33 protein-coding genes are annotated in these 43,700 nt (G+C 70.7%); 7 read left to right on the plus strand and 26 right to left on the minus strand.

Features of this window, described 5'->3' with window-relative positions:
* Positions 1 to 134: 134 nt before the first annotated feature.
* The 8 genes from ACFXC1_RS36680 to ACFXC1_RS36715 form a co-directional block, all read right to left on the minus strand.
* Entirely contained in the window at positions 135 to 992 is an 858-nt protein-coding gene (locus tag ACFXC1_RS36680; RefSeq protein ID WP_381251191.1) for a S1 family peptidase, read from the minus strand.
* Between the two features lie 132 nt (positions 993 to 1,124).
* The gene (locus tag ACFXC1_RS36685) at positions 1,125 to 2,666 is read right to left on the minus strand and encodes an RNA polymerase sigma factor (RefSeq protein WP_381251193.1); all 1,542 of its coding nucleotides are present in this window, start codon (positions 2,664 to 2,666) and stop codon (positions 1,125 to 1,127) included.
* A 430-nt stretch (positions 2,667 to 3,096) separates the two neighbouring features.
* Positions 3,097 to 3,984 (minus strand): FadR/GntR family transcriptional regulator, encoded by an 888-nt coding sequence (locus tag ACFXC1_RS36690; protein ID WP_086022045.1) that lies wholly within the window; start codon positions 3,982 to 3,984, stop codon positions 3,097 to 3,099.
* Positions 3,985 to 4,146: 162 nt separating this feature from the next.
* The gene (locus tag ACFXC1_RS36695) at positions 4,147 to 6,246 is read right to left on the minus strand and encodes an ATP-binding cassette domain-containing protein (protein ID WP_381251195.1); all 2,100 of its coding nucleotides are present in this window, start codon (positions 6,244 to 6,246) and stop codon (positions 4,147 to 4,149) included.
* Positions 6,247 to 6,337: 91 nt separating this feature from the next.
* The gene (locus ACFXC1_RS36700; protein WP_019072914.1) at positions 6,338 to 7,096 is read right to left on the minus strand and encodes an NUDIX hydrolase; all 759 of its coding nucleotides are present in this window, start codon (positions 7,094 to 7,096) and stop codon (positions 6,338 to 6,340) included.
* A 129-nt stretch (positions 7,097 to 7,225) separates the two neighbouring features.
* On the minus strand, positions 7,226 to 9,208 hold the full coding sequence (locus ACFXC1_RS36705; protein ID WP_381251197.1) for a glycogen debranching N-terminal domain-containing protein: 1,983 nt from the start codon (positions 9,206 to 9,208) through the stop codon (positions 7,226 to 7,228).
* A 458-nt stretch (positions 9,209 to 9,666) separates the two neighbouring features.
* The gene (locus ACFXC1_RS36710) at positions 9,667 to 11,154 is read right to left on the minus strand and encodes a DUF4192 domain-containing protein (RefSeq protein ID WP_381251199.1); all 1,488 of its coding nucleotides are present in this window, start codon (positions 11,152 to 11,154) and stop codon (positions 9,667 to 9,669) included.
* A 168-nt stretch (positions 11,155 to 11,322) separates the two neighbouring features.
* Positions 11,323 to 13,482 (minus strand): RecQ family ATP-dependent DNA helicase, encoded by a 2,160-nt coding sequence (locus ACFXC1_RS36715; protein ID WP_381251201.1) that lies wholly within the window; start codon positions 13,480 to 13,482, stop codon positions 11,323 to 11,325.
* A 393-nt stretch (positions 13,483 to 13,875) separates the two neighbouring features.
* Here ACFXC1_RS36715 and ACFXC1_RS36720 point away from each other — a divergent pair, with 393 nt between their 5' ends.
* Entirely contained in the window at positions 13,876 to 14,511 is a 636-nt protein-coding gene (locus ACFXC1_RS36720) for a hypothetical protein (RefSeq protein ID WP_019072910.1), read from the plus strand.
* Between the two features lie 288 nt (positions 14,512 to 14,799).
* On the opposite strand, the gene ACFXC1_RS36725 is transcribed toward ACFXC1_RS36720, so the two are convergent.
* The 3 genes from ACFXC1_RS36725 to ACFXC1_RS36735 form a co-directional block, all read right to left on the minus strand.
* Positions 14,800 to 15,441: a hypothetical protein gene (locus ACFXC1_RS36725; RefSeq protein WP_381251203.1), complete on the minus strand. Its 642-nt coding sequence runs from the start codon at positions 15,439 to 15,441 to the stop codon at positions 14,800 to 14,802.
* Between the two features lie 68 nt (positions 15,442 to 15,509).
* Complete coding sequence (locus tag ACFXC1_RS36730) at positions 15,510 to 16,211, minus strand: ribonuclease HII (protein WP_381251205.1); 702 nt, start codon at positions 16,209 to 16,211, stop codon at positions 15,510 to 15,512.
* Positions 16,212 to 16,293: 82 nt separating this feature from the next.
* Complete coding sequence (locus tag ACFXC1_RS36735; RefSeq protein WP_381251207.1) at positions 16,294 to 16,917, minus strand: TetR/AcrR family transcriptional regulator; 624 nt, start codon at positions 16,915 to 16,917, stop codon at positions 16,294 to 16,296.
* A gap of 187 nt (positions 16,918 to 17,104) precedes the next feature.
* Between ACFXC1_RS36735 and ACFXC1_RS36740 the strand changes: the two genes are divergently transcribed.
* Positions 17,105 to 18,652: an MFS transporter gene (locus ACFXC1_RS36740; RefSeq protein ID WP_381251209.1), complete on the plus strand. Its 1,548-nt coding sequence runs from the start codon at positions 17,105 to 17,107 to the stop codon at positions 18,650 to 18,652.
* 236 nt (positions 18,653 to 18,888) lie between these two features.
* On the opposite strand, the gene ACFXC1_RS36745 is transcribed toward ACFXC1_RS36740, so the two are convergent.
* The 3 genes from ACFXC1_RS36745 to ACFXC1_RS36755 all read right to left on the minus strand — a co-directional run bounded on the left by ACFXC1_RS36745 (position 18,889) and on the right by ACFXC1_RS36755 (position 21,257).
* Positions 18,889 to 19,830: an ADP-ribosylglycohydrolase family protein gene (locus ACFXC1_RS36745; protein WP_381251210.1), complete on the minus strand. Its 942-nt coding sequence runs from the start codon at positions 19,828 to 19,830 to the stop codon at positions 18,889 to 18,891.
* A 12-nt stretch (positions 19,831 to 19,842) separates the two neighbouring features.
* Positions 19,843 to 20,502 carry a histidine phosphatase family protein gene (locus ACFXC1_RS36750; protein WP_026179190.1) on the minus strand — a complete coding sequence of 220 codons (660 nt, stop codon included), beginning with the start codon at positions 20,500 to 20,502 and terminating at the stop codon, positions 19,843 to 19,845.
* Positions 20,503 to 20,651: 149 nt separating this feature from the next.
* Positions 20,652 to 21,257 carry a YdbC family protein gene (locus tag ACFXC1_RS36755; protein ID WP_043260002.1) on the minus strand — a complete coding sequence of 202 codons (606 nt, stop codon included), beginning with the start codon at positions 21,255 to 21,257 and terminating at the stop codon, positions 20,652 to 20,654.
* A 155-nt stretch (positions 21,258 to 21,412) separates the two neighbouring features.
* On the opposite strand from ACFXC1_RS36755, the gene ACFXC1_RS36760 reads away from it, so the two are divergent.
* Positions 21,413 to 21,946, plus strand: a complete 534-nt coding sequence (locus tag ACFXC1_RS36760) for a TerD family protein (RefSeq protein ID WP_381251212.1) — start codon at positions 21,413 to 21,415, stop codon at positions 21,944 to 21,946.
* Positions 21,947 to 21,967: 21 nt separating this feature from the next.
* Here ACFXC1_RS36760 and ACFXC1_RS36765 read toward each other — a convergent pair whose 3' ends face one another.
* From ACFXC1_RS36765 to nrdR, 3 genes are all read right to left on the minus strand, one after another.
* On the minus strand, positions 21,968 to 22,660 hold the full coding sequence (locus ACFXC1_RS36765; RefSeq protein ID WP_381251214.1) for a DUF6215 domain-containing protein: 693 nt from the start codon (positions 22,658 to 22,660) through the stop codon (positions 21,968 to 21,970).
* Between the two features lie 172 nt (positions 22,661 to 22,832).
* Entirely contained in the window at positions 22,833 to 25,727 is a 2,895-nt protein-coding gene (locus ACFXC1_RS36770) for a vitamin B12-dependent ribonucleotide reductase (RefSeq protein WP_381251216.1), read from the minus strand.
* Positions 25,728 to 25,892: 165 nt separating this feature from the next.
* A complete protein-coding gene (nrdR, locus tag ACFXC1_RS36775) occupies positions 25,893 to 26,444 on the minus strand; it encodes a transcriptional regulator NrdR (protein ID WP_381251218.1) in 552 nt (183 codons plus the stop codon).
* A gap of 565 nt (positions 26,445 to 27,009) precedes the next feature.
* Between nrdR and lexA the strand changes: the two genes are divergently transcribed.
* Positions 27,010 to 27,789, plus strand: a complete 780-nt coding sequence (gene lexA, locus ACFXC1_RS36780; RefSeq protein WP_318019237.1) for a transcriptional repressor LexA — start codon at positions 27,010 to 27,012, stop codon at positions 27,787 to 27,789.
* Positions 27,790 to 27,971: 182 nt separating this feature from the next.
* Here the strand turns inward: lexA and ACFXC1_RS36785 are convergent, their stop codons facing one another.
* The 3 genes from ACFXC1_RS36785 to ACFXC1_RS36795 form a co-directional block, all read right to left on the minus strand.
* The gene (locus tag ACFXC1_RS36785; protein WP_381251221.1) at positions 27,972 to 29,966 is read right to left on the minus strand and encodes an ATP-dependent DNA helicase; all 1,995 of its coding nucleotides are present in this window, start codon (positions 29,964 to 29,966) and stop codon (positions 27,972 to 27,974) included.
* A gap of 215 nt (positions 29,967 to 30,181) precedes the next feature.
* Entirely contained in the window at positions 30,182 to 30,913 is a 732-nt protein-coding gene (locus ACFXC1_RS36790) for a GNAT family N-acetyltransferase (RefSeq protein WP_381251223.1), read from the minus strand.
* 65 nt (positions 30,914 to 30,978) lie between these two features.
* The gene (locus ACFXC1_RS36795) at positions 30,979 to 32,985 is read right to left on the minus strand and encodes an IucA/IucC family protein (protein WP_381251225.1); all 2,007 of its coding nucleotides are present in this window, start codon (positions 32,983 to 32,985) and stop codon (positions 30,979 to 30,981) included.
* A 298-nt stretch (positions 32,986 to 33,283) separates the two neighbouring features.
* Between ACFXC1_RS36795 and ACFXC1_RS36800 the strand changes: the two genes are divergently transcribed.
* Positions 33,284 to 34,513, plus strand: coding sequence for a trypsin-like serine peptidase (locus ACFXC1_RS36800; RefSeq protein ID WP_381251227.1), 1,230 nt, complete (start codon positions 33,284 to 33,286; stop codon positions 34,511 to 34,513).
* A 93-nt stretch (positions 34,514 to 34,606) separates the two neighbouring features.
* On the opposite strand, the gene hflX is transcribed toward ACFXC1_RS36800, so the two are convergent.
* The 6 genes from hflX to miaA form a co-directional block, all read right to left on the minus strand.
* The gene (gene hflX / locus ACFXC1_RS36805; RefSeq protein WP_381251229.1) at positions 34,607 to 36,100 is read right to left on the minus strand and encodes a GTPase HflX; all 1,494 of its coding nucleotides are present in this window, start codon (positions 36,098 to 36,100) and stop codon (positions 34,607 to 34,609) included.
* Between the two features lie 123 nt (positions 36,101 to 36,223).
* The gene (locus ACFXC1_RS36810) at positions 36,224 to 37,711 is read right to left on the minus strand and encodes a M1 family metallopeptidase (protein ID WP_381251231.1); all 1,488 of its coding nucleotides are present in this window, start codon (positions 37,709 to 37,711) and stop codon (positions 36,224 to 36,226) included.
* 149 nt (positions 37,712 to 37,860) lie between these two features.
* Complete coding sequence (locus tag ACFXC1_RS36815) at positions 37,861 to 39,996, minus strand: RelA/SpoT family protein (RefSeq protein ID WP_381251233.1); 2,136 nt, start codon at positions 39,994 to 39,996, stop codon at positions 37,861 to 37,863.
* A gap of 283 nt (positions 39,997 to 40,279) precedes the next feature.
* Positions 40,280 to 41,149 carry a diaminopimelate epimerase gene (dapF, locus tag ACFXC1_RS36820; RefSeq protein ID WP_381251235.1) on the minus strand — a complete coding sequence of 290 codons (870 nt, stop codon included), beginning with the start codon at positions 41,147 to 41,149 and terminating at the stop codon, positions 40,280 to 40,282.
* Positions 41,150 to 41,244: 95 nt separating this feature from the next.
* Positions 41,245 to 41,745 carry a hypothetical protein gene (locus ACFXC1_RS36825; protein WP_381251300.1) on the minus strand — a complete coding sequence of 167 codons (501 nt, stop codon included), beginning with the start codon at positions 41,743 to 41,745 and terminating at the stop codon, positions 41,245 to 41,247.
* 108 nt (positions 41,746 to 41,853) lie between these two features.
* Positions 41,854 to 42,792, minus strand: a complete 939-nt coding sequence (gene miaA / locus ACFXC1_RS36830) for a tRNA (adenosine(37)-N6)-dimethylallyltransferase MiaA (RefSeq protein WP_381251237.1) — start codon at positions 42,790 to 42,792, stop codon at positions 41,854 to 41,856.
* A gap of 182 nt (positions 42,793 to 42,974) precedes the next feature.
* On the opposite strand from miaA, the gene ACFXC1_RS36835 reads away from it, so the two are divergent.
* Complete coding sequence (locus ACFXC1_RS36835; protein ID WP_381251239.1) at positions 42,975 to 43,244, plus strand: hypothetical protein; 270 nt, start codon at positions 42,975 to 42,977, stop codon at positions 43,242 to 43,244.
* Between the two features lie 22 nt (positions 43,245 to 43,266).
* On the plus strand, positions 43,267 to 43,557 hold the full coding sequence (locus tag ACFXC1_RS36840; protein WP_381251241.1) for an antitoxin: 291 nt from the start codon (positions 43,267 to 43,269) through the stop codon (positions 43,555 to 43,557).
* Positions 43,558 to 43,700: the final 143 nt, after the last annotated feature.

Here is a 43,700-nt window from a genome sequence, read left to right on the forward strand (position 1 = left end):
CCCTCCTCCTCTCACAACCCCCCACACACAAACCACCCACCCCACCCCCACACCCCACCCCCCCCCCACCCAAACCCCACACCCCCCCCTCACCCCCCCCCGTCCTCGTATCCACGAATGCCCCTCTGCGGCCGTCAGGAGCCCTTGTGCGGCCCCGGCGCGCCGCGGTGGCGGCCGAGCGTCCGGACGACGTCGGACACCCGCGTGTAGACGCCGGGGCTCCCGGCCCGCCCGCACCCGCTGCCCCACGACACCAGCCCGATCAGCCGGCCCTGCGCGACCAGCGGCCCCCCGCTGTCCCCCTGACAGGCGTCACGGCCTCCCTGAGGCTCTCCGGCGCACAGCATGGCCTCGGGGAGATAGGTACCGTCCGTGCTGCCCGGATACGCCTCCTCGCAGCGGGCGTCGGGCAGCACATGGACGCGCGCTGCGTGCAGGCTGCCCGCGTAGTCGCCGCCTCCACTGAGATCGCCCCAGCCGTAGACCGTGGCGGCCGTGCCCGGCCGGTAGGCAGGGTCACCCGTGGCCGCCATCCCGATGACGGAACTCTGGGGCAGCGGCGCGGCGAGGGTGAGCACGGCGAAGTCGCCGGCATTGCTGACGGTGTCGTAGGCCGGGTTGACCCACACGTCCCGTACGGCGATCGCCTGGCCGCTGCCCGAGAGCAGGTCCGTACGGCCCGCGAGGACCTTGAGGTCGCCCGCGCGATTCGGTGGCGCACCCAGGACGTCGTCGCCCATGCAGTGGGCCGCGGTCAGCACGGTGGTCCGGGTCACGGCGACACCGCCGCAGAACTGCCCCGCCCGGGTACCCCCGAACCGGTCACTGCTGGAGAGAGCCACCGTCCACGGGCTCTCGGAGACATCGACCGGGAACCCGCCGACGACGATGCTGTCGGCGGCCACGGGGGCCGCGGAGACCAGCGGTATGGCGGACGCGGCAGCCGCCAGGACCAGCGGCCGGGTCAGGGCCCGGGCAAAGGGACGACGCATGCACGTTCCTCACTCTGGGATGGTCATGAGAGACCCAGAGTGATCCAGCGCACCGCACCGCGCACCCGCGGCCAGCACGAAGGCCCGGCTCCCTGACGGGAAACCGGGCCTTCCGTGTCGTACGACTTCGACCTAGTCGAGGTAGTCGCGCAGCACCTGCGAACGCGACGGGTGGCGCAGCTTCGACATGGTCTTGGACTCGATCTGGCGGATGCGCTCACGGGTGACCCCGTACACCTTGCCGATCTCGTCGAGGGTCTTCGGCTGACCGTCGGTGAGACCGAAGCGCATCGAGACCACACCGGCCTCGCGCTCGGACAGGGTGTCCAGGACGGAGTGCAGCTGCTCCTGGAGGAGCGTGAAGCTGACCGCGTCGGCCGGGACCACGGCCTCGGAGTCCTCGATGAGGTCACCGAACTCGCTGTCGCCGTCCTCACCCAGGGGAGTGTGCAGGGAGATCGGCTCGCGGCCGTACTTCTGGACCTCGATGACCTTCTCCGGGGTCATGTCGAGTTCCTTGGCCAGCTCCTCCGGGGTGGGCTCGCGGCCCAGGTCCTGGAGCATCTGGCGCTGGACGCGCGCGAGCTTGTTGATGACCTCGACCATGTGCACCGGGATACGGATGGTGCGGGCCTGGTCGGCCATCGCGCGGGTGATCGCCTGACGGATCCACCAGGTGGCGTACGTGGAGAACTTGTAGCCCTTGGTGTAGTCGAACTTCTCCACCGCGCGGATGAGACCGAGGTTGCCCTCCTGGATGAGGTCCAGGAAGAGCATGCCGCGGCCGGTGTAGCGCTTGGCCAGGGAGACCACCAGACGGAGGTTGGCCTCCAGGAGGTGGTTCTTGGCGCGGCGGCCGTCCTCGGCGATGATCTCCAGCTCGCGCTTGAGCTTGGGGGCGAGCTTGTCGGCGTTGGCCAGCTTGTCCTCGGCGAACAGACCGGCCTCGATGCGCTTGGCGAGCTCGACCTCCTGCTCGGCGTTGAGGAGGGGGACCTTGCCGATCTGCTTGAGGTAGTCCTTGACGGGGTCGGCGGTGGCACCGGCGGCGGCGACCTGCTGCGCGGGCGCGTCGTCCTCGTCCTCGTCGGAGAGTACGAAGCCGGCGCTCTCGGCGCCCTCGGGCTCGTCCCCGGTCTTGCCGGGGGTCTCCTCGACGGCCTCGTCGTCGACGAGCTCGGCGTCGTCCTTCTTGGCGCTGGTCTTCTTGGCCGCCGCAGCAGTCGTCTTCTTGGCGGCGACCTTCTTGGCGACCGCCTTCTTGGCGGGCGCCGCCTTCTTGGCAACGGCCTTCTGGGCGTCGTCCTCGGCGGGAGCGTCGGCGAGGGGCGCCACCGGAGTCGCGGTGGCGGTGGCCTTCTTGGCGGTCACCGTCTTCGCGGCGACCGTCTTGGTGGCGGTGCGCTTCGCCGGACTCTTCGCTGCGACGCTCTTTCGGGTGCGCTTGGGCTCCGCGGCACTGACCATCAGCGTCACACCCTCTTCCTCGAGGATCTGGTTGAGGCTGCGCAGTACGTTCTTCCACTGAGTGGCCGGAATCTGGTCAGCTTCGAAGGCCCGACGCACGTCATCGCCGGCGATCTGCCCCTCAGCCTTTCCCCGCTCGATGAGCGCCATGACAGAGACGGACTCGGCGATCTCCGGCGGGAGCGTACGGGATGTGCTGGCCGACACGAACAACCTCTCGGAACGATGGAAAACGGCTTCCGGCCCCGTCCGGTACGGACAGGAACCGACGACCGCCGACTGGGGATGGGCCGACGGCGCGGGCTGGGGCCGGGAAGAATCACAGCGCCTTGAACGGCGTCCGTATTCCCTTCCGCGGCTGTCACCTCTTAGGTCATCGCGCAGTTCCCGCGAGCGTTACGCCCAATCTGCGTGGCCCGAGTCACACCCCGTAAGCGCTCAAAAACGGTCAGACACGGGCAGAGGAGGTCACCCAGGGCCGCGAGAGGCACTTCTCAGCGAGATCCGGCACCCCGTCGCACCGCCGGACCCCGCCGGTTCCCTGGAGGATCCTGCGGGGTCCGGCGGAAGACGGCGACCAGGCCGGGCGGCGCCACAAGAGCGCGGCGCGTCTCGACCGAGCCTGCCACCCCGCGCGTCAGTGCTCGCGCGGGGCGGGCACCACGCGCTCCACCTCGGGGTGCACGATGAGCAGCTGCCGCATGGCTGCCTCGGCCGCCGCGCCGTCGCCTGCGGCGAGAGCGTCGACGATCCGGGCGTGGTGCGCCAGGGAGGCGTCGTTCGGGCGGTCACAGCCCGTGACCGGGCCGCCGGAGACCTGGAGGGCGGAGGAGACGATCCCGGAAAGGTGCTCCAGCATGCGGTTGCCCGCGACCTGGATGAGCAGCGAGTGGAACTCGGCGTCCGCGCGGGAGAAGGTCAGCGCGTCGCCCTGCGCCATGGCGTGGCCCATGATCTCGACCATGTCGGAGAGGCGCTGCTGGACGTCCTCGCGCCCGTGCCCGGCGGCGAGGCGCGCGGCGAGCGGCTCGATCGTCCAGCGCAGCTCGCTCAGCTCGCGGCGCTGGTTGTCCCGCTGCGGGCCGAAGGCGCGCCACTCGATGATGTCCGGGTCGAGCAGGTTCCAGTCGCTGACGGGACGCACGCGCGTGCCGACGTTCGGGCGGGCGCTGACCAGGCCCTTGGCCTCCAGGACGCGCAGCGACTCGCGGACGACGGTGCGGGAGACCTCGAAGCGCTGGCCGATCTCCTCGGGCACCAGCGGGCGGTCGGCGCCCAGGTCGCCGGAGACGATCATCTGACCCAGCTGCTGGACGAGTTGGCCGTGCAGTCCGCGTCCGCGGCTGCCCGCGGCACGACGGCCCACGCGGCCCAGCTCGGGGTCGGAACCGTCCCAGGAGGGGGCTCCGAGGCGCTCGGTGACGGGCGCCTCGGCATAGGGGTAGCGGTCGAGTTCGCCCGGGCCGGCGAGACCGGAGTCTGCGGAGCGGGCGGCGGTCATCATGGTGTGCGCAAGGGTACTCACGGATCCTTTGTCGGCGTTGGCCCCAACTCCCTTGAGGTCTTTGGTGAAAAGCACACGAAAGGGTGATCGCTCACCCCGTCGCAATTGACGCCTTATCGGAAAGAAATGGGCTTTCTCCGGGGAGTTGTGCGCAGAGCGGGACCTGAAGGGCGCGCACGGTCGTCATCGGACCCTGCTACGCAGGGTCGTGAGCAGATACGCGCAGAGCAGTGCGGTCAGCGACAACGTCAGTGCCCCGCCCACGGGTTGGGCGATCACCCGCGCCGCCGCGGACAGATACCGCTCTCCCCCGAAGGGCCACTGCAGCAGGAACACCTTCCGCATCCGCAGGGGAAAGCCCGCCGCGGCCCGCACGGCCGGCCCTTCCAACGCCTTGTGCACGAGGGGTACGACGAGAATCGGTACGGCGACCACCGCGGCGAGCCCGGCCGTGGTGGACCGGAAGATGCCCGCGGCCAGCACTCCGGCCCAGGCGCACCCGACGAGCAGGCCGGTCCAACTCGCGCTCGCCGAAAGCCAGTCGGCGGGAACCTGCGCGAGCTCCCGTCCGTATACGAGATAGAGCGCCTCGGCGTCGCAGCCCACCGTGAGAAAGCCCAGCAGCAGCGCGGTGGCCGCGGAGACGAGGAGCTTCGCGAGGAGCAGCCCCATCCGCCTGGGGACGGTTCCACGGTCCGCTGCCAGGGCAGGGTGCCTGAACTCGTCGCCGAAGGCGAACGCCCCGAGCAGTCCCGCGCCGAGCGCCGCAGGCGGCAGGGGCAGTTCCCGCGGCCACGCGGCCAGCAGGCGCGGCTGCGGGGTGTGTCCGATCCGGGCCAACAGCAGTGCGGTGAGGGCGGACACGACGAGTACGGCGACCCCGGTCAGGAACCCGGTGCCGATACCGGTGGCACGGCGCAGCTCGTAGCGGAGCGGGCGCAGCGGACTGGGGGCGGAGCGGACGGAGATGGGGGGCGGGAGCGGGGACAGGGCGTCGAGAGTGACGGTTCGCGAAGGGCGCGGGGCACGCGCGGGAGGCATGGCGCCTGTTGCCTCTTCGGGGTCGACGAGAGGGACCAGTCGGGAGCGGGCGGGACTCGGCGCGCGGGGGCCGGGTGTCGCAGGGAGGCTTGCGGTGGTCGGCTGAGCCACGGGGTCAACGGCGGTGTCCCGCAAGGGGCGGACGGCGGCCGCCTGTTCCTCGTACGGCGGGTGGGCTTGTGCGGCAGGTTCCGGTTCTTCGCCGGCGGAGGGCTCGGAGGTGGGCAGCGCAGGTGTGATCGGGGGTGACTGCTCGGCGAACGGCACGCCCGTTAGAGGCGATCCCGTCACGGCCGGCGACGAGGGGGCAGGCACGCGCGGCTCGTCAGTGGTTTCCGGCTCGCCTCCTGGCGCCGTACCGGCCCCAGGCCCCATGTCACCGATCTCGTCGGCGAGTTGGTGGACGAGGATGTCGTGCCGGAACGCAGTCTCGCCGACGTCCGCGCACGTACTGCCGTACACGGAGAGGCGGTTGCCCTCCTCCCGCACGACCTCGACGGAGCGGTGGGCGGTGCGGGCCTCCTTGGTGAGGAGGGCGGCGAGGCGGGCGGCGTGCGGGGTGCGGACCGCGACGCGGGGGCGCAACCGGGTGCGGGCGAAGTCTCCGGCCTCCTGGTCGGCGACGAGTCTGCCCTGTTCGAGGGTGACCACCCGATCGGCGCTGCGGGCGGCCTCCTTGGGGTCGGCCGTGGTGAACAGGACCGTGCCGCCCTGGGCGGCGTGCGCGCGCAGCATGCCGTACAGCCAACGGCTTTCGCGGGCGGAGAGTTCGTCCGCCGGTTCGTCCAGCACCAGTGTGTGCGGGTCGGACAGCAGGGCGCAGGCGAGGCCCAGGCGGCGGTCCATGCCGCGCGCGAGACTGCCGAGGCGTTCGTCGCGGAGGCTCACGAGGCCGACCACTTCGAGGACCTCGTCGGCCCGCCGGGCCGGAACACCCGCCGCGGCACACAGCAACCGCAGATGGCCGCGGACCGAGCGGGCCGGATGCCCCGGCACATCACCCAGGAGCACGCCGACCTCGCGCGACGGGTGGGCGATGCGATGCAGGGGGCGGCCCCTGAAGTAGGTGATTCCACGCCCCTGTTGGAGTTCTAGCATGAGCCTGAGCGCGGTCGTCTTCCCCGCGCCCGGTGCTCCGAGGAGTGCGGTGACACTGCCCGCACGGGCCTCGAAGGAGACGTCGTCGACGGCGGGCGGATGCTCCTTGCGGGCGTTGCTGGTCAGTCCGAAGGCCTGGATCACCCACAGCAAGATAGCGCGCTATGTCCGTTTTTCCGGGTACCGAACGGCCCGCACCGCAACGCTTGGTCACCCCGTCCGCGGTGCTACGACGTCACACCTCGGGGCGCAGCATCGGCGGGTTGAGCAGCGTGGCCCCGCCGGCCCGGAACAGCTGCGCCGGGCGTCCGCCCTGACGGGTCGTCGTGCCGCCGGTCGGGACGAGGAAGCCGGGCGTGCCGGTCACCTTGCGGTGGAAGTTGCGCGGGTCGAGCGCCACGCCCCACACCGCCTCGTAGACGCGGCGCAGTTCACCGACGGTGAATTCGGTGGGGCAGAACGCCGTGGCCAGAGACGAGTACTCGATCTTCGAACGGGCGCGCTCCACCCCGTCGGACAGGATCTGCGCATGGTCGAAGGCGAGCGGCGCCACCGGGTCGCCGTCGCGCCCGAAGCCGCCCTGTTGCAGCAACTCCTCTACGGGTGCCCAGCGCGCGTTGCTGGCGTCACCGCCGGCGCGGGGTGCGGGCAGGTCGGGAGCGAGTGCGAGGTGGGCGACGCTGACGACGCGCATCCGCGGGTCACGCTTGGGGTCGCCGTACGTCGCGAGCTGCTCCAGATGCGCTCCGTTGTCCTGGGCGGGGACCGCCGGGTCGTGGGCGCGCAGTCCCGTCTCCTCGGCCAGTTCGCGGGCAGCGGCCTGGGCCAGGTCCTCGTCGGCCCGTACGAAGCCGCCCGGCAGCGCCCAGCGTCCCTGAAAGGGCGGCTCGCCCCTGCGTACCGCCAGCCCGCACAGAGCATGGCGGCGCACGGTCAGCACGACCAGGTCCACGGTGACGGCGAAGGGCGGATACGCTGACGGGTCGTAGGACATGCGGCGATCATAGTCGTCTGCCTGACGATAAACACTCCCTTCGTCGGTACCGCCGCGACTGATCCACTTCGGTGCGATACGCGGTCGATCCTCCGCTTACGGCCGCCGCCCACACGGACTCGTACGAGGTCACGCTCCCAATTGCAGTCCGTCGGCCGCCTCCTCGACCATGGCGACACCGAGTCGGCCTACCCGTACGGAGAACGGGGCGCCCGCGACCCGCAGCCCCGTCAGACCGATCTCTCCGAGCGGCGCGCTGCGGACCGGACGGAGGGTGACCGTCCCGGCGGGGGCGTCCGGGCGGATGCCCGCGAGGGTGGTCAGCAGCAGTACCCCGGCGGCGGCAGCCGTGGCCGCCGGGCGGCAGGCGGCCGGGTGAGGAACGGGAGCGCTCCCCTCCGTCCGTTGCTCCCCCGCGTACATCTCGGGGAGCCGGTGTCCGAACGCCTCGGCCGCCGCCAGGACGCCCCGCAACAGTGAAGTGGCCGCCTTCTCGTAGCCGCCGGCGGCCAGGCCCGCGACCACGATCGCCGTCTCCTGCACGCGCACGGCGCCGCTCCGATGGCCGAACGGGCTGAATCCCGGTTCCTTCGCGCCCAGGCCGCGCAGTCCCCAGCCCGAGTCCATGGCCGGGCTCCCGAGCAGTCGGGCGAGTTGTTCGGCCCGCGCCTTGTCGAGCAGGCCGGGTGCGTACTCGCCGCCGCCCAGCAGTCCGGTGTCGAGGAGATGGGCCGCGGTCGCGCAGAGGTGCGGCACGAGACGTCCGTCCGGAAGCCGGGCCGCCGCCGGACGACCGCCGCCCAGGTCCCCGATCCAGAAGTCCGCGCGGAAGACGGTGCGCAACTCCTGGGCCCATTCTCGGAGTTCGGCACCGCCGGGTCTGCCGAACGCGTCCAGCAGATCGGCTCCGAGCAGTGCTGCCCGGTGGGCGTGGGCCTGTGTCTCGCAGCGGACCGGTCCACCGGGCTGCGGGTCGCGCAGATAGGTGCCGTCGCCGACGGTGGTCCGCAGCCAGGTCAGACAGCGCTCGGCGGCCGGCAGCAACTCCCGTGTCTCCTGCTCCGGAAGCCCCCAGCGACGCGCCTCCGCGAGCAGCACCGGGAAGAGCAGGGTCGCCTCCGTCCCCGTGCAGCCCGGCGGGAGATGGGCACCCGCATCCCGGCGCGGTCCCGGGATCATTCCGAACTGTGCTCCGGGGCGTGGGAGTTGGGTCCGGGCCAGGGTCCGCAGTGTGCCCGCGGCGAGCCGGGTGCCGAGGGGCAGGGTCATGCGGGCCGCCGTGAGCGACTCCGCCGGGGCCAGACCGCACCGCCAGGGCGCCCCGGCCGCGAGGTGTGTGTCGGCGGGGTGCGCCGGGTCGCGCATCAGCAGTGCCTGGAGATCCTCGACGCTGGTGCGCAGCAGCGCCTGGACTCGGGGGTCGTCACCGGTCGCCCGTGCGGAGGCCAGGGGGCTGGTCGCCCCGTGGCCCACGGCCCGGACCGGTCCCGCGCCGTCCGGCCGTACCCGCAGCTCCACGCTCGCCGTACCGCCCGGCGGCAGTTCGAACTCCCAGCGCAGCAGCCCAGCGGAGGCCAGCGCGTCGGCGGGCGGCGGGTCGGCGGTGACCGTCGAGTTCCCAGTGGCACCGGACCAGCGCAGCCCCGAGTCGTGCACGGTGGCGGGGAGTTCGGGTCCCGTGCCGCCCGCGGCGATCGCGCCCAGGTCCGCCAGGTCGGTGCCGAGCGCCACCTCGACCGGCAGGCGCAGCGGGCGCCAGGACACGCTGCGCAGTGTGATGCGCTCCGTGCCGTCGGCGTGCCGGGTCCGCTCGACCACGAGGTCGGGGTCCGGGCCGCAGTCCGGGGACACCCGCACGGTTCCGACGAAACGCGCGCGGTCGGCCCCCGTCATCCTGGCCTGCACGGCCAGCGGTTCGCGTCCGGCCACCCGCACCTGACAGCGGGAGAGCACCCGCCGGCCCGCGCGGTAGAACCCCTCGAGCCCCCGGCCATTCAGCTGGCCCTGCTCGGTGGAGACGGCGAGGCCCGGGAGGGCGACGCAGATCAGCGTGTTGTGAGTGGGCGGCAGTTCGACGGAACGGCGGGGCGCCGGACGAGGCGCGTGTGACACGGGACTCTGCGGCGGGGAGAGCGAAGAGGACCGGAGCGGGGACGGGGATGGAGACCGGGACGGGGGTGGCGGTGGACGGCGGATCCGGCCGGGCGCCAAGCCCCCCGCCAGCCGCTGCGACGGCTGCGACGGCTGCGACGGCTGCGACGGCTGCGACGGCTGCGACGGCTGCGACGGCTGCGACAAGCTTCCGCCAGGGCGGTCACCGGCATCGGAGGGCGGAGTCGGCTGATGCATGGGCGGCTTCTTTTGCGCTCTGTGCGCCTCGGACGTGTTCGGCGCCGGATGGAGAGTCCCGGGAGGACAAGGGCTGTACGGCGACACGGCCCGATCAGGCGTTCCGCCACTCAGGTGAACGGAACCGGGCTCCTCCTGGTCACGCCCGCAACCGGGGAAGCCGACCGAATGGCGGCGAGGCGGAGGAGACGGACGCGCGGCACCGGTCCCCCACCTCTTGATCACCCGTCCCCCTCAATGCCGTTGCTCCCCGGCAGAGGCCGCTCCGAGCAGGCGTCACGGCGCCGCGAACCGCTCTTCCCGGAGGTGCGGGCACGCGTGCCGCCGGGACGTGCGGTGCCCTGCGCCGGTGTGCGAGGGCGGGAGCCGTCCGGTTCTGCGGAACGCGGGCGACCCTCGACTCCGTCGGCGGTACGGGAGCGGCGCCGACGGCGCGAAGCCGTGGGCAATGCTGTCGATGCCGGGACTTCGCCGGAAACACTCGCGCCCCGCGGTACTGAACCGTCGGCCACCTCCGCGTCGGCCGCCACCGCACGGTCCTTCCGCTCCGCGCGCAGACAGCGACGGATCGACTCCGGGTCCAGGCCCTCGTTGCAGGCCTGGTGCAGGAGGCGGGCGAACAGGTAGTCGGAGTCGGCGCCCAGGGCCATGGCCAGGGCTTCCCGGGCCTCCAGGTCGTCGCCGGTCGACCAGGCGACCCAGCCCGCCAGTGTGAGAGGGGCCGCGGCGTGTTCGCCGTAGGGCCCGACGCAGCGGCGGGCCAGGGCGCGCCAGAGGCGCAGAGCCGGAGCCGCTTCGTCGCCCTCCATCCACTCGGCCGCGCGATCGCGGGTCGTGCGGTCCTGAAGGCCGAGGATCAGTGCGGCCGCTTCGTCGTGGGCGAGCAGTTCGTCGTCGCGCAGGTCCGACTGGAGCGCGCCGGACACGGGTGGTGCCGCGGCGAACCGGCGGATGATCAACTGGGCGAGGTCCAGCGTCTCCTGCGCCACGTCCACCCGCTCGGCCTCGTCGAGGATCCGGGGCACCAGGGCCATGCCGGCGGCGTCCAGGGCGGCTTCCTGCTCCAGCGCAGCGGCCGTCTCCCACGGTTGCAGCCTGCTGCGCAACTCGCGCAGTGTGCCGCGCACTTGGAGCCCCGCGTAGGTCGCCGCGGCGGCCAGCACGGAGGTACCGGGCAGACCCATCGGGGAACCGTCGACCGGGCAGCATCCCTCGATCGGGCAGCAGTAGGACCAGAAACGGCCGTCCGAGATGCAGAGTGCCTCGATGACCGTCACATCGAGACGGCCGCACTCGGTGCGCAGGCTCTGCACCAGGGGACGTAGCCGCTCCATGACCTGGCGCCCCGACTCGCCGGGCGCCGGTTCCTGGCAGACGTAGGCGATCATCTGCTCGGGGCGGGTGCCCCTGCGCTCGCTGCCGGTCACCAGGCCGTGGGCCAACTGCCGTGCTACGGACGCCCAGTCCTCCGCGCCGGCGGGAATACCGAGCCGGGCTCGGCCGCCGAAGCGGCCCCGGCCGCCGCGATCGTGCAGGGCGACGAGGACGATGCTGTCCTCGGGGCGGTATCCGAGGAGGTAGGGCAGGGCGTCGGCGAGTTCGGCCGGGGTGCGCAGGGTGACCTGGTGGTCGGCGCCGTGCCGGTCGTACGCGGTGGGCTCGATGTCGCCGTTTTCAGAGGATCCGGTCGTTTCGCTGTGATTCGTCATGCGTTGACGATCTCGCGAATCGCCCCATTCCGCTTGAGGCTGTGGATAAGTCCGGTCAGGGGCACGTCATATGGAGTCCGGTGCGGCCAAGTCGGTCCGGGCGACCGGGATATGTGGACCCGAATCGCACGTTCAGCCGCCTGCCAAAACGGATCCCGCTACGGGATCTCAGCCCGCCGCGGCAAGGACCAGTGGAAGAACCTGTTCGCTGCCTGCCCGGCGGAGCAGGCGGGCGGCGACCGCCAGGGTCCAGCCGGAGTCGGTGTAGTCGTCCACGAGCAGGACGGGACCGGGATTGGCGGCCAGGGCGCCGGCCAGTTCCTCGGAGACGGCGAAGGCGTCGGACAGGGCCCTGAGGCGTTGGGCGGAGTTGCTGCGGCGGGCCGCGTGCGTGCCGTCCGGGCCGGTGTGCGTCAGGGTGCCGAGGAGGGGGAGGCGGCCGATGGTCGCGATGCCCTGGGCGAGGGAACCGACCAGTTGCGGACGGGCCAGGGACGGTACCGCCACGACTCCCACGGGACGGTCGGAGGCGTCGGTGACGTTCGGCGCCCAACCCCCAGGAGAACGCGCCCAGTCGGCGAGGACCGCCACCGCGGCCTTCAGGACGTCGTCGGGGACCGGGCCGTCGGATGCGTTCTCGGCAAGCAGCGGACGCAGCCGGTTGCCCCAGCCGATGTCCGAGAGCCGTCCCAGGGCACGTCCCGTGGAGCACTGGTCCTTGGCCGGGATACGACCCTTGAGGTCGACGCCCAGCGCGGGCATCCCGGTCGGCCACATCCGGCGCGGCTCGATCTCCGTGCCCGGTCGGTCCAGTTCCTTCGTCGCTCCTGTCAGCGTCTCCGCAGAGACCGACGAGTCGATCCAGGCGCCCGCGCAGTTGTCGCAACGGCCGCAGGGCACCGCGCCTTCGTCGTCCAGCTGCCGGCGCAGGAACTCCATCCGGCACTGGGACGTGCTCACGTAGTCGCGCATGGCCTGCTGCTCGGCCGCTCGCTGCTTGGCCACCCAGGCGTACCGCTCGGCGTCGTACACCCACTCGGTTCCGGTGGCCGCCCAGCCGCCCTTGACTCGCTTGACGGCTCCGTCGACGTCCAGGACCTTCAGCATCGTCTCCAGGCGGCTGCGCCGGAGATCCACCGCCGTCTCCAGGGCCGGTACGGACAGCGGCCGTCCCGCGTCGGCGAGGGCCGAGAGGGTCTGGCGGACCTGTGTCTCGGGCGGGAAGGCCGTATCGGCGAAGTAGCGCCAGATGGCCTCGTCCTCCCTGCCCGGCAGGAGCAGTACGTCGGCGTGCGCCACACCGCGTCCCGCGCGGCCCACCTGCTGGTAGTAGGCGATCGGCGAGGAGGGCGAGCCGAGGTGGACCACGAAGCCCAAATCCGGCTTGTCGTAGCCCATGCCCAGGGCCGATGTGGCGACCAGGGCCTTGACGCGGTTCTCCTGGAGGTCGATCTCGGCCTGCAGCCGGTCGGCGTTCTCCGTCTTCCCGGTGTACGAGGCGACCTTGAAGCCGCGTTGCCGCAGGAAGGCGGTGGCCTCTTCGGCGGCGGCCACGGTGAGCGTGTAGATGATCCCCGAGCCCGGCAGCTCGTCCAGGTGCTCGGCGAGCCAGGCCAGGCGGTGTGCGGCGTCCGGGAGTTGGACCACCCCAAGCCGCAGGCTCTCCCGCTCCAGCGGGCCGCGCAGCACCAGGGCCTCACCGGCGCCCGTGCCCAGTTGCTCGGCCACATCGGCGGTCACGCGCGCGTTGGCGGTCGCCGTCGTGGCGAGCACCGGTACGCCTGCGGGCAGTTCGGCCAGCATCGCCCGCAGCCGGCGGTAGTCCGGGCGGAAGTCGTGTCCCCAGTCGGAGATGCAGTGGGCCTCGTCGACCACCAACAGGCCGGTCGTGGCCGCGAGTCTGGGCAGCACCTGGTCGCGGAAATCCACGGAGTTGAGCCGCTCCGGGCTGACGAGGAGGACGTCGGTCTCGCCCTTTTCGACCTCTCCGTAGATGCTCTCCCACTCCTCCGGGTTGGCCGAGTTGATGGTGTGCGCCCGGATGCCGGCCCGTGCCGCCGACTCGACCTGGTTGCGCATAAGGGCCAGCAGCGGCGAGATGATCACCGTGGGCCCGGAGCCGCGCCGACGCAGCAGGGCGGTGGCGACGAAGTACACCGCCGACTTGCCCCAGCCGGTGCGCTGCACCACCAGCGCGCGCCGGCGCTCCTCCACGAGGGCGGCCACCGCCTGCCACTGGTCCTCGCGCAGCCGCGCCGTACCGCTCGGATCACCGACCAGCTCGGCGAGGATGGCGTCGGCTTCGGCACGCAGCTCCTGGTTGCTCATGACCCCATGCAACCTCACGCCACTGACAACGGCCCAATCCCCCGCCGCGGTGAAGAGGCGCTTCCAGCCGTCCTGACCGCCTGTCCCGGACGCCCCACTCACGCTGGCCGACCTGCTCCCTCTGGACCTTTCGCACCTCAATGGCGTACGAAAGTGTGGTGCTCGATCGCCCCAGGCGTCGCCGGACAACGCATTGGGTAGGGATATAAGCCACAGACCATCACATAAGGGGCTGTGGCCCCATTTGCTCGTTGCCGCATCCCAGTTCGACAGCAAGAATTGGAGTCCGCTCCCCGCACGGCTCGTCCGTGATCCGGTAGGGCTCTGCTGCGGTGTGCGCTCCCCCGAATCCGACCTCGCCCGCAGTATGGGCGCGTAGCCGAAGGGAGGACCGTGACCTTCGGATTCGCTCCGTCCTCCGCGGCATCCACGTCGACGTCAGCCGACCTGTCCGCCGCTTCCGCCAACCCTCTGGCCCGTATGCTCGAACCCTCCGAGTGGGCCGCCGCCGGAATCCCCCTGCTGCGCAATCCCCGCGAGGTCGTCAGCGGGCTGCACTCCCGGCACCGCCCGAGACCGGCGACCGCGATCGTGGCCGTCCTCGACCCGGACGAGCGGCTGCTCGCGAGCGCCTCGTTCGTCCGCCGGTCCGCCCCGGCCGACGGCTGGATGTTCCGCAACGCGCTGCTCGCGCAGCTGCGTCGGGTCATCCCGCACGACCTGCGCCGCCGCACCCCGGTGCGCACCGCCGTGCTGCTCTACTGCCGTGAGGGCGACGCGCGTTGGACGGAGGAGGACGGGGCGTGGATGTGGGGGCTGCGCGACGCCTGCACGCTGCACGGGCTGCGCTGCGGGGCGTACATCACGCTGACCCGTGACGGCTGGCAGGTGCTCGGCGAGGGGCGCGGCGGCCGACGCCCGAGCGCGGACTCGACGCCGGAACCTTTCGCCATGTCCGAGGTACCGCCCCTGCTGCCCCGCACCGGCGGCGCCGCCTCGGAGGTCCTGCGCCGCGCCGCGGCCCGCTGAAACCCGGTCCGGGCTCCGCGCCCGGACCGCACAGCGGCACGAGACCGCTACTGGAGAGTCCGTACGACGCCGGGAAGGTCCGTACGACGCCGGGCCGCCCCGAGTGGGGACTCCCGCCCGGACGAGTCACCGCCTTTGGCACGGAACGCCTGTGGAAGGCGCCCTTCGTCAACCGCGCCCGGCCTTCCGGGTACGGCGAAGCGCTCACCGTGCACAGCCGGAGGCGACGGCGCCCGAGGTGGCCACCGTCGGCCTCCGAGAGGCTTCCGGACGTTCCGGAGACGGCTCTCAGACGCCCGCGCCCAGCACCGAGTTGATCTGCTGCGGGTCGCCGCAGACGATCAGCAGGGCACCGGCCCGGCCGAGGGCCAGCGGCAGCGCGGTGGCGGCAACGGTGTCGAGGCCTCCGTTGACGGCGACCACGACGACGGGTCGGGACGCCGCCCGGCCCGCGACGGCGGCGTCCGCGTAGAAGACGTCGTCGCGCGCGTCGTGCTGCGCCCAGTAGGACGCTTCGCCGAAGGACAGTTCATGGGCGGCCCACGGGTGCGGTTCGCCGGTGGTGATCACCAGCACGTCACCGGGGGTACGGCCCGACTCCAGAAGCAGGTCGACGGCTTCCTCGGCGGCGTCCAGCGCACCCTCGGCCGAGGCCGGGACGAGTTGGATCTGCGGGGTCGCCGCAGCGGTGCCGGAGGTGGCGGGGGCAGCCGGACCGGACGGTCCGGGCTTGGCGGCGGCCACGTCACGCGGTGTGCGTTGCACCGGCGCCGTGGGCCGCAGAGGGCCGGGGCGACCGGGACGCGGCGGCGCCGCGGGGCGGGGGCCTGGTACGGGACGGGGGGTCGGCGCGACGCGGCCGCTGGCCGGAGTGGCGCGGGGACCCTGGGCACTCTCGTGAATCTGAGGCTCCTCGGGAATGAGAGGCATGAGCTGATTTTTATCAAACGTTGGCGCCGCTCGCGTCGGCGGGTGGCACATGAGTGCGAGCGGAACGGTCAGAAGTCGAAGCCGAGCTGCCCCTCGATCTCCGGAACGTTTCCCTCCGCCCAACTGCGGGCCTTCTTGAGGTGCCGCCACTGGGGCAACGCATCAAGATAAGCCCACGACAACCGGTGGTACGGGGTGGGGCCCCGCTCCTCCAGCGCGGCCTTGTGCACGGGTGACGGATACCCGGCGTTGGCCGCAAAAGCGAAGTCTGCATGGTCGATGCCCAGTTCGGCCATCATTTTGTCGCGCTGAACCTTGGCGATCACCGAAGCGGCGGCCACCGCCACGCACGACTGGTCGCCCTTGATCACCGTACGGACCCGCCAAGGGGCCCCGAGGTAATCGTGCTTCCCGTCGAGAATGACCGCGTCCGGGCGAACCGGCAAGGCCTCGAGAGCACGCACCGCGGCGAGCCGCAGCGCGGCCGTCATCCCCAGGTCGTCGATCTCCTCCGGGGAGGCGTGTCCCAGGGCGTAGGCCGTGACCCACTCGCGGAGTTCCTCGGCGAGTTGGGTACGCCGCCTGACCGCGATGAGCTTGGAGTCGGTGAGGCCTTCGGGGGGTCGGCGCAGTCCGGTGACCGCCGCGCAGACGGTGACGGGCCCGGCCCACGCGCCGCGCCCCACCTCGTCGACGCCGGCAATGACCTTGGCTCCGGTCGTGGCGCGAAGTGAGCGCTCGACGGTGTGAGTAGGTGGTTCGTACGGCATGGCGATCTCAGGGTACGCCGCCCGGGACTGCCTGCGACACCCCGGCTTCCCCGGGCCCCCTCAGGACCGTCCCGGCCCGGCTTCACTCACCGCTCGGCCGGAGCAGCGGAAGCATCAACTGGTCGAGCATTTCCTCGATCTCCCGGTCGCTCCATTCACTGCCGCACACCTTCGATCTGTACATCATCATCGCCGGGACAGCGTCGAAGACATAGCCGTTGGACGCGTCGGGGCGAACCTGGCCCCGCTCGATTCCCCGGTCAACAGCGTCGCGGATCAGCCGGATCGTCGGTTCCACGACCCCTTCGACGATCACGCCGTGGAAGCGATCCGCCTGCGCCATATCGCATTCGTGAATCACCGCACGCAGGGCGGATCCGGGGCGCGAGAACATCGCGTCGCGCGCCCGCGTGCACAGCGCCAGCAGATCCGCACGCACATCGCCGAGATCGGGCCCCTCGTCCAGGGGCGGCAGTCCGGCCTGCAACGCGTCCACGACGAGGTCTTCCTTCGACGACCAGCGGCGGTAGACCGCGGCCTTGCCGGTCTGGGCGCCGGCGGCGACGCCTTCCATCGTGAGGGCGTTCCATCCGACCGTACTGAGTTGCTCCAGTGCGGCGTCCAGGATCGCGCGTTCGAGCACGGCGCCGCGACGGCGGAGGGAGGTCGCCCGAGCGGGGGCGGCCGTCCAGCCCGAAGTAACCATCTGAGTCTCTCCAGCGAGCAGTGGAATGGGGAATTCCGGGGATCGGGGACACGTCGCGCGGCAGCGACGGGGGACGCGTCACGCTCGGGCGAGTTAAGTGAACGCTTGCGTTCACTGTCGGGGACTCACTACCGTTGACGCGGCAGTGAACGCGGGCGTTCACTAACACACTTGTGGGGGACCCATAGTGACAACCTCTCAGTTGACCCAGAAGCCAAAACCAGGAGCGGCCCGCCGGGAGGGGCATCCCGGCATCGCGCTCGCGGTCATCGCGGCCTGCCAACTCATGGTGGTACTCGACGCGACGATTGTGAATATCGCTCTCCCGCACATTCAAGCCGCGCTCAGTTTCAGCACCACCGACCTGACATGGGTCGTAAGCGCCTACACACTCACCTTCGGCGGCCTGCTGCTTCTCGGCGGCCGGGCCGGAGACATCCTCGGCCGGCGCCGGGTGTTCATCACCGGCATCCTGCTCTTCACCTTCGCCTCGCTGCTCGGCGGACTCGCCCAGGAACCCTGGCAGTTGCTGGCCGCACGCGTCCTGCAGGGCGTGGGTGGCGCGATCGCGTCTCCCACCTCGCTGGCGCTCATCACCACCACGTTCCCCGAAGGCCCGGAACGCAACCGGGCGTTCGGCGTCTTCGCCGCGGTCTCGGCGGGCGGCGGCGCGATCGGTCTGCTCGCGGGCGGCATGCTCACCGAGTGGCTCGACTGGCGCTGGGTGCTCTTCGTCAACGTGCCGATCGGCCTGCTGATCGCCGCACTCACACCGCTCTACATCAGCGAGTCCGAGCGGGCCACCGGCCGGTTCGACATCGCGGGCGCGCTGACCTCGACGGCGGGCATGGCATCCCTCGTCTACGGCTTCATCCGCGCGGCGGACAAGGGGTGGCGCGACAGCCTGACCATCGGGTCCTTCGGCGCGGCGGCGGTCCTGCTGCTGGCCTTCGTGATCACCGAGTCCAGGGCCAAGGAACCGATCACCCCACTCAGGATGTTCGCCGACCGCAATCGCTCGGGCACGTACGTGATCATGCTGAGCCTGGCCGCCGCGATGTTCGGCATGTTCTTCTACATCGTGCTCTTCGTGCAGAACGTGCTGGGGTACAGCCCGATCCAGGCGGGTCTCGCGTTCCTGCCGGTGACGGTCGTGATCGCGGCCGGCGCGGGACTCTCCCAGCAGTTCCTGCCGCGGTTCGGACCACGGCCGTTCATGCTCGTCGGCTCGGCCCTCGCGGTGATCGGGCTGGCCTGGCAGACCCTGATCAGCTCGGACAGCTCGTACGTCGGCGGAGTGCTCGGCCCCATGCTGGTGTTCGGCTTCGGCATGGGCCTGAACTTCGTGACGCTGACGATCACCGCCGTGTCCGGTGTCGCCCCGCACGAGGCGGGCGCGGCGTCCGCGTTGCTCAACGCCATGCAGCAGGTTGGCGGTTCGCTCGGTCTGTCCATCCTGACCACGGTGTTCGGCTCGGCCAGCCGGGACGAGGCGAAGAAGCAGCTGCCGAAGTTCCTGGCCAATGGGTCGGCGGAGCAGAAGCAGGAGTTCGCCAAGTCGCATCAGCTGCCCGCTCCTTGGGGGCACGAGGTGCTCGCGCACGGCATCTCGACGGCCTTCATCCCGGCCGCCGCGATGGCCGTACTCGCCCTGGTCACCGCCTGGTTGGTGATCCGGGTCCGCAAGAGCGACCTCGAAGCCCTCGCGGGCACGGCGGGTCCGGGAATCGCCTGACCGGTCGGGCCCGGCCTGGGCCCGACCGACCGGCAACAGCACCGGCGCCGGCGTCGACATCGGCGAAAACCTCATGACCACCCCCACAACTCTCGCGTCCTGTCTGTCCTGTGTGGACCCATGTGTCACACGGCAGCTGCCAGGACAACGGCCGGGCGGTCACGCAGAGTTCCCATCGGGCACAGAGAGTTTCCGTCGCGTGGGGGGGGCCACGCTGGGCAAGGACGTCGGAGCCGTCAGACGGCTGTCGGCGCCCAGTCCGGCAGCGCCTCCGTCCGCTCCACCCACTCGGCGGGCGGCGTCCCGGCCTTCCCGCCGGCGATCACGCCGCCCACGATGGCGCAGGTGGTGTCCACGTCGCCGCCGACCTGCCCGGTGGTCCAGAACGCCTGTGCGTAGTCGCCGAGGCCGCGAGCGGCCGACCAAAGCGCGAAGGGCACCGTGTCGTGCGCTGTCGTACGACGTCCGCAGCCCAGCACCGCGGCGACGGTGTCGGCATCGGCGTAGTCGAGCATGTCGCGGGCGCGCCGCAGTCCCGTTCCGACGGCGCTCTTCGGGACGAGGGCGATGACGCCGTCGAGGAGTGCCTCGGCGCTGGGCGGGCCGCCGGGGTCGGCGGCCAGTGCGGCTGCCGCGGCGACGGCCATGGCGCCGACGACGCCCTCACGGTGCTGGTGCGTGGGGTAGGCCGAGATCTCGGCCTGGTGGGTCGCCTGCTCGGGATCGTCCGCGTACCAGGCGCCCAGGGGCGCGATCCGCATCGCCGCGCCGTTGCCCCATGAGCCCTGCCCGTTGAAGAGCGCGGCGGACAGCTCGCGCCAGTCGCCGCCTTCCCGGACAAGGCGCAGCAACCGGTTGACGGCGGGGCCGTAGCCGCGGTCGAAGTCGTGGTGGTGCGCGAAGGAGTGGGCCAGTGCATCCTGGTCGACGCGGTGGTGGGCGGCGAGGACCGCGACCACGGAGCAGGCCATCTCCGTGTCGTCCGTCCACTGCCAGGGCGCCGGGGGCAGCTCATGGCGCTTGAGGAGCGGGTAGTTCACGGGGACGAAGAACTGGGAGCCCAGCGCGTCCCCCACGGCGAGTCCGCGCAGGCTGGCCAGGGCGCGGCCCAGGCGGCCGCCGGGAGCGTCAGGAGAATCGGAGAAATTGGAGGAGTCGGAAGAGGAGTCGGCTGTCATCGGTCCGTCAGCCTACCCACTGATCCCGTAGGGTTCCGGATCCCGCCAGCTGTCGAACGGCCTGTCCAGCGCGTAGCGGCCGTCGTCTCCGAGAACGAGCATCCGCATCTCGGCGTTCCCCGGATTGGACAGGGACTCGAACTCCGCGACCGTCCAGTGGAACCAGCGCATGCAGAACAGCCGCATCGCCAGGCCGTGCGTCACCAGGAGGACGTTCGGCGGGTGGTCGGGCGCCTCGAAACTGCGGTACAGGCTCTCCAGGAAGCCGCCGACCCGGTCGTAGACGTCGGCGCCGGACTCGCCCTGGGCGAAGCGGTAGAAGAAGTGCCCGTAGGCGTCCCGGTACGCCTTCTGGAGGCGTACGTCGTCGCGGTCCTGCCAGTTCCCCCAGTCCTGTTCGCGGAGCCGGGGTTCCTCGCGTACGCGTACGAGGTCGGGGTCGAGATGGAAGGCGCGGAAGGTCTCGTGGGTGCGGCGGTACGGGGAGACGTAGACGCTGATGCGCTCGCGGCCGAACACCTCCCGCAGCCGCTTGCCGGTCTCCTCGGCCTGACGCCATCCCTGGTCGGTCAGCGCCAGGGCATGGTCGGGTTCACGCTCGTAAACGGTGTCATCAACATTGCCCGTTGACTCGCCGTGCCGGACAAGGACGATGCGCCGTGGTCGTGCCATGCCAAAACCCTAGATCCAGTGGTGGCATATCGAGCACTCGTACGGGCTCCATACGGCGTAGGTCACACGAATTCTGCCCGATGGGCCACATAGGGGCGCACGATTCACACACCGGGACGTCGGTGACGGCACTCCCGTCAGTCCGGAATTCAAACCGTCCAGCTCGGTTCCAGCTCCACGATGTCCCCCGTGAGGGACGCCACGTCCGCCTCGATCTGGGCCCTCAGAGCGAGCCGCTCCACTCGCTCGGTGCGGTATTTGCCGTGCTCGGCGGCCGAGTGCCACATCGAGAGCACCATGAACTCATGTCCCGGGGCCTCGCCGAACAGCCCTCTGAGCATGCCCGGGGAGCCGGCCATCGCGGGGTTCCACACCTTCTCCTGCATCAGCGTGAAGTGCTCGGCGCGCTCCTCGTGGACACGGCACAGGGCCACCCGCACCAGGTCGGCGTCGGTGAAGCGCGGCTCGAAGCCGGTCTTCACGTCGAACCGGTGGTCGAACAGCTTGACCTGCGCGTCCTTGAAGGTGCCCGCCTGAGCCGACGCCAGCCGGTCGTGGGATCGGGCCATGAAGGAGTCGTAGAAGGCACGGCTTTCCCAGAACGCGAAAATGTGTGCCACTCCTGGCCGCGCTCTGCTCCAGCCTCCCCCCTGTCCCCGAAATCCCGGCTCCCCCAGAAGCCCCGCCCACTTTCGCTGCCCGCGCTCGAAGCCGCGACGGTCCATCACGGTGCAGCGAATCCACTTGACCAGCACCGCGCCATCGTAAGGCCACGGAGCGTGGCGCCGGTCACGCTCCGGCGGAGATCGTCCGCGCACACGCCCCCGCGCGCGTGGCACGATGGACAACGAACGCTGATCGCCCGGCAGTTGGGGCGCGCGATCGAGGCGCACGGGGAAGGGGAACTGTGGTGAACGGCCTCAACAAGGGGATCCGCAAGGCGGAAGTCGGACTCCAGTGGGATCCGAGTCCCACCGGGCAACCGCCTGTCGATCTGGACATCGTCGCCACCACGTATGTGGCGAGTGATCTCTACGGCACTCCCGCGTACGCGGTGCACTTCGACAGCCGGTCCCCCGACGGCACCATCTATCTCAACCGGGACAGCAAGGACGGCAAGGGCTTCGGCTGGGACGAGGTCATGACGCTGGAGCTCGACCGGCTCGCCGACCGGTACGCGCGCGTGGTGGTCGGTGTCGTCATCCAGCAGCGGGTGGCCCACCGCACGTTCGTGAACGTCCTCAACCCGAAGCTGCGCATCCGCGAGGGGTACAGCGTCCTCACCGAGGAGGACTTCGGGGACGTCCTCGGTGCGACGGCGGCGACGGTCGGGGAGTTCACCCGGGACGAGTCCGGAAGCTGGGACTTCCATCCCGGCATCCAGGGCTTCGACGACGACCCGGCGACCTTCACCAGGACGATGGGCAGGGCTCGGCAGTCCTGAGCCCTGCCCTCGGGCGGCTCGTCAGCCGGCGGTCCAGCCCGGGACCGTCGGCAGCACCTCCTCGGCGATGCGGAACAGCGCCTCGTCGTCGGGCGGCACATCGTCCTGACGCCAGATGGATATCTCGAAGGAGTCGCCGCCGTCCTTGGCGCTCGTGGAGACCAGCAGACTCCGGGCGATGCCTCCGGGGCCCGAACTGGCCTCGCCGCCGCCGAGGTTGAAGCTGATGGCGATGGTCCGGTCGGAGTAGAGGACGGCCGGGTGCCCCAGGACCATCTTCACCTGCGAGGTCGCGTCCACGTAGCGGGCCGCCTGGGCGACGGGAATGTCGTCGTAGGACGCCGACAGCCGCACGGAGTACGTCCTCAGGTCAACGTCCGCCTCAGGACTGGCAATCTTGGTGCCGCCGGCCAGCGTCATCCAGCCCGCGCTGCCCGAGGCGGTCTCCGCGTGCTCGTCCGGAGTCCCCAGGAGCACCGGAAGGTCCGCGCGGTTCAGCGCGGTACAGAGCGCTGTCGGCGAGACGTACTTCGCCGGCAGGGTCTTGTCCGTACTCGCCGTGCAGACCGCCGGTTTGGTGTCCTGCGCCGTCTTCGGCAGGACTCCCCCGAGCCCCCACAGACCACCCACGACGCCGCCGACCACCACTACCGCCGCGACTGCCTGGGCCCCCGCCCGCATACCCTTTTCGGGCTCGACGAAATCGTCGGCCATGTCCCCCACCCTCCCCTGTGCGCACGCTATGCGCGCTGAGGGAGATTAACCGCTGATCGTTCTGCTGGGAAACCGGATTCTCCCCGGGGCGGGAAACGCCGAGGGCGGCGAAGCCGGAACACCCGACTCCGCCGCCCTGACCAGCTAGTTCACTTCAAACAGATGCCCTGGCTCAGCTGCACCCGCTGGTCGAACCGCACCCCTCGCAGATGTAGCAGGAACCGGCCCGCTGCATCTTCGTACCGCAGGAGAAGCAGAGCGGGGCGTCCGCCTGGATGCCCAGCTGCATCTCCACCAGTTCGGCGCTGGTGTGCGCCTGCTGCGGGGCGGGCTTGGCCGCCTCGGTCACGGCCTTCGGGGTGGCGACGGCCTTCAACTCCTGGGCACGCGGCGCCGACTGGGCCAGGCCCTCGACGTCGACCTCGTCCTCCGTCGGCTCGTACGAACCGGTCTCCAGGTGACGCTGGCGCTCCTCGGCGGAGTGGATGCCGAGCGCGGAGCGCGTCTCGAAGGGGAGGAAGTCGAGCGCCAGGCGGCGGAAGATGTAGTCGACGATCGACTGCGCCATCCGCACGTCCGGGTCGTCCGTCATGCCGGCCGGCTCGAAGCGCATGTTGGTGAACTTCGAGACGTACGTCTCCAGGGGGACGCCGTACTGCAGGCCCACGGAGACGGCGATCGAGAAGGCGTCCATCATGCCCGCGAGGGTGGAGCCCTGCTTGGACATCTTCAGGAAGACCTCGCCGAGACCGTCGTCCGGGTAGGAGTTGGCGGTCATGTAGCCCTCGGCGCCGCCGACCGTGAAGGAGGTCGTGATGCCCGGGCGGCCCTTGGGGAGACGCTTGCGGACGGGACGGTACTCGACGACCTTCTCGACCGCGGTGCGGATGGTCTCCTCGGCCTTCGCCGTGACCTCGGCCTTCTCCTTGTCCTTGGTCTTCGCGGAGAGGGGCTGGCCGACCTTGCAGTTGTCGCGGTAGATCGCGAGCGCCTTGACGCCCATCTTCCAGGCCTCGAAGTAGACCTCTTCGACGTCCTCGACGGTCGCCGTCTCCGGCAGGTTGACCGTCTTGGAGAGCGCCCCGGAGATCCAGGGCTGGATGGCGGCCATCATGCGGACGTGGCCCATCGCGGAGATGGAACGCTCGCCCATGGCGCAGTCGAACACCTCGTAGTGCTCGTGCTTGAGGCCCGGGGCGTCGATCACATTGCCGTTGTCGGCGATGTGGGCGACGATCGCCTCGATCTGCTCCTCCTGGTAGCCCATGCGACGCAGGGCCTGCGGGACGGTGCCGTTGACGATCTGCATCGAGCCGCCGCCGACCAGCTTCTTGAACTTGACCAGGGCGAGGTCGGGCTCAAGTCCGGTGGTGTCGCAGGACATCGCGAGACCGATGGTGCCGGTCGGCGCGATGACGGACGCCTGCGAGTTACGGAAACCGTTCTTCTCGCCGAGGCGCAGCACGTCCTGCCAGGACTCCGTGGCCGCGGCCCAGATGGGCGTGTCCAGGTCGTCCGCGCGCGGGGCCACGGCGTTGGCGTCGGCGTGCTGCTTCATGACGCGCAGGTGCGGCTGCTCGTTGCGGGCATAGCCGTCGTACGGGCCGACGACTGCGGCGAGTTCGGCGGAACGCTTGTACGACGTGCCGGTCATCAGGGAGGTGATGGCACCCGCGAGGGCACGGCCGCCGTCGGAGTCGTACGCGTGGCCCGTCGCCATCAGCAGGGCGCCGAGGTTGGCGTAGCCGATGCCGAGCTGGCGGAACGCGCGCGTGTTCTCTCCGATCTTCTGCGTCGGGAAGTCCGCGAAGCAGATGGAGATGTCCATCGCGGTGATGACGAGCTCGACGACCTTGGCGAAGCGCTCGACCTCGAAGGACTGGTTGCCCTTGCCGTCGTCCTTGAGGAACTTCATCAGGTTCAGCGAGGCGAGGTTGCAGGACGTGTTGTCCAGGTGCATGTACTCGCTGCACGGGTTCGAGCCGTTGATACGGCCGGACTCCGGGCACGTGTGCCACTGGTTGATGGTGTCGTCGTACTGGATGCCCGGGTCGGCGCAGGCCCAGGCGGCCTCGGCCATCTTGCGGAACAGCTCCTTGGCGTCGACCTCCTCGATGACCTCGCCGGTCATGCGGGACGTCAGGCCGAACTTGTCGCCGTTCTCGACGGCCTTCATGAACGTGTCGTTCACGCGGACCGAGTTGTTGGCGTTCTGGTACTGCACCGACGTGATGTCGTCGCCGCCCAGGTCCATGTCGAAGCCCGCGTCGCGCAGGGCGCGGATCTTCTCTTCTTCCTTGACCTTGGTCTGGATGAAGTCCTCGATGTCGGGGTGGTCGACGTCCAGGATGACCATCTTGGCCGCGCGGCGGGTGGCGCCACCGGACTTGATGGTGCCCGCGGAGGCGTCGGCACCGCGCATGAAGGAGACCGGTCCCGAGGCGTTGCCGCCGGAGGAGAGCAGTTCCTTGGAGGAGCGGATGCGGGACAGGTTCAGGCCCGCGCCCGAACCGCCCTTGAAGATCATGCCCTCTTCCTTGTACCAGTCGAGGATCGACTCCATGGAGTCGTCGACGGCCAGGATGAAGCAGGCCGAGACCTGCTGGGGCTGCGGGGTGCCCACGTTGAACCACACGGGGCTGTTGAAGCTGAAGACCTGGTGCAGGAGGGCGTACGCCAGCTCGTGCTCGAAGATCTCGGCGTCGGCGGGCGAGGCGAAGTACTTGTGGTCCTCGCCGGCCTTCCGATACGTCTTCACGATGCGGTCGATGAGCTGCTTGAGGCTCACCTCGCGCTGCGGGGTGCCCACGGCACCGCGGAAGTACTTGCTGGTGACGATGTTGACCGCGTTCACCGCCCATTCGGCGGGGAACTCGACGCCACGCTGCTCGAAATTGACCGAGCCGTCGCGCCAGTTGGTCATGACGACGTCACGACGCTCCCACTCCACCTCGTCGTACGGATGCACGCCCGGGGTGGTGTGAATACGCTCGATGCGCAGTCCCTTGGTGGTCTTGGTGCCCTTCGCGCGGGAACCTCGTGCCGGACCGCTCGCCGTCTCTGTCATGCCGCCTCCCTGTACAGGCAAAAACGCCCTGAAATGCCACGATGTTCCCGTGGCAGAGTGTTTGTCTGGTGTCACGGCAGCCCACACGCTCATGGCTCCGCGACAAGTCCTGGTCCGCCGCCGTCCGGCCGGATCCGGGGTCTCCGCCCGGTTCCGGCCCGCCGGTCAGTCGGCGGAGTGGGCGGGCACCGGGACCTGAACAGTCCCTCCGGGCCCGCCGTCGTCTTCCTGGCTCCCCGATCCCGCGTCTTCGTCGTCCGCGGCGGAGCCTGGCGTCGCTTCCCTCAGTTCCACGATCGCGGCCTCGAAGTCGTCCAACGAGTCGAACGCCCGGTAGACGGAGGCGAATCGCAGATAGGCGACGAGGTCGAGTTCCTGCAACGGGCCGAGTATGGCCAGCCCGACGTCATGGGTGGTCAGTTCGGCACTTCCGGTGGCCCGCACAGCCTCTTCGACCCGCTGGCCGAGCTGGGCAAGTGCGTCCTCGGTGACAGGCCGTCCCTGGCATGCCTTGCGCACACCGTTGATGACCTTGGTACGGCTGAAAGGCTCGGTGACTCCGGACCGCTTGACCACCATGAGCGAGCACGTCTCCACGGTCGTGAAACGACGGGAGCAGTCAGGGCACTGGCGGCGCCGGCGGATCGACGTGCCGTCGTCCGTCGTACGGCTGTCGACGACACGGCTGTCGGGGTGCCTGCAGAAGGGGCAGTGCATGATCTCCAACCCTCCCTCACAGCAGACTCAATAGCCTCGTAAGACCCCTTGGGCCTCTCGAAGCAGCCCCAAGCATAGGCGATGGCCGAGACGATGGAGACCCGGGGGACCACAACTTCTGGGCTGCTGCCGCAATCCAACCACTAGATGTGGTGATTGGCTTACACAAACACGCCGTACGCGCGTGTCGCACCCGTATTGGCATGTGCCATACGGCCATACCGTCGCCCGGAACACGCTGGCGCACACCCGTACCGCCAGGGCACTTACGGAGATACCGTGAGCGCGGTACGGAGAAGACGTGGGGCTCCCGCACAGACCCGGACCGGCCCCCGGTCGCCGGGACGCCGGGTGGCAGACTGGGGCGACAATCCGCCGGGTCACCACCCGCGCGACGAAGAGCCCCACAATGGGCCCTTTTGTCCGACAGGTGACACGTCGGCCATACACCCAGACACGTGATCGCGGCAGGCTATCCGCGTTTTTTCACTCGAACGTGTGTTTGGCGCAACCTTTCGAAAGCAACTACCGTTGTCCAGCAGGGAGAACATCGAGAGGGGCCGACGTGACCACCACCGCAGACAGTGCCACCATCACTGCCCAGGATCGCTCCCAGGGCCGACTCGAGCCGGTGCATGCAATGAACGAAACCGCGAATCCCGAGGGACACAAGCGTTCCCTCCCAGGCCGACCTCCCGGCATCCGGGCGGACAGCTCGGGACTCACGGACCGGCAGCGCCGGGTGATCGAGGTCATCAGGGACTCGGTGCAGCGACGGGGATATCCGCCGTCGATGCGCGAGATCGGCCAGGCCGTCGGCCTGTCCAGCACGTCCTCGGTCGCACACCAGCTGATGGCACTGGAGCGCAAGGGCTTCCTGCGCCGCGACCCGCACCGCCCGCGCGCGTACGAGGTCCGCGGCTCCGACCAGTCCTCGTCGGTGCAGCCCACGGACACCGCGGGCAAGCCGGCCGCGTCGTACGTCCCGCTGGTGGGCCGGATCGCCGCCGGTGGTCCGATCCTCGCCGAGGAGTCGGTCGAGGACGTCTTCCCCCTGCCCCGCCAACTGGTCGGTGACGGCGAGCTGTTCGTCCTCAAGGTCGTCGGCGACTCGATGATCGAGGCCGCGATCTGCGACGGCGACTGGGTCACCGTGCGCCGCCAGCCGGTCGCGGAGAACGGCGACATCGTGGCCGCCATGCTCGAGGGCGAGGCCACCGTCAAGCGCTTCAAGCGCGAGGACGGCCATGTCTGGCTCCTCCCGCACAACTCCGCGTACGAGCCGATCCCCGGCGACGACGCGACGATCCTCGGCAAGGTGGTGGCGGTGCTGCGGCGCGTGTGACGGCCGCGGCGGGCGGGGCCGTATCGGCCCGGCCCCCTGACCGGACCCCGGGACCCCTGCGCCGGTTCCGGGGTCCTGTGCTGTGCGGGCCCCGGTGAGAACCGGCTGGCCGCCCGCAGCCCGGTGGCGGCCAGTCCTTCGATTCGGTGTCGGCCCGCCGCTCCGGGCCGACCCGCCCCGGATCACTCCGATGCGGCCTCGGCTTCGGCTTCCTCCTGCTTCGCCTTCGCGTCGATCGCGGCCAGCGACCTCCGGGCCTGGTTGCGGTCCGTGGTGTACCAGAAGTCGGGCAGTGACGCCTTGAGGTAGCTGCCGTAGCGGGCGGTGGCCAGCCGCTGATCCAGTACGGCGACCACGCCCCGGTCTCCCGACGCCCGGACGAGACGGCCGGCGCCCTGGGCCATGAGCAGCGCGGCGTGCGTCGCGGCCACCGCCATGAAGCCGTTGCCCCCGGCGTCCTCGACCGCCTTCTGGCGGGCGCTCATCAACGGGTCGTCCGGACGCGGGAACGGGATCTTGTCCATGACGACCAACTGGCAGCTGGGGCCGGGGACATCGACGCCCTGCCAGAGCGACAGCGTGCCGAAGAGACAGGTCTTCGGGTCGGCCGCGAAGTTCTTGATCAGCTCGCCGAGCGTCTCCTCGCCCTGGAGCAGGATCGGGTACTCGGGGATGCGTGAGCGCAGCTCCTCGGCGGCGAGTTGGGCGCCCCGCATCGACGAGAAAAGGCCCAGGGTGCGACCGCCCGCCGCCTGGATCAACTCCGTCAACTCGTCCAGCATGTCGGCGCGATCGCCGTCCCGCGCGGGGCGCGACAGATGCTTGGCGACGTACAGAATGCCCTGCTTCGGATAGTCGAAGGGCGAGCCCACGTCGACACCCTTCCACTGCGGCAGGTCGTCGCCCACGGTTCCCTCGGGGGCGAGGCCCAGGGACGCTCCTACGCCGTTGAAGTCGCCGCCGAGCTTCAGCGTCGCGGAGGTGAGGGTGACCGAGCGGTCCGCGAAGAGCTTCTCCCGCAGCAGGCCCGACACGGACATGGGGGCGACACGGAGGGAGGCGCCGAAGCGGTCGTGGCGTTCGTACCAGACGACGTCCCACTCGGAGCCGTTGCTGATGCGCTCCGACACGTCGTGCACGGCCTCCACTGAGGCCAGCGCCTGCTTGCGGACCGCGTCCTCGTCCTGCACGGACTTGTCGCGGGTGGCGCCGATCGCGGAGATCACCGTACGGCAGGCGTCGCGCAGCGCCATGAGGGCGTAGCCGAGGTCCTCCGGGATCTCCTCCAGGCGGCCCGGCAGGGCGAGCTCCATGAGCCGCTCGAAGCCCTCGGCGGCGGTCTGGAGCTGGTCGGCGGCCTTCTCGTTGACCAGCTTCGCGGCGCGGCGCACCGCGCGGTTCACCTGGCCCGGGGTGAGCTCGCCGGTGGCAACTCCGGTGACCCGCGAGACCAGTTCATGGGCCTCGTCGACGATCAGCACCTCGTGCGGCGGGAGGACGGGAGCGCCCTCGATGGCGTCGATCGCGAGCAGCGCGTGGTTGGTGACAACGACCTCGGCGAGCTTGGCGCGCTCGCGGGCCGCCTCGGCGAAACACTCCGCTCCGTAGGCGCACTTCTGGGCACCCAGGCACTCGCGCGAGGAGACCGACACCTGCGCCCACGCGCGGTCGGAGACTCCGGGCGTGAGGTCGTCGCGGTCGCCGCTCTCGGTCTCGTCCCTCCAGTCGCGCAGCCGCAGCAGGTCCTGGCCCAGCTTGCTGGTCGGCGCCGCCGCCTCGAACTGGTCGAAGAGGCCGTCCTCCTCGTCCTGGGGCATGCCCTCGTGGAGTCGGTGCAGGCACAGGTAGTTCGACCTGCCCTTGAGCATCGCGAACTGGGGGCGGCGGCGCAGCAGGGGATGCAGTGCGTCGACCGTGCGCGGCAGGTCGCGCTCCGCGAGCTGGCGCTGGAGCGCGAGGGTGGCGGTGGCCACGACCACACGCTCCCCGTGCGCGAGCGCGGGCACCAGGTAGCCGAGCGACTTTCCGGTACCGGTGCCGGCCTGGACCAGCAGATGGGAGCCGTCGTCGATCGCCTCCGCGACGGCTTCGGCCATGGTCACCTGGCCGGGGCGCTCCGAACCGCCGACGGCAGTGACGGCAGCATGCAGGAGTTCGGGGAGTGAGGGCTTCGTCATAGCGCGACCAACCCTACGGGGCGGGACTGACAACCGGGCGATCACTGCTGAGGGAGGGGGTGGGTCAGGACCGGTGGGCTTTCGGATGGGGACGGGTTTCGTTCGGATGGGGATCACATGGAGATCGAGTCGGATCGGGCGGGGACGTGTTCGGGTGAGGTGGAACCGGATCGGTCCGAGCGGTGTACCAAAAGTGATGGCGTCGCCACATGGCGCTAGAGCAGATCACGCAGGGAACGGTCCCGGACCATGAGGGCGGCCCGCTTGGCAGGCAGGTCGACCTCGGCGGCGAACCGGAAACCGGCGCTCAGGAAAGCGGCTACGGAAGGGGTGTTGCGAAGGTCCGGTTCGGCGACGACGCGAGTGCAGGCGGGGCGCTTGTCGAGTACGTGGTTGGCGACTGCTCGGAGGAGGGCGCTTCCGACCCCTCGTCCCCTGTCGACGGCGTCACCGATGAGCAGGTGGATGCCGGTGTCGTGCGGTCGGGCGGGGTAGTGGCGGGCCAGGGGGTCGAGGTCCGCGCGGTAGATCTCCCAGTAGCTCATCGGGGTGTCGTCCAGCACGCCGAGGCAGGGGACGCTGCGTCCGTCGCCGGCGAGTTGGGCGCGCAGGTGTTCCTCGGTGAGCGTCCGGGGGCCGGCCAGCTCCCAGAATTCCGCGACGGCAGGGTCGTTCATCCAGCCGCTGATGAGGGGGAGGTCTCGCTCGCAAAGGACAGGCACGAGGTGAAAGAAACCCACGGGCGTACGGGTCCTCCCCCAGTCGCCGACCCGGTCGAGGAGTTCGTCGCGGGCGGTGTCCGCGTCCGCCTTGGCGCAGAGCGCGAGGAACTCATCGGGCAGGCGGAGGTGGAGGGTGTCCTCGCCGTCCGTGGCCGGGCTCCGACCGGCACTCGCGTCGGAGCCGGGGGCAGACACGGTGTCAGCACTCGCGTCGGTGGGAGGCACGGTCGCGCTCCTCTCAGGAGACGGGGTGGGTCATGTTCCTCAGCGGCGAAGGGAGTTGAGGGTGGTCAGGAATGCAGGGGGTTGGCGATGGTGACGTAGACGGACTGGGTGTCGACCGGGCCGACGAGTTCGTCGAGGCCGTGCAGTCGGGTCAGGAGGTTGGCCTTGCAGCGCAGGACGGGTGAGTCGAGCAGGCGGGTCGGCAGGGAGGTGCGCAGCCGGGCGGGGCCGGAGGCCACGTCGCGGAGGAAGCGGCGGAAGGCGGAGAGCAACAGCCCTTCGTCGGCGAGTCCTTGGGAGCCGAACGCTCCGATGAGACCGAGCACGTTGTTGATCGCGAGGTAGTAGGCGAAGCGTTCGTCGGTGACCTCGTCGGAGACGAAGGTGTCGCTGTGTTCGCCGATGCCGGGCAGCCGGGCGTCTAGCTCCGCACGCCGGGACGCGCGGAAGTAGTAGCCCTGGTTGTCGCGGTAGCGGCCCCCCGCGGGCCAGCCCGCGCCGTCCAGCAGGAGCAGGGTGTTCTGTTGGTGCGCCTCCAGGGCGATGCCCGCCTCGCCGTCCAGCCACAGCACGGGACGGACGACCTGCTCCAGGTAGCGCAGGAACCACTCGGCGGCGACGGCTTCGCGGGGCCGGCCGGTCCGCTCGGCGAGGCCGGTGACGACGTCGGCCAGCCGGGACCGCAGCGGGGGCACACCGGACGCGGAGTGGCCGGTCCGCGAACTCGCCTGCGGTCCGTCGGCGTTCGCCCTCCGCCCGGTGTACGGCCGGGGTGAGACGAGCCCGGCGACACACGAGACGTCGTCGGACGGGCTGAACGGGTTGTGCCGGATCACCACGTCGATGCCGGGCAGGGGCGCACGGGTACCGCCCGCGCTCCCTTGGCCGCGGTCGGCACCGCACCCGTCCGCCGGCTGGTCGACGGCCAGCCACGCCGGGTCGCGGACGATGTCGAAGCCCGGGTGGGCGGCCTGCCACCGCTGGGACAGGCCGCTGCGCAGCAGGCGGTGCACTTCCACGCCGCGATGGAGTTCTTTGCGGAGGTTCTCACGACGGGAGTTGGTGATGCGGAGGCCGAGGGACAGCTTGAGCATGGCGGGAGCGCCGGATCGGTGGACGGTTCGCACGGAGGACGTGGGGTGCCACGGGGTGCCGTAGGGGCCGAGGTCCTGGATCAACCCGGCGTCGAGTAGGGCCGCGATGTCGGCACGGTGTCGGAGTTCGCGCCACTGCCAGGGGTGCAGGGGCAGTGCCGCGTGTCCGTCCGGCAACGGCAGCCCGGTTCCGGCGAGTCGGGCCGTGAGGTGGGCGGCGGAGACAGGTCGGCCGCGTTCCGTCCAGGCCGAGTCGGTGGCGAGTACGGAGGGGGCGACGGCCAGCCACAGCAGTGCGAAGGAGCCTCGCGACTCCGGTGAGTACAGCCGCACTTCGGCCTCGGAGAGACCCTCTCGGCTCTTCGGGGTCGGGTGGAGCGGGTGTCCGAGGAGCAGTGCCTGTTCGGCGGAGAGGAAGAGGTCGGAGCCGTCGGCCGGGTGCGCGCGGCGGTCGGTGAGGAAGGTGACGGTATGCCGGAGGGAGTCGGCCACGCGGGCCACCAGATCGGTACCGGTGTCGGGCGTCGCCGCAGCTGCCACCGCCGCCTCCCGTGCGGAGTCGCCGTCGCGCGCGGCCGTCTCCCTGGCGAGCAGCGCCGCGACCGTCACCGCGTCGGCCGGTGGCGCGCCATGCGGAGCGTTGGACAGGTACGGAGGGCCGAAGCGGTGCCCGCCCGTCGGGGACCAGTAGCGGACCTGGGCGTGCAGGGCCGTGCCGCTGGCGGGGAGGGGAATGCGGAGGGTGCCGTCGTGAGGGTCGGGGAGGTTCGTCTCGCGCACCCAGCAGCGCAGCAGGTTCTCGACGGCCGCGGCCTGGGCGGCCGTTGCGGGGTCCGGATGCTCCAGGAGGTCGGCGTCCGTGCCCCGGGGCCCGCTCGTCTCCGGGCTGCGCGGCTGCTGCCGGGGAACGGACTCGGTCGACGCCACTGCCAGAGGGTGCGGGCGGGGGTGGCTGTCAGAGGTGGATGTGGGGTTCAAGACTGTTCCTCGGGATGTGAGATCTCGCGTCGCCCCGGGCACAGCGGACCACGCGCCGAACAGCAGCCCCCTCCGCCCCTGTCGAAGCCAACTCCCGTACCGCCCAACGGGTTACGGGTTGCTTCAAGATCCTTGCCGTAGCGAAACCGTTGCCGTTCCGTCGGAAGTCCCCCACAGCGAGCGCATAGTGTGTGATGCCGTTCCCGAAGGTCGTGAGTTCGGCGTGAACTCACCATGAGTTCCGGCTGAGATCACAGCCGTGGCGCACCATCCGTTCACTCCAGGGGGAGTCAAGACCATGCGATCGATACGGCCGTCCTTCACCACCCGGCGTGGGAGGGGTGCGCGTCGCGGAACCACCCCCGTGCTGGCCGCCGTTGCTCTGGCCTCGGCGCTCGCGCTCACCGCGACCGCCTGCGGCTCCGGTGACACCAAGGCGGACGGCCAGTCCACCGCGTCGGCGACCAGCGGTGACACCGGCGACGGCAAGATCAAGATCCCGGACGACATCAAGAACAAGCTCAAAGAGCACGGGATCGACATCGACAAGTGGAAGCACGGCGCCTGGAAGAACTGGAACAAGGACGACTGGCTGCGCGAGGCCAACGACTACATCAACCCGATCATCGAGGGGCTGTGGAGTTCCGGCCGGATGCGGGACGCCAACGACCCGGACAAGGGTGTCGACACCAACGACATCTCCGGTGACCAGGGCGTGACCGACCCGACGCCCGCGGTGGTGGACGCGAAGGCCGTGTCGCCTACGTACCACGCCAACGCGGCGACGGCGGGCAAGGTGTTCTTCGACGCCCCCGAAGGCACGATGGTCTGCTCGGCGACGGTCGTGGAGGACCCGGCGCACCCGGGCAAGTCCAACCTGGTGTGGACGGCGGGCCATTGCGTGCACGCGGGCAAGAAGGGCGGCTGGTACCGCAACCTCGCGTTCGTGCCGTCGTACAACAACTCGGGTATGACGACGGCCCAGCTGGAGACGGCCACCCGGGCCCAGGTCGCTCCGTACGGTGTCTGGTGGGCCGACTGGGCGCAGACCTCGCAGCAGTGGATCGACCAGGGCGGCGAGACGGGCGGGCAGGGCTCGTCGTACGACTACGCCGTGATCCATGTGACGCCCGAGAAGGGCAGCGGGGGCAAGTCCCTCGAGGAGACGGTCGGTTCGGCGCTCCCGGTGAACTTCAACGCGCCCGCCGTGCCGAAGGTGTCGAGCATCACGGCGACCGGCTACCCGGCGGCGAAGCCGTACGACGGTTCGACGCTGTACCAGTGCGCGGACAAGCCGGGGCGGCTGTCGATCAACGCCTCGGACCCGACGATGTACCGCATCGGCTGCAGCATGACCGGTGGTTCGTCCGGCGGCGGCTGGGTGGAGACGGGCACGGACGGCAAGCCGGCGCTGGTGTCCAACACCTCGATCGGCCCGGTGACTTCGGGCTGGCTGGCGGGTCCGCGGCTGGGCGATGTGGCCAAGGGTGTGTACGACTCGGTCAGCAAGAAGTTCGCGGGGCAGTAGACACGGCCGAGGCTCGCCCCTGGTGATCCGGGGCGAGCCTCAGGACGTGCTGTGCCATGGCCGTCGGGCCGGCGACGTGCTGTGCTACGACCGTCAGGCCAGCGGTGCCGGGACGTACGGCGCGAGTTCCGCCGCCAGTTCCTCGTGCACCCGCACCTTGAGCTGGGTGCCCTCCGGGGTGTGCTCCTCGGAGATCACCTCGCCCTCGGAGTGGGCGCGGGCGACCAGCTTGCCGTGGGTGTACGGCACAAGCGCCTCGATCTCGACCGAGGGGCGCGGCAGCTCGTTGTCGATGAGCGCGAGCAGCTCCTCGATGCCCTGGCCGGTGCGGGCCGAGACGGCGATGGACCGCTTCTCGTTCCGCATCAGCCGCTGGAGCGTCAACGGGTCGGCCGCGTCAGCCTTGTTGATGATCACGATCTCGGGCACCTTCGTGGCGCCGACATCCCGGATCACTTCGCGCACGGCGGCCAGCTGCTCCTCCGGGACCGGGTGCGAACCGTCCACCACGTGCAGGATCAGATCGGCGTCGCCGACCTCCTCCATCGTGGAGCGGAAGGCCTCGACCAAGTGGTGCGGCAGGTGCCGGACGAATCCGACGGTGTCGACCAGCGTGTAGAGCCGTCCGCCCGGGGTCTCGGCCCGGCGCACGGTCGGGTCGAGGGTCGCGAACAGCGCGTTCTCGACCAGTACGCCCGCGCCCGTGAGGCGGTTGAGCAGGGAGGACTTGCCGGCGTTGGTGTAACCGGCGATCGCTACCGAGGGCACCTTGTGGCGACGGCGCTCCTGGCGCTTGATGTCGCGGCCGGTCTTCATGTCCGCGATCTCCCGGCGCATCTTCGCCATCTTCTCGCGGATACGGCGCCGGTCCGTCTCGATCTTGGTCTCACCGGGACCACGCGTGGCGAGGCCGCCGCCCGAGCCGCCGCCCATCTGACGGGACAGCGACTGACCCCAGCCGCGCAGCCTCGGCAGCATGTACTGCATCTGCGCGAGCGCGACCTGCGCCTTGCCCTCCCGGGACTTGGCGTGCTGGGCGAAGATGTCGAGGATCAGGGCCGTACGGTCGATGACCTTGACCTTGACGACGTCTTCGAGGTGGATCAGCTGGCCCGGGCTCAGCTCACCGTCGCAGATGACGGTGTCTGCGCCGGTCTCCAGGACGATGTCCCGCAGTTCGTTGGCCTTCCCGGAGCCGATGTACGTGGCCGCGTCCGGCTTGTCGCGGCGCTGGACGACACCGTCGAGCACGAGCGCGCCGGCGGTCTCCGCGAGGGCGGCCAGCTCGGCGAGCGAGTTGTCCGCGTCCTGTGCCGTACCCGTGGTCCAGACGCCGACGAGTACGACGCGCTCCAGGCGGAGCTGTCGGTACTCGACCTCGGTGACGTCCTCGAGCTCGGTGGAGAGGCCCGCGACGCGGCGCAGGGCCGCGCGCTCGGATCGGTCGAACTGGTCGCCGTCCCGGTCTCCGTCGATCTCGTGGCTCCAGGCGACGTCCTCTTCCATCAGGGCATCGGCCCGAAGACCTTCGGGGTAGGTGTGCGCGAAGCGCTCAGTGTCCTGGGAAGGGGAAGAAGAGGAGGTCATTGGGTCCTTACGTCGATGGGAGTCCTGCAATTGTCTCAACGTGCGAGTGCCCCCGGAGATTCCCGGTGAACCGCGCCGCCGACCCGACGATGGTCGCACGGCGCGGATCGCCACGTCACGGCCTTATTTCGCGGGTGCCTGCGACGTCCAGTCCGGGTGACCGGGCATCGGCGGGGTCTTCGCGCCGTAGAGCCAGGCCTTGAAGAAGTCGCTCAGGTCGCGGCCGGAGATCGCGGAGGCGAGGTCCTCGAAGTCGGCGGTGGTGGCCGTGCCGTCCTGGTGGACGCTCACCCAGGTGCGCTCCAGGCGCTCGAAGGCGGGGCGGCCGATCTCCTGGCGCAGGGCGTAGAGCACCAGGGCGGCACCGTCGTAGACGTTGGGACGGAAGATGCTGATCTTGTGGCCGGGCGCGGGTGCCTTGGGGAGTGCGGGCGGTCCGCCGGCGGCGCGCCAGCCGTCGGAGGCGCCGTAGGCGGCCTTCATCCGCGTCTCCATGGGCCTGCCGGCCTTCTCCTCCGCGTACAGCTCCTCGTACCAGGTGGCGTGTCCCTCGTTGAGCCACAGGTCGGACCAGGTACGGGGGCTGACGCTGTCGCCGAACCACTGGTGGGACAGCTCGTGCACCATGATCGACTCGACGTACCACTTGGGGTAGGCGGGCTCGGTGAAGAGATCTCTCTCGAAGAGAGAGATCGTCTGGGTCTCGAGTTCGAAGCCGGTGGACGCGTCGGCCATGAGCAGGCCGTACGTCTCGAAGGGGTAGCGGCCGACCTTGCTCTCCATCCAGGCGATCTGGTCGGGGGTCTTCTTGAGCCACGGTTCGAGCTGCTTGGCGTCCGCGGCGGGCACGACGTCGCGCATCGGCAGGTCGTGCGGTCCGGTGCGGTGCAGTACGGCGGAGCGGCCGATGGACACCTGGGCGAGTTCGGTGGCCATGGGGTGCTGGGTGCGGTACGTCCAGGTGGTGTTCGCGCCGTCCTTGTCGACGCCGGCCGGCAGTCCGTTGGCGACGGCCGTGTAGGCGTTGGGCGCGGTGACCCGGATGGTGAACATCGCCTTGTCCGAGGGATGGTCGTTGCACGGGAACACCAGGTGCGCGGCATCGGCCTGGTTGGCCATCGCGAGCCCGTCCTTGGTGCGCACCCAGCCGCCGTCCTGGCCCTCGGCGGAGACGGGGTCGCTGGTGTGCCGCACGGTGATCCGCGTCCAACTCCCCTGGGGCAGCGGCTTCTCCGGCGTCACCACCAGGTCCTCGCCGGCGCTGGCAAAGGCGGCCGGCCGCCCGTCGACCTCGACCGAGTCCACGGTGCCGTGCGCGAAGTCGAGATTGATCCGGTCCAGGGACTCCGTGGTCCACGCGTCGATGGTGGTGACGGCCTGGAGGGGCTTGCTGTTGGTGCCGGGATAGGTGAAGGAGAGGTCGTACGACGCCACGTCGTAGCCCGGGTTGCCCAGGTCCGGGAAGAGGCGGTCCCCGACGCCCAGGGGCGTGGGCGGGGCGCCCGCGGCGACGAGGCAGACGGACACGGCGGAGGCGAGCAGGGCCGCCTTCAGCCGTCGGGGAGCCCTGGTACCGGCCCCAGGGGTGGCGGTGCGGGGGGTGAGCAGCATGGACCACCGCTACCAGCGCGCGCGTACCGCACGCCGACGACTCGCGCCCGGCCCACTCGAACGAGGTCTTCCGGGGGCCTACGGGGCGTCGGCCACGCCGGAGCGCGCGCCTCCTGGGGAGCGCGGGGGGGCGCGTTCCTGCCCCAGGCTCAGAAGGCCGTCGTGTGGTGCTGCGCCCTACTCACGTCGTAGACGCCCGGCACATTGCGCATCGCCCGCATGAGGGCCGGAAGGTGCGCCGCGTCCGGGAGTTGGAGCGTGTAGGTGTGGCGGACGCGCTGTTGGCTCGGGGGTTCGACCGTCGCCGAGACGATCTCGGCGCCCTCCAGAGCCATGGCCTCGGTGAGATCGGCCAGCAGATGGGGGCGGCCGAACGATTCGGCTACCAGCGTGACCCGGCACTCGGTGGTGTCGCCCCAGCGCACACCGACCTCCGCGCGCCCCACGCTCTTCATGTGCGCCACCGCGCTGCACTCGACGCGGTGGACGGTCACGACCCCGCCGCGCACCGAGAATCCGGTGACCTCGTCGGGCGGTACGGGCGTGCAGCAGCCGGCGAGCCGTACGGTCGCGCCGGGCTGGTCCACGAGGGGGGTGGCGGGGTTGCTGGTGGGGGCGCCTTCGGCCGCAGGGGGCGCCGATCGGACACTCTGCGCTCCCTCGTCCGTGCCGGCGTCCGCTTCGTCGCCGCGCCCCGGATGCGCCGCGAGCCAGCGTTGGATGGCGATCCGGGCGGCGGGGGTGTGCGCGTGCTCCAGCCACTCCCTGGAGGGCTCGGAGGCCGGGTCCTGGCCCATGAGGGGCTGGACGGTGTCGCCGTCCCGCAGAACCGTGCTGAGGGTCGCCAGACGGCCGTTGACGCGGGCGCCGATGCAGGCGTGGGCGTCCTCGCCGTACTGCGCGTACGCGGCGTCCACACAGGTCGCGCCCTCGGGCAGGCCCAGCGTGCCGCCGTCGGGCCGGAACACGGTGATCTCGCGGTCCTGGGCGAGGTCCTCGCGGAGCGTCGACCAGAAGGTGTCGGGGTCGGGCGCGCCCTCCTGCCAGTCGAGGAGCCGGGAGAGCCAGCCGGGCCGGGTGGGGTCGGCGCGCTCCCCGTCGCTCGCGGCCTGTTGCTCCTCCGAAGGAGGAGCGTAGGGATTGCCGAGCGCGATGACGCCGGCCTCGGCGACCTTGTGCATCTGGTGGGTGCGGATGAGGACTTCGACGACCTGGCCGTCCGTGTGGGCGACGGCGGTGTGCAGCGACTGGTAGAGGTTGAACTTCGGTACGGCGATGAAGTCCTTGAACTCCGAGACGACGGGCTTCAGGCAGGTGTGCAGTTCGCCGAGGACGCCGTAACAGTCCGCGTCCTCGTTGACGAGCACCAGGAGGCGGCCGAAGTCGGCGCCGCGCAGCCTGCCGCGCTTGCGGGCGACGCGGTGCACGGAGACGAAGTGCCGTGGCCTGATGAGGACTTCGGCCTGGATGTCGGCGTCGCGCAGGACGCTGCGCACCTCGTCGGTGACCTCGGCCAGCGGGTCGTCCACACGGGAGGCGTTGTCGACGATCAACTCGCGTGTGTGGTCGTACTCCTCGGGGTGGAGGATCGCGAAGACCAGGTCTTCCAGTTCGGTCTTGAGCGCCTGTACGCCGAGCCGCTCGGCGAGCGGGATGAGGACGTCCCTGGTGACCTTGGCGATACGGGCCTGCTTCTCGGGGCGCATCACGCCCAGGGTGCGCATGTTGTGCAGCCGGTCGGCGAGTTTGATCGACATCACGCGGACGTCGCTGCCGGTGGCGACGAGCATCTTGCGGAAGGTCTCGGGCTCGGCCGCGGCGCCGTAGTCGACCTTCTCCAACTTCGTGACGCCGTCGACGAGATAGCGCACCTCTGCGCCGAACTCCTCGCCGACCTGATCGAGTGTCACCTCGGTGTCCTCGACGGTGTCGTGGAGCAGAGAGGCCGTCAACGTCGTGGTCTCGGCGCCGAGTTCGGCGAGGATCAGGGTCACGGCGAGGGGGTGCGTGATGTACGGCTCGCCGCTCTTGCGCATCTGGCCCCGGTGCGAGGACTCCGCCAGGACCCAGGCGCGGCGCAGCGGTTCGAGGTCGGCGTCGGGATAGTGGGCGCGGTGCGCCTCGGCGACATGGCCGATGGCGTCGGGCAGCCGGTCACGCGCGGCGGGACCGAGCAGGGCGGCCCGGCCGAGCCGGCGCAGGTCGATCCGGGGGCGGGCCTTCCTGCGGGGCGCTGTGTTGGTCACAGGGCCTGGGCTCGCAGGGTTCGTGGCCTCCGCACTCATGGGCACCTCCGGCTGCTTGACCGGCGGACGGGTGCCCCATGGCGTACTCGGCTCAGGGGATCTTCGATCCCCCGTCCGGGCCGGTGCTTGATGCTACCGAGCCCACCACGTGCGACTGACCGCCTCTCGCCGAGCGTGAAACGGATCACCCATTCGAGCGAAGGTCGGGAGGTTTACGGTTTTGCGCCACGCTCTCCCGGGCCGGCCGTGCTTTCCGGCCCGCCCGGCCGCCGGAGACTTCGGATCATGGCCTCCTGGGCGGCCGAGGCTGCGAATCACCCGTTCAGCGGATGGCGTTTTCCAGCCACTCGGCATCGATCTCGCCCTCGGCGACGATCACCGCGGGACCGGTCATCTCGATCCGGCCGTCGGGCCACTCGGTGATCACCAGCGTTCCCCCGGGTACGTCGACGGTGTAGGTCGCCCGCGTTCCGGTGACGGCCGGGTCGGCACCGTCGCGCCGGGCGGCCGCCACGGCGACCGCGCACGCGCCCGTGCCGCACGAGCGGGTCTCGCCCGCGCCGCGCTCGTGTACCCGCGTGGCCACGTGACCGGGACCCCGGTCGACGACGAACTCGACGTTGACACCCTGCGGGTAGGCCCCGGCCGGGCTGAAGGGCGGCGGCGAGTACAGGTCGCCGGCGTGCGCGAGGTCGTCGACGAAGGCGACCGCGTGCGGGTTGCCCATGTTCACGTTCCGCGCGGGCCAGCTGCGCTCGCCGACGCTCACCATGACGTCCCCTTCGGGGAGGAGCGCCTTGCCCATGCCGACCGTGACGTCACCGTCCTTGGCGAGGTGGACGGTCTTGACTCCCCCGCGCGTGGCGACCGCGATGTCCCCTGCGGCCACATGTCCGGCGCGCTGGAGATAGCGCGCGAACACCCGCACTCCGTTGCCGCACATCTCGGAGACCGAGCCGTCGCCGTTGCGGTAGTCCATGAACCACTCCGCCTCGGCCGCCATGTCCCGCGCCTCGGGGTGCGTGGCGGACCGCACGACATGCAGCAGTCCGTCGCCGCCGATGCCCGCGCGGCGGTCGCACAGGGCGGCCACGGCGGCCGGAGGGAGGTCGATGACGTTCTCGGGGTCCGGGACGATCACGAAGTCGTTCTCGGTGCCGTGCCCCTTGAGGAAGGCGATCCGCGTGCTCATTCCTCGATCGTACGGGGTGGCTACGACATCCCGACGAGCAGTTGTGACCGACCTCGACGGCCGACCTCCATGAGTGCCGCGACCGGCCTCGTCGGCTAACGGAGCCTGGCCACGCGCCACACGGCGAGGACCACGACCACGGCCACCATCAGGGCGTAGGCGATGACGACCCGCCAGTCCGGGCGGCGTCCGGAGCCGCGCTGCGGGAAGCCGGGCCAGGTGTGGCCGACGCGGCGGGCCGCGGTCATGCCCCAACCGGCCGCGCAGGAGCAGATGAGCAGGCCCAGCATGGCGATCACGGCCCCGCTGTCGCCGAAGTCGAAGGCGAGCGGGAAGGCGAACATCAGGGAGCCGACGGCGGCCAGGGCCACGATGGGGGCGAGCTGCCAGATGCGCAGCCGACGCTGCGGGCGCAGCTCGACCTCGACCTCGGGTCCCGCGTACATCTCGTCGGGCCCGGGACCGTCGGCGGTCACGCCGCCCTGGATCTCGTCCGGGCCGTCCGGGCTCAGTCGGCCGTCGACCTCTTCCGGTTCACCACGGTCCGCGGTGACCTGCTCAGCGCCTTCTGCGGTGTCGCGAGGGCCGGCCTCCATCGCCACGCGCCCTCCCAACTCGGACTCCACTTGGTCGATCGAAGCTCGATGATGGCACGCCCCCGGAGGCCGCAACGGCGGCCGGAGCGTCCCGATGCCATGACGTGATCAGGCTGTGACCGGTCGTTCGACCAACGCCAGTGCCAGGTGCGGAAGTTCTGTGAGATCGGCCGCAGCCCCACTCAACCAGTGCACCCGAGGATCGCGTCTGAACCACGAATCCTGACGGCGCGCGAAGCGCTTGGTGGCCCGCACGGTCTCCGCGCGCGCCTCCTCTTCCGTGCACTCCCCCGCGAGCGCCGCGAGCACCTGCTGATAGCCGAGCGCACGGGACGCGGTGACCCCCTCGCGCAGGCCCCTCGCCTCCAGCTCCCGCACCTCGTCGACGAGCCCCGCGCTCCACATCCGGTCGACCCGGCGCGCGATGCGCTCGTCGAGCTCGGGGCGGCCCACGTCGACGCCGATCTGGACGGTGTCGTAGACCGAGTCGTGGCCCGGGAGGTTGGCGGTGAAGGGCTTGCCGGTGATCTCGATGACCTCCAGGGCGCGGACGATACGGCGGCCGTTGCTGGGCAGGATCGCGTGCGCGGCCCCGGGGTCGGCGGCGGCCAGGCGGGCGTGCAGGGCTCCGGAGCCACGCAGTGTGAGCTCCTCCTCCAGGCGGGCCCGGACCTCGGGGTCGGTGCCGGGGAACTCCAGGTTGTCGACGGCCCCGCGCACGTACAGCCCGGAGCCGCCGACCAGGATCGGCCAGCGGCCCGCGGCGAGCAGGGCGTCGATGTGCTCGCGGGCGAGGCGCTGGTACTCGGCGACGGACGCCGTGACGGTCACGTCCCAGATGTCCAGGAGGTGGTGCGGGATGCCGCCGCGCTCCTCGGGCGTCAGCTTGGCGGTGCCGATGTCCATCCCTCGGTAGAGCTGCATGGAGTCGGCGTTGACGACCTCGCCACCTAGACGCTGGGCCAGGAAGACGCCCAGATCGGACTTTCCGGCCGCGGTCGGTCCGACGACGGCGATGACTCGGGGGGCGGGGGGTGCGCTGCTCACGTCCACAGTCTCCCAAACGCCGGACCCCGCCTCGAACGAGTTACGTGACGGCACCCGTGTGGCGTCGTTGCCCGTTTCGAGATGTCCCGCCGCCGGTTTCTGGAGGCGGCGCCCCGGGTGACGCAAACGGACGCACCGGGCTACGCGGGATTTCGCCCGCACGAGTAACGTATGGAGTGGATATGGGCGTTTTTGACCGACTTCTTCGGAGGTCGAAGGCTACGGAGGACGCGTCGACCGCCGACACGCAGGCCGGCGCGGAGACGGCCGAGGACGTCACGGCTGAAGCGGCGGACGAGGTGTCGGAGACCGAGGCGGGGGCAGGCGCTCAGGAAGCGGCGGAGACGACGGCGACGGAGGCCGTCGGGGCCGCGGAGGGCGTCGAGATCCCCAAGCAGCAGTCCGCCGAAGAGGCCGCCGACAACGAAGCCGGTGAAGGCGCCCGCACATAACCGCCCGCGTGAAAGGTGAACCATGGGTCTGATGGACAGTTTGAAGGCCAAATTCGCCCCGGCGAAGGACAAGGTCTCGGGCCTCGCTCAGCAGCACGGAGGCAAGATCGAGAGCGGTCTCGACAAGGCCGCGAAGATGGTCGACGAGAAGACCAAGGGCAAGTACAGCGACAAGATCCAGACGGGCACGGGCAAGGCCAAGGACGCCATGGACCGCCTCGCGCACAAGGACGGCACGGGGAGCGCGGGAAGCGCGGGGACGGAGCGCGGCGGCACGACCGCGCCGCCGGACTCGCCCCCGCCGGCCACCTGACCGGCACCCGCACACCGATCGGCGGACGGCCGCGGAGCCCAAGCGGCCCCCCCCCGGGGGCCCGGGGCGGGGGGGCCCCGGGGGAGGGCGGACCCCCCAGCGGGGAGGGCACCCCCCCCCCCCCACCCCGCGCCCGCCCCCCA

The organism is Streptomyces hokutonensis (assembly GCF_042751305.1).
In the GTDB taxonomy this organism is placed as follows: Bacteria; Actinomycetota; Actinomycetes; order Streptomycetales; family Streptomycetaceae; genus Streptomyces; species Streptomyces hokutonensis_A.

Excerpts from the sequence above, each read along its gene's own strand:
- ACFXC1_RS36730 (WP_381251205.1), bottom strand. The coding sequence starts at position 16,211 with ATGCCGTACGAACCACCTACTCACACCGTCGAGCGCTCACTTCGCGCC.
- dapF (WP_381251235.1), bottom strand. The coding sequence starts at position 41,149 with ATGAGCACGCGGATCGCCTTCCTCAAGGGGCACGGCACCGAGAACGAC.
- ACFXC1_RS36700 (WP_019072914.1), bottom strand. The coding sequence starts at position 7,096 with ATGTCCTACGACCCGTCAGCGTATCCGCCCTTCGCCGTCACCGTGGAC.
- ACFXC1_RS36770 (WP_381251216.1), bottom strand. The coding sequence starts at position 25,727 with ATGACAGAGACGGCGAGCGGTCCGGCACGAGGTTCCCGCGCGAAGGGC.
- ACFXC1_RS36765 (WP_381251214.1), bottom strand. The coding sequence starts at position 22,660 with ATGGCCGACGATTTCGTCGAGCCCGAAAAGGGTATGCGGGCGGGGGCC.
- ACFXC1_RS36715 (WP_381251201.1), bottom strand. The coding sequence starts at position 13,482 with ATGAGCAACCAGGAGCTGCGTGCCGAAGCCGACGCCATCCTCGCCGAG.
- ACFXC1_RS36750 (WP_026179190.1), bottom strand. The coding sequence starts at position 20,502 with ATGGCACGACCACGGCGCATCGTCCTTGTCCGGCACGGCGAGTCAACG.
- ACFXC1_RS36825 (WP_381251300.1), bottom strand. The coding sequence starts at position 41,745 with ATGGAGGCCGGCCCTCGCGACACCGCAGAAGGCGCTGAGCAGGTCACC.
- ACFXC1_RS36835 (WP_381251239.1), top strand. The coding sequence starts at position 42,975 with ATGGGCGTTTTTGACCGACTTCTTCGGAGGTCGAAGGCTACGGAGGAC.
- ACFXC1_RS36785 (WP_381251221.1), bottom strand. The coding sequence starts at position 29,966 with ATGACGAAGCCCTCACTCCCCGAACTCCTGCATGCTGCCGTCACTGCC.
- ACFXC1_RS36800 (WP_381251227.1), top strand. The coding sequence starts at position 33,284 with ATGCGATCGATACGGCCGTCCTTCACCACCCGGCGTGGGAGGGGTGCG.
- ACFXC1_RS36735 (WP_381251207.1), bottom strand. The coding sequence starts at position 16,917 with ATGGTTACTTCGGGCTGGACGGCCGCCCCCGCTCGGGCGACCTCCCTC.
- nrdR (WP_381251218.1), bottom strand. The coding sequence starts at position 26,444 with ATGCACTGCCCCTTCTGCAGGCACCCCGACAGCCGTGTCGTCGACAGC.
- ACFXC1_RS36710 (WP_381251199.1), bottom strand. The coding sequence starts at position 11,154 with ATGACGAATCACAGCGAAACGACCGGATCCTCTGAAAACGGCGACATC.
- ACFXC1_RS36840 (WP_381251241.1), top strand. The coding sequence starts at position 43,267 with ATGGGTCTGATGGACAGTTTGAAGGCCAAATTCGCCCCGGCGAAGGAC.
- ACFXC1_RS36810 (WP_381251231.1), bottom strand. The coding sequence starts at position 37,711 with ATGCTGCTCACCCCCCGCACCGCCACCCCTGGGGCCGGTACCAGGGCT.
- ACFXC1_RS36815 (WP_381251233.1), bottom strand. The coding sequence starts at position 39,996 with ATGAGTGCGGAGGCCACGAACCCTGCGAGCCCAGGCCCTGTGACCAAC.
- ACFXC1_RS36725 (WP_381251203.1), bottom strand. The coding sequence starts at position 15,441 with ATGCCTCTCATTCCCGAGGAGCCTCAGATTCACGAGAGTGCCCAGGGT.
- ACFXC1_RS36680 (WP_381251191.1), bottom strand. The coding sequence starts at position 992 with ATGCGTCGTCCCTTTGCCCGGGCCCTGACCCGGCCGCTGGTCCTGGCG.
- ACFXC1_RS36745 (WP_381251210.1), bottom strand. The coding sequence starts at position 19,830 with ATGACAGCCGACTCCTCTTCCGACTCCTCCAATTTCTCCGATTCTCCT.
- hflX (WP_381251229.1), bottom strand. The coding sequence starts at position 36,100 with ATGACCTCCTCTTCTTCCCCTTCCCAGGACACTGAGCGCTTCGCGCAC.